We start from the raw sequence: 42001 nt of genomic DNA on the forward strand, positions 1-42001 counted from the left end.
ATGTATAGTGCCCAACTATGGGTAGATCAAAATGTACGTTGCTTGGAAGGCCCGATGTTATTGATATTGCCCCCCATCTTTATCAATTAGCTTGACATAGTTTTAGCTGTCTCCCGAAGTGGAATCTCACCCACCTCAGGAGATTCTAATGAAATCCGATCACCATACAAGCAGTTGGCTTTTTGAAAGCCCATTGGCCCCCTTTGTTGATGCATTTATGCTGCACTTGTTTGATTGCCGCTATGCCTCCAACACTATTGATAATTACCTGGCTGGCCTGACGCATTTTGCTCACTGGCTCACCGAGAGCCATATTGATGTCAAAACCATCGACGAAAGGCTAATCCAGCTTTTTTTGGATGAGCATTTGCCAAACTGTTGCTGCGAGCAACCGGCATTCTCTGATGCTAAAGATTTGCATGCGGCACTGGGACATTTACTAGCACTCCTGCGAGACGATGCCATCATCGCCGATCCCTCGATAGGTCAATCGCCGGTAGATGAGGAATTGAGGCGATTCGATGATCACATGAATCACGTTCGAGGACTTGCTGCCAAAACACGTAAACACTATCTTTCTATCGTTCGCTGCCTGCTGTTGGCGCAGTTTTCTGATCGAGCCGTGGTGATTGCCGCCATTAAACCCGAACAGATTCGCCAGTTTGTCGCCAGCCAAAGCGCACGATGTACTGTGCCTGCCAGTATCAGCGCACCGGTTTCGGCATTACGCAGCTATTTTCGCTATCGCGCCACGCTGGGCGATGCCGTTCATCATCTGATCGGCGTCACCAGTTTTCCAGCCAACTGGCAACAAGCCTCGCTACCGAAGACATTGACCAAGCATGAGGTCGAACGCTTGCTAAGCGCGCTGTTGCCTGATGGACCGGCGGCGCTCCGAACAGCAGCTATCGTCCATTGCGCATTGGATCTGGGCTTACGCAGTAGCGAGGTGGCTTATCTTGGCCTGGATGACATTGATTGGTCGGCGGCGACGATCACGCTGCGAGGCACCAAGGGACGACGTGAAGATGTCATGCCTTTACCAACGGCAACCGGTCAAGCCATTGCCGATTACCTGAAGTATGAACGACCACCCACCAGCAATCGTGCGGTGTTCGTGCGTAACGTGGCGCCACGCGATCAGCCTGTCGGCCCTGATTTGATCCGGAAGTCGATTCGCCAGGCTTATGCGCGAGCGGGTTTGCCCTACACGCGGTCGCATCTTCTGCGGCATACCATGGCTAGCAGACTTCTGGAAGGCGGCAGTTCCCTCAAAGAAGTGGCGGATGTCTTGCGGCATCGCTCCCTCAATACCACGTTGGTTTACGCCAAACTTGATAGTAAAAACCTGGCTGCGGTGGCCTTGCCTTGGCCTGGGAGTGTGTCATGAATGCAACCATCACCATGGAAACCCATGGTAAAAATTACCTGAACGAAAGGAGACAGTTGGGGTTTGGTTTACGCAATCCAGGTTATACCGTACTCAGTTTTGCGCGCTACATGGATACGCTGAATAGCCAAGAACCACTGACTACCGAGATCATGGCCGACTGGGCCCGACAAGACAAGGGTCACAGCAATCAGCCTTCAACATGGGCGCGACGACTGAAAAATCTACGCTCATTTTGTCGTTACCTACAACAATTTGAACCGCGCACCGAGGTACCCGACGACAGTATTTTTGGTCGAGTCGGCCAGCGGTTGGCCCCGCATATTTATAGTGAGCAGGAGGTCATTGATTTACTAGCCGCCGCGCATAACCTGGATTCCTTTATTCCAGGCTTACGGGGCGCCACCTACGAGACACTGTTTGGTTTAATAGCGTCCACGGGCTTGCGGATTTCTGAAGCTTTACATCTGCTGGATTCGGATGTTGATCTAAAGTCAGGCATGCTCAGCATACGGAAAACCAAATTTGCCAAATCACGCTATGTACCGCTCCATCCAAGCACTGTAGAGGCGCTGAAACAATATCGGTCACTTCGAAACGATCATATCCAGATCACGGAGGATACGACGTTTTTCATCAGTACGCGGGGCCGACTACTGGGGCAAAGACTGGATTCTCGGCAGGTTCGTCGGGTATTTATCCAATTGCGAAACCAACTGGGCTGGATCAATCGGGGTGGCCACGATGGCCCGCGCATTCACGACTTACGACATACGTTTGTCGTCCGCCGTGTACTGCTATGGCAGGCTGAAGGTATGGATGTCGATCGACAGATGTTGGCTTTGTCCACCTATGTCGGACATGCCATGATCACCAATACGTATTGGTATCTCACCGGCATTCCTGAGCTCATGGCCGTGGCTGCAAACCGGTTTGAAACCTTTACCCAGCTACCGGAGGTGAGTCATGACTGAAGCCACCGCCCCCCATCCTGTAACATTCTCTGCTTTGGTTCAGCAGTTTTTTACCGAATATCTGGTCAATCAACGTGCTATGAGTCCACGTACGATTGCGTCGTATCGGGACGCCATGTTGCTATTCCTGAATTTCGCGCAGCATCGCCTAGGTAAAATGCCAACAGCACTGAATTTGGCCGATATTACGCCGGATTTAATCCTAGCCTTCTTGGATTATTTGGAGCAACAACGTCACAACGCGGTACGTAGCCGGAACTTGAGGCTGACAGCCTTACGCGCATTTTTGAAATACGCCGCCCGACGTGATGTGTCGTCATTTTTTGTCATTGAGCAGGCATTAGGTATCCCCATGAAACGGTTCGAACGCCCCATGCTGGGCTTCTTGAGTCGTGAAGAAATGTTGGCGATCTTGGGTCAGCCGGGCGAAACCTGGACGTCCCAGCGAGATCATCTATTGCTGACTCTGCTTTACAATACCGGCGCGCGCGTTTCCGAAATCATTGGCGTCAAGGTCGGCGATGTCGTCATGAGTGTCAAACGGCTTTGAAAAGTTTCCAGCAAAGAGCGTCGAATAGTTTCCAGTTAAACCCTATGGTTATTGGTTTTCCACCGCCTTTTTCCGGTGTTTAAAACGATAAGAATCGTTGCCGGTTTCCAAGATGTCGCAATGATGAGTAATTCGATCTAGGAGTGCCGTTGTCATCTTGGCATCACCGAACACTTGTACCCATTCGGCGAAGTTCAGATTGGTGGTGATGATCAGTGAGGTTTTTTCATAGAGCTGACTGATCAAGTGAAACAGCAAAGCCCCGCCCGATGCCGGGAACGGCAGATAGCCCAGTTCATCCAGGATAACGGCATCCATCGCCGTCAGTTGCTTGGCCAGATTGCCAGTCTTACCCTGTTGCTTTTCCTTATCCAATTGGTTAACCAGATCAACGGCGTTATAGAAACGAACGCGTTTGCCTTGATGGATGGCGGCTATGCCAATGGCTGTAGCCAAGTGGGTTTTGCCTGTGCCGGTGCCGCCGACCAGGATCAGGTTATACGCCTGTTCCATGAAGTTTCCGGTCGCCAGTTGTTCGATGCGGGTTTGTTGCAACGGCGTTTCTGACCAATCGATTTTTAACAAATCCCGATGAATGGGGAATCGGGCCGCCTTGAGTTGATAATTAAGGCTTCGCGCTTGACGATCCGCTTGTTCAGCAGCGATTAAACGATCCAGCCAGACTTCGGGCATCATGGGTTTTTGCTGGTTGCTGTATTCGGCTTGCCATTCCCCCCAGGCTGCCGCCATGCCATACAAATGCAAGGTTTTCAGTTGCAGCGCACGATCAATGGACATGTCGTTCGCTCCGTAACGCATCGTAGCGACTGCAATCAGCCATGGGTTCGATTGTCAGCGTCGGTAGCGATACAGCAGACTGATCCAGAGCTTTAGGTTTGGCCTCTTCCGTCAGGCGGCGCATCTCGTTGAGGACAATAGCGGCGCTGATCACGCCGGTTTGCAGGGTAAGATCGCAAGCCACTTCCAAGGTATCCAATCCCGCATCGCCCAGGTCACGTGCCATTAACAGCAGATCGACAAAAGCTCTATCACCTTTGTCTTGCTTGAGAATGCGGTCACGTATGACTTTGATCGGCACCGGCAAATCCCAGGTCACAAACGGCGCACCGTGACGCAGTGCCCCAGGCTTCTTCTCCAGCACCGGTAGATAATGCCAGGGATCACAAATCAAATGATCACGTCCGAAGCGGCGCACGTGCTCAGCGATCACTTGGCCATTGGCCACCATGCGAATACGGTCAGCCGTTATCCTGACCGAGACGACTTGGTTGGCCCATTGCGCGGGCACGCTGTAACGATTGCGATGGATGTTGATTAGACACAATGAGGTCACGCGACGCATCGTTTCGACGTAGCCATCAAAGACGGCTTTGATCGGCATCAGTAACGGCTGTTCTTCAGCAAAAAGCTCGGCAGTCGTGCGCGACGACTGATCCGGATGCGGGCGTAACGCCAGTTCTCGGCAACGCTGGGCCAGCCAGGCGTTGAGTTCGGCAAAGTCGGAAAACTTGGGTGTCGGCGTAAACAGCCATTCACTGATATTACCGACCTGATTTTCAACCTGGCCTTTCTCCCAACCAGACTCAGGGGTACACGCCACGGGTTCAAACAGGTAATGATTGGCCAAGGTTAAAAAACGCCGATTGAATCGTCTCTCCTTACCCACAAAGATGGCGTCAACCACCGTCTTCAGATTGTCGTACACCATACGCTTGGGTACGCCGCCGAAGAAAGCAAAGGCTTGGTTATGGGCATCAAACACCATCTCCTGGGTTTCGCAAGGATAGGCGACCACAAACATTTGTCGGCTGTGGCTCAAACGGAAGTGGCCTACTTTCACCGTCTGTTCCATGCCACCAACCACCGCAATTTCATGACTCCAGTCAAATTGACAGGTCTCACCGGCAGGGAATAACAAGGGAACGAAGGCTTGCTTGATACTGGGCGTTGAGGAGCGGGCCTGTTTCCAGGCTTTGACGAAACGTTGTACCGCGCTGTAACCGCCCGCATAGCCTTCCACCTGTAGGCATTCATACAAACGCTGAGCGGTGCGTTTACGCTTTTTGCCCGGCAAGGCCGCATCGTTCTCCAACCACGTCGTCAGTTGTTCGATATAGGCACCGAGTTTCAAATGCGGTTGGTGTTGACGCGTCGGGTAAACCGGTTCTTCAACCGTGTTGAGATGCTTACGAATTGTGGGACGGGACAACTTGAACTGTTTGGCTAAGTCGCTGATGGTCACGCCTTCAACAAAATGCAGTCGCCTGATTTCGGGTAGTACATCCATTTTTATCACTCCAGGTTTCTCCGGCAAAAAGCCGGTCATTGAACAACCTGGGGTGGAAACTTTTCAACGCTCTTTTCCCCAGGACCCTGGAAAGTTTTGCACGCCGTTTTGCAGCCCTGAGTATTCGTTAACGATCACAAGCGCACCTGCGAGCTCGAAACTAAAGCGGTAAACATCGAATGTTGGGAGAAAGCTATTCGTAGTCCACAGGTGCATGTCCTGCCTTCACTGGCAGCTACCTACCAGCGTGATTAGTATCACTGAAAACAGGACGGAAGGACTATATTGGAGAGGTGCGAGAGGCAAAAATGGGGCTGCTGCCGACCATAAAGCGGAGAACTACATTTCGGCTAGCAAAGTCCGGAGTGGGCTTTCGCTACTACCCGCATTAGCACTGCAAGCTTTCAATGGCTAGCTTCCTCGCAATTTCCTCAGCCTTACAAGCAGCCTCTAGTCTAGCCAGTTCAACGCTTTTCTCCATTAGCTCGTAAGAATATGCATCAACTGGTCCGCTATACTTCATCTCGCGATGGGCTGCTAAACCGTCCTCTTTTGACCACAGCGCACCTTCAGTGTTGATCCCCCGGTCTTGGCTCATTTGCAAAATTGCCAGCAATTCTTTTGGCGACTTGTAAAAATAAGAACACTTCTCTTGCACCCATTCCAACGTATAAAAATCGGCATCTTCCGGGTCATGCCGTTTATAAATATCAGCTATCGCCTGTAAAATTTCACGGGACATAATATTTCCTCCAACTTATTTTGATCGGGTTTTTTCAAAGGCATAAATAAGGATAGCGTAACCCAACTCAGGCTATGTTTACGTGCTATCAATGATCGTTAATGGAGAATCGCAGCTGATCAAAGGTTCGAACATAGGTACCGATAGCGACGACCATGGGCAGCGTCACCAATACAACAAACCAGAGTCATGATTGTTCGATGTCTCATGTCCGTGTGTGACGCCCAACGTAAAGCTAACATGTTGACTGTCACCACATCCCTAGGTCAGGCGTTCGAGTCATCTTAATCTTACGTAATATTCCGTACATAACGCTTGGACTTTCAATAATAGATTAGATTTCTGACCCAACACCAAGCCAAATCATTGGTGACAATGAGCTAGTTTGCAGTCAGTGATCATAGATTATTCTTCGGCTACTCTTGGCCTGCTGCCGGAGGCCTAGAGAGTCGTCTTCGAAGAAGCGAGACTCTAAGATGCTTGGGCTTGCGTCTGCATTGACGAAAACGTATGTCGGGTGAGGATCGAAATAGCGAATACAAAAGCATAAGATTTTCTTCAAATTTGAACCGTCAGCAATTCCTTGATATTGGTGGTGTAAGAAGGCGATTTGAACTGTTGCCGCATCAGCCAACGCTTGCTAAGCATTTCACTCGCATAGCGAACACTGCGCTTACCATGTTTGCGGTTAATGTCGTCTAGTGCGGCCATCAGTTGATCAGATCGCAGGCTGCTTTGATCACTATCGAACAATGACAGTTGCGTAACATGGGCTGACCATAAGTCCGGCAACAAAATACCGGCACGTTGATACGAAAAGCCGCGTCTAAAAATCCGCTTCAAACCTTGTTGAGCGGCTGCAATCAATTGCGCGGTATCATTGGTTGGACGATCAAACGCTATGGTCGCACTGTTGGAGTATTGCGGGTTGCGGGTATCAAACGGACTGGTATGAATAAACACCGTCAATACGTGCGTGGTCAATCGCTGTTGTCGGCATTTTTCCGCAGAACGAGAAGCAAAGTGTGTCACCGCTGCGCGTAAATCATCATAGTCAGTCAATCGCTCACCAAAGCTACGCGAAGTCAGAATCTGTTTTTTCGGTGCGGGCATTTCTTCTAAGGCAATACAGGAAATACCGTTCAACTCGGTCACAATCCGTTCCATCACTACACCAAAATGTTGACGTAGCTGTTTTGGATCAGACTGTTTCAGTGCCAACGCATTATGAATACCAAGCTGATTGAGCTTATCTTTCCAGCGCCTGGAAATACCCCAAAGGTCATCCAGCGCAATGGATTTTAAAACGGCGTCAGAATCTTCAATGTTGCGCCAATCCAGAACTGGCCCATGTTGAGAATGACCGTTTTTTGCTAAACGATTGGCCAGTTTTGCTAAAGTCTTCGTCGGTGCAATACCAATTGAAATCGGAATTCCGGTCCATTGCTTAACAATCGTACAAATCTCTAAGCTGTAGTCCGAGAGATTGATTGGCATGCCGCTAAAATCCAAAAAGCATTCGTCAATGGAATACACTTCAGATCGCGGTGCAAAGCTACTCAGTATTTGCATCACACGCTGACTCATATCACCATATAACGCATAGTTGCTAGAAAATACCGCAATGCCTTCTTGCTTGGCATACTGCTCAATCTTGAAATAAGCGGCACCCATTTTGATGCCCAAAGCCTTGGCTTCATTACTTCTGGCAATCACGCAACCGTCATTATTGGATAGCACTACAACCGGTTTACCGTTTAATTTGGGCTGAAAAACCCTTTCACAGCTTGCGTAAAAATTGTTGCAATCCGCAATCGCGAATATGGGTGCTGGAGTCATCTAAACCGGTAGTGAACGAATCACGTTTTTGACCACACCCCAAATATGCAACTCCATGCCTTCTTTAATCTGGAAGTCAGGATAGTCGGGATTTTTTGATCGCAACCAAATTTCAACGGTAGAAGTATCCAACGCTTTAACGGTCACTTCACCGTCTATCACCGCAACCACGATACTATTGTTGTTAGGACGTAATGAACGATCAACGACCAACATATCACCATCGTTGATGCCTGCACCGGTCATGGAATGACCTTTTACTTTAACGAAGAAGGTGGCTGGTGGATTGCTGATGCAATGTTGATTGAGGTCTATCGTCGATTCTAAATGATCATCAGCCGGTGATGGAAAACCCGCAGGCACTTTAGACGTGAATAACGGCAATTCAATCGTACTCAATTGCTGTTGAGGTTCCAGAATCGGCAGTTCCAGATCGTCAGACCATAGTGCAGCACTATTCAATGGCTTCGTATTGCGTGGTTGATAGCTTGATATAGAAATGACGCTCATGCTTATATCCCAAATTCGTGGTTCTGATGAGGGCAAGCAGTGTACCTCAAAAACGGAATTGTTTTGTATTTGTTCTTATTATTTGTTGCGTTTGGTTGTTACGCATTTCTGACGTTTAATAGCATCAGTCGTATTCACGGAGGCATTGGCAATGTGTGGTCGTTATCAGCTAACAGCAACGCCGGAAAGCATTGCTGAACATTTTGAGTTGCCACGCTTGCCTCGCTTTCAAGCTAGCTACAACATTACCCCTGCGCAAAAAATCCTGTGCATCGTTGAGCTTGACGATAAATCGCTAAAATCGGTAAACCTGTTTTGGGGGTTAGTGCCGTCATGGTCTAAGGACGATAAAAACAGCCATCATCTGATCAACGCCCGTGCTGAAACCATTAGAGAGAAACCCAGTTTTCGTGCTGCCTTCCATAAGCGTCGCAGCTTAGTCGTCGCAAGCGGTTTTTATGAGTGGCAGAAATTGGAAACACATAAACAAGCGTTTCATATCCACCGGCAAGACAATCAGTTATTTGCCTTTGCTGGACTCTGGGAACATTGGGAACACGACGCGCAAACACTGTATTCCTGTACCATCATCACGACCGCAGCAACGCAACTGATGCAACCGATTCATGAACGTATGCCGGTGATCATGCCTGCAAACCATTACCGGGATTGGCTGGATAAATCAGCCACTGACGATGACGTGTTTCACTTACTGGATAATCAGGCGTACGCTGATATGACTACAACACCGATCAGTGATTATGTAAACAATCCAAGGCATGATGATGAGCGGTGTATGGAATAGCTTCTGGTCATGCAGTTTGGCCGTTCAAAGCTGAGTCTTATTCATTCTGCTCTACTGAAATTAACGGAGGCGTTATCGGTAGACAAGGCTAATAAAACACGCCTTTTTATTTCTTAGGAGCCATTTAGATGCTGAAAAGATGCTGGTTTGGTATTTATGTTGTATTGCTACCCAGTCTTGGATGGTCGAATGATTTCTCGACCATCCAGGACAATATCAAACCCGGCAACATTGTCATCATCGGCGAAAGCCACCAGAAACCGGAATCAACACAGCTTTTCGCTCTACTGGTTGATGCGGCGCTGGAAAGACATCAATGCCTGACTGTCGGACTCGAAATTAACCGCAATCAACAACCCGTCATCGATGCTGTAACCAAGGGCGAAGCACAGGTATCGGAGATTAAAATACCGTATGCCATCGATCATCCTGGTATGCGAAAACTGATTGATTATCTGGTCACGCTCAAATCGAAATTTCCATGCTTGGGCATCGAGGCCATTGACGCCGATCAAGACCGCGACGTAAATATGGCCAACCGATTATCTGAGTTCCCACGCGACAAGCCGATACTGGCTCTTTTGGGTGGACTACACACATTAAAAAAAGTTAAGTGGACTATCAAAAGCGGAGAACCCTTTGTTGCCGAGATTCTGGTTAACCATGGCTTGCCAGTTAAAATCTATCCTCAAAACTGGCAGCCTGAGAGGTGCAAGAACGGACAGGGAAGATCAAGCCGATACGTTAATGCCGACGATCCGGAAGCATTGCAGATTCTGAATGAGTCCTTCATGTCGCTGATCAACGCCCAACGTCACCGATCAACGCAGGATGTTGTCGATGGGTTTTTGCTTTGGGAATGCGATCTTTAGTTGTTTTTCCGACTAGTCAATCATGATGCTTGTGGCTGCAGCTCTCGAAGGCGCACTAATCGCACCACTGAGTGACTTTTTAACAAGCAATAATCCTCGCAGCCTGGCTTTTGACCATGACCGCGAGGGTATGCCAGCTGATTCAAGCCATTTCATGTAAATTCTGGGCGCTACATCTGACCCTCTTCCAAGGCCATCAGGCTGCCATCATCATGTTCAACCCAAACGACTCAGCATATAAAGAACGTTTGAGGCTCCTCTGGTTCCAATTGCCTGGACATCGATTCACAATAGTGATGGAAATTCCCCGTGAATTCGATGGCAGGAAGAAGATTGTTGTCAATCACGTGAGGAATATTGAGATTGGTCAGTAGCCCGTTGATGTCTTCGAATACTGACTTAGCGTCATCGGTTGTCAAGAGCGGCCAAACGTAAACGGTTGACAATTCTTTTTCACGATCAAAAAAAGCCGCCCGTATTTCCGTTGGTATGCCATCGACACCGTGTTTACTGAGCAGGACTTTTGACACGGGATAATCTTGGGCTTTCATATTTACCTTGTAGAAGATATCTAGTTCATTGTGTAAATGGATCCCGCGCGAGGCGGCAATACTGAGCGGATTGGGTTTTTCAATCTCCCAGACGTTGTGACCGGTTTGTTCATCCATCTCCTCTTTAAAGGGCTCTGACCATTCTTCGGCAAATCCGCCAAAGTCATCCGATTTGGGCTGTTCACAAAAAAGAGGCGTTAATGCCTGATCGTTAATCACCACACCCACCAGGAATCGCAAAATGAGCTCCCCCTCCGGACTCTCAGAGGGCTTCATAACAAAAGAACGGCGTGATTCCGATGTTGAAATTTCGCCTTCGGCTTGCTCGATCAACTGCTGGTTGATCTGGCGAATTTGGCTAGGTAACCAGTTGATGTCTTCAAGGGTGAATAATTCGTCATGAATGGCGAGGGCTTGTCTATCATTGATCAGCCCATGGCTTTGAAGCAATTGTCTAATGCGCTCGGAGTCTTCAATACGCTTAGGCAAAGCCTTTCCAGGATGTGTCTCGATGACCATCGGAATGGCGAATACGATCGCCTCTGCATTCGGCATAGACGGCAATCTCACCCGAATGCGTTCGGCGAGCGAAACAATGCGCTCATTTAATATCGAAAATACGTGCAAACCTTCCGATTGTCGTAAAGCGCTTACCAAAATATCGTCCTGGCCATTTGCAATACAGGACTCAATAAACGCTCGAAAAAGTGAATCGAGCTCAGGCGACGTTGGGTTCAGGGCGACTTTCTTAGCGGTTAAAGTGATGAATTCAACGAAAGAATCCGACGTAGCGGTGTCGTTAATAGAACGGTTTAACATGATAATGCTCCTGGGTTGTGTTGATGTTGAGGGGTAAAACAAGTTTGGGGTTTTGCCTGAGCCTGGGGTTATGCTCCGGATGTGTGTTGATCTTGCAGTGCAGAAAACAGATGACATTCATGGAACACCTACACCCGCTTTTGCGTATTGGCCAACAACACGTTGACGGCGTAAGCCACGACAAAAACGCCCACCGGCACGGCTTGCGGTGGAATCGGAAACGGCAGGGTCAAACTGACCAACAACAGATACAACGCCCCCAGAATCAGATAAAGGCTGTAGCGATGCGCCATGGGACTGGGGTAATCGAAGTTGGTCTGGCTGATCTTGCGCCGCACCAGTCCGTCGACGACAAACGGCAGCAAGGCAGCTGCCAAGTACGGTAACCAGATGCAAGCCGTGGTCAGGCGCTTGATCATTTGAAAGATCGTGTCCCACAGTACGTTGAGTCGACTTTCGATAAAGGGAAACAAATCGTTACGCCCCACATCCTCGAAGCCTTTGGACATCTGCCGTTCGCGCTCGGTGGGGATGAAGTAGCGGAACACGCTGTCGCGGATGCCGGTAGTGACGAACAGGCGATCAAACCAGCGTTGTGCGGTTTTGCTGATCTGTGATTCTTTATCGGCGCCAAAAAAACCGATCATCATTTGATCTTCGGCGCGCTGCAGTTCGCGCGTCCAGCGATCAGACACAAAACTGGCCACCAGGATCACTTCCAGTAGCCAAAGCATCAGGCTGAACAACAGATTGCGCGTCATGAGCTCGCGCCTCGACGATCTTGTGCCGATTGCAGTATCGGCAAGCGACCTTTGACGATGCGGCCGCCGGATAACTTGGCGATGTAATGCAAGTCAGGCAGTTGCCCCAATAGCTGGGGCGCAAACAAATCGCCTTCTTCTTCCATCAAGCGTTCACCAACATTGCCGGAAAACACCGTAGGATTGGTTGCACTGGTGGCCACGCCTTGGGTGCGCATGATGTACTTCAACCGCGTCTTCGGCAGATTGTCGGTGATGTACTGCTGGGTTTCGCTGTCCATGATCCTCAGCGCGATCAGGTTGTTGACGTTGCCTAGCACTTGCCGTGCTTTGTCTTGAGAACCGGTACGGGCGGCAAAGTCGGCAAAGGTCTGGGTGGCGATGAACAGGCGAATCTTGGCGCCCCGGCCTTTGTTCAGGACCTGAATGAAGGGATCGTTGATGACTTCGGCGGCTTCATCGACAAACACATTCACCGGTCGGTCCGTGACGCCGTAGTTGTAGCGATCACCGGCTACGGCCGCCAAGTCGGCCAACAGAATCGAGCCAATGGCGCTGCCCACCATGCCATCCGATAACGAGTCCAAACCGATATAAGCTACCTGGGCTTTTTCGATGATGTGACCGGTATTGGTGATGGGACGTAAGTCATCTACGTCGTGCGGATTCGGTGACAGCAAAGGCCCCAAAGAACCCGATGTCAACATGTTCATGATCGGAATCAAGGAGGCGACCATCTTGCTGAAATGTGCCCGGTCATGTTCGAACAAGGACAACAGGCCTTCCAAATCCAGGTTTGGCACTCGGTATTGGACGACCTCACGGTAAAATCGCACCAAGCATGCCGCTTTGGAGTCAATGTCCTCTGCTTTTTTGAAAAAGGATCGCGCCTCGTGTCGCCACTGCCCCAGGCTATTATCGAAATAGCGTTCCAAGGCCTGAATCACCAGCGTCGAAGGACCGCCTTCCAAATAACGACGCAGCTTGACCAATGTTGGCCGTTCCTCGATCACCATCAAGCCCTGAATCACGTTATCCAACGATTTTTGGCCAAAGGCTTTGAAGGGATCGTTACTGCTTTCACTCGGCGAAATGGCGCTGATGCGGCTGGCGATTTCCGAAGGTCGGTTGAAATTGTGCAAGGGATCGAGACGGACGCTGTCTTCCGGAAACGCCGGGTGGAAATACACGAAGCGATCCGGGCGCTTGGCCAAGGCGCAAGCCCGTTTGGCGCAGGCCATCAAATCCTTGTCGCCCTTGGGATCAATGATGATCACTGCTTCGCCACGCAACACGGCTTGTGTCACCAACACGTCAAAGGCGCGGGTTTTGCCGGCACCGGTGGTACCGACTAGCAGCGTATGGCCGGCGGTATGCTGTAAGGGCTGGCGAATGTCACTTTCGGATACTTCCAGGCCATGAATCCAGGCCGAGCCCATGCGTTGATGGTCGCTGGGTATCAAGGTCGAGACATCGCGTTTCAAGATCTCATAGGCCAACTGAGCATGCTTTTGCACCCAATCAAATCCCCAGCCGAACCACAAGGCCTCTGGATGCTGTTTCACCATGCCTACCAGCTTTTCGGCATCCAGATATTGGAACCGAAACTGCCGCAACCGGCGTTTGCGGTACCAAAGACTCAAGGCCGGCGACAACCGCCAACACGCCATGACCCCACACGCCGTCATCAACCAGTCGAACGGCTCACGCGGTAGGCCCGACCAGCGACTTGTGAAATACGCCAATCCGGCACCGCCTAGCCAGCCCGAGATGGCATACACCTCGAAGATGGGCCGCCAGGGAAACTGATAGTCGTAATCGGATTTCATGGCTTAACCCGTACTTTGATGCCTTGCCCACGCCCCAGCACTTGGTAGTCAGGATGCTGACTGATTTCGCGCAGGAATTCATAGCGTTTCAAGTCCGGATGTGCGTCGAGGTAGACCCCGAGTTCGTCATCAGAAACAGTGATCCACTCGTCTTGCTGATCTGGCGAGGTGCGCAGTGTCGAGATCCATGCGCTCACTTCTGGAAAATCTTGCCTAGGTTGCACGCTCGGAATGCCGTCGTTAATGCTTGGTTTGACTGAATCCATGACTGTTGTCGACGTTACTGGGGGTTCTGCTGGTTGCTTGTGACTGCGTGGTTTGGCTTTTGTGTTTCGCTGCTGGGTGGGCTTTTGAAGGGTCGATGGATTGACGGGATCGATACGATTGTCTGGTTTGACTTCGACATTTTCAGCAGGCAATGCAGTTGGTTTCGCATTCGATGCTTTAACCGGTAAATCGCCTATCATGCGCACTAGCCTCTGCGCAGGTTCCTCAGCCAGTTGTACGACGCGTTGCTGCCCTAAGGTTTGCACTTTCCGCATTGGAGACAACACATCGGTCACTAACCAGTTTTGATCGACCAAGCCTTGAATGAACACATCGCTTTCGATTTGAAGCTTTTGCGGAACGTCTGGAAACAGGCAGAACCATTTACCGTGTCTTTCGAAGAGCTCGCCGTTCCATGACCACTGCCCCTGAGCAATCCGGGTTGCGATCTCGATAAACCACGCGCCGGCCTGTCCATGATTGCTGAGCCATAAGGCTTCTGGGTCTTGGATGGATTGGGTTTGCTCCGTCACGATGTCCGCTTGAGGGTCGGCTGAAGACTTGGTATCGCCATCCACGCTCGGCGTGCATCCGTCCTCGACAAGGGTGGTGGGTTTGTCGGTATCACCGTTATCCGATTCAACCTGAATGACTGGGGATAACGGGACCTGCTCTTGGCTATTGTCATCGGGAATGACAGCCAAGCTTGGAATCTCGCGGTCGGTTAATGGTGTCTCCCTAGCCTGCTTTGGTTTGGTCGGTTTGCGAGATTTGACCGCTACTGACTTTTCGGGCAATGCCTGGTCGTTGGTTTCTGATTGGGTTGGTGTATTAGATTCCTCGTCCTCAACTTCAAATCCTTCGATCGCGGCCGGCGGCTCATTGCTGAATATTGATTCCAACGATGCCAAACGCAGCATGTAAAACACGGCGTCCAAGCCATCGGGTCGCATACGCCAATAGCGGTACTGGCGGCCTGCGGTATCGCGTTTGGGAATTGCCAAACCACGTTCGATCAAAATATCCGCCAAGGTATCTTCATCGCGCGGAATACCGGGCACCTTGTCTTTGGCCAGCAAACCGACGATGTCTTGCGCGCCAGTCCGCCAAACAATATGCACACCGGATTGAAATCGCCATACTCTGGCGCCTTTGTCGTTGACCAGCCACTGGCCTGATTTAATCAAGCGCCGCATCGCATCGAACAGATACCGCTCGACCGGCATCCCCAACGCCGCATCGACCGAATGCGCATGGGTTTTCAAATCGCGTTCCACGCTTTTGCAGTCTGCGGTAACCACTAACTCATAGAGCTTGCTGCCGCGATCCAGACCATGCAAGGTTTCCAGTAGCGCTTGCATGATTTCTGGTCCCGGTTCCAGCAGGTAAGCACGCGACTCACGCGTCAACACCCGCTCGATAACCAGTGCCGAAAACTGTTGGTGGCGTTTATGACGGTTCTCTCGCCAGCGCAAAAAATAGCGATCGATACCGTGTTGTGCCGCCCAGTCGATCAAATTTTCGTCACAGGGATTCCAGGTGTGCAGCCCCTGACTGTCGGTGACAGCGATGTCGGAGACAGGTTTGCCGATGTCGTGCAATAAGCCGGCAAAACACACGGCCAATCGCCAGCGCGGCTCCAAGGTTTTACGAGACTTGGGTGTGGCGTCGCTTGCAAATAGGCAGCCGTGCGATGCCAGCGTTGCCCAATGTGCGACTTCAAGGCCGTGCCTAAACAAACCACCGGCGCCGCGATGGTGATGTGATTCGGAGGCCGGCAACAAATGACTGAATGCGGCATAGCGTTTAATGACCGGTAGTGCAATCGCCTGATATAACGCATCGGGCAATGCCAATGCCTGCTCTATGGATTGAATCAGCTCGCTTTGGGTAGCCAGAACACGCGCTACCGATGCCGCCGGCAGCCCCTTCATGAAGGGTGGATAACGTGGAATCTCCTCGCCAGACGATGCCGGTGGTGCACTGACCAAAGCCGGTTTATCGCCCCAAAGACGCTGACTGATACGTTGGATGAAAGATGACGTGGCGTTTTCCATGGCGCCGCATCGTGACATAAAAATTTTGGACCCTTCGTACAATAAAGGTCAAATTCGACCTTTATTGTACGAAGAGCAGAAAAGTTTGTGATTAATGTACTGCGCTTTCTGATTCGTCTGGAGGCAGCATGAACATTGACACCATCCCCCCTCATATTCGCTCGTTTATCCCGATTGTAGGCTTGGCGCTGTGCACGGCTTGCGCATCGCCGAGTGCAGTGGATGAACACATTCACGAAGTCGTCATCGGATCGATGATGCTCGATTCCAAAAAGCCCTGGCACCTGGATAGTGCCTGGCAGGCTGGCGGAATAGGCGGTTCGGCGCTACGGACCGCGTCGATAGAGCATGTTGTCAGGCAAGTGGATCAGCCCTGGCGGGCCTTAAACGATGCCGATACCGTTGCAAAGCCCAAACACGCTGACAACAGCTTTGCGGATTCAATCGAATTAACGCAGATCGACGACCCATCCCAGTTGGAACGCGCCTGGCGAAAATATTGCCATCATCAGCTCGACCTGTCGCTTGAGGAACGCGCGCTGATCGACTCGACAGACATGCCAACCGCCTTACAGCATGCCTGCAATCCCAGTAGTCTGCTGAAATAAGGGGGCGTCATGAGTATCCCAACCAACGACGCGTTAGGCAATCTCGACGACCGCTTTCAAAAACTGGTGGCCCTTAAAAAATCCAAACCCACAAAAGTCCAACCCTTGGCGACTTTACCGCATTGGCCAGCCGGTATGCGCGGTACGCCGAATGCCTGTTTGCGCAGCGCCTTGTTTGCCGGGGTGCAGGGCAATGAGCGGATAGCGTACAAAAAGCGCACCCTATTGGCCGCAGTCGAGGGCATCGAAGTCCGTTATCTGGGCGTTCAACTCAATCAGTCCGATCTGGACGTCTGGATGCAGATCGTGCATCTATCCAGAACGCAATTGCCGGGCTTTAGCGTTACCTTCAGTGCGCATGCGTTGCTGATGGCTTTAGGCCGATCGACCGGCAAAAGTCAGCACGAATGGTTGAAGGAATCCATGGCGCGTTTAGGCGGTGCCTTTGTGGAAATCACCTTTCAAGGCCGAGACACCTTTGGCGAAAAAGGGTTCTTACGGTATCACCGTGATGAAGTGACCCATCGCTACGTGGTGGAAGTGACCGAATCCATGCTGCGCTTGTTTGAAGACGGCTACACCTACATCGAGTTCGAGCAACGTCGTAAATTACGTAAACACCCCTTGGCACTCTGGTTACAGGGTTTTATGTCGTCACATGCAGCGCCTTATCCGTTGAAAATCAACACCATCCACCGTTTGAGCGGCAGCAGTGCCACGACCCTGCGTGACTTCAAATACCGTTTACGCAAAGCATTGGAAGCCTTGGTCGACTGCGGTAGTCTGGAAAGCTTTGAGATCGGCGAGGATACCGTCAAAGTTAAAAAACACCCCACAGCGAGCCAGCAACGGTATTTACAGGGCAACAGCGGTTGAAAAAAGCACGGCATTCGACCGACGCTATTTTGGCTCGGTCGATACGGCATTCGGCCGACGCACTAACGGCATTCGACCGACACGGACACGGCATTCGACCGACGGTGGCACGGCATTCGGCCGACAGACACGGCATTCGACCGACAAAAAGCACGGCATTCGGCCGACGTTTTACACGGCATTCGACCGACGCTCAGTGCGTTTTTTTGAATCGCTGCAAGTCACGATTGGCGTGGCCTACAGCGATTTTCAACGACCTAAAAAATCGGGTGCTAATCTATTTATAATCTTTTTTTAATCTAAATATAGGGCCGCTGCCCTGTGGATAACTTTTGGCCTTGGTCTGCCCATCAGCAGCGTCATCGACACTCAGTGCGAGCCCGTTGCCATGGCTTTTTGAAACTGCCAATAGGCATCGCGCAGTGTACCCAGCAGGGCCACTTGTTTACGGATATCGGCGAATTCGTTTTCCAAGGTTTCCACCAGTTTCTGCTCCCAGTCTGGTTCACCCTTCAGGATCCGCTGCAGGGGATAGCGATAGCCAGGACCTTTTTTCAGGTATTGGCAAATCGGTTTAGTTTGACCATTTTGGCGCAGGGTGGCCATCCGGTACCACTCGATGCTAAACGACAAACGACTTTCACGACGACGAATCCGAACGCCAATATGCCCGCGCTCTTGGGTGGTCACATGTTGATGTCGCTGATTCATTTGTCGCCAGTAATCATCCACCAACATGCGCGCGTGGGCATGCAATTGCTCCGCTTTACTCTCCAGCCACACTGGGATGACTGCATCAGTCGGCAGTAAGGATTCTTTCTCGCTATCGTCGCTTTTCATGAATTTTCCTAATACTTAACTTCAGGGATTTAGAGTGGTCGTCCCTGAGGGATTTTGGGGGGGATTTTCCGGTTTGACACAGGGCTAAGGCCAAAAACCTGTACAGACATTCAGACGCCGCGTCCCTGAATACTTAGGGATATGTTCTGCGAAACATGGCCAGGTTGACATCGATGTTCCCTGATAACCGGTTTATCGGCCTGTCCCTGTTCAGACACGGCACATCGCCAATGACTGAAAACGTTCGCTGAATGTCCCTGATAGATCAGGGAATCGCCGTACGGAAATCCTGCACAGGTTTATGCGCTGAGTCTGATCAAAACCTGCCGCGGATTCTAGGCGAGGTAAAAACCGATGGACTGACAATAAAGGCCAAAATCGGCCTTTATTGCAACCAAGGTAAAAAAAATTGCCCTGTCGTACAAATTAGGTCGAATTTGACTTTTATTGCACACGAATAGCCAGGTGACTGGTGTAACAATAGGGCTATGAACCCATATCCCTTCGTATTGTTGATGTTAATGACGTTATTGCTGCAGGCATTGACCGCCTCGGCTGATGAGGCTGTCGACAGGCCGGCTGCGTCGTATTTCGAAGACAAACAACGCGGCTGGTTTTGGTATGAGGTGCTGCCGGAGCCGGTTAAAAATGCCCAACCCGAAACCCAAGCCGATCAGGTAAAGCCCAAGCCTGACATCAAACCGCCCAGTGTTGTTCAAGCTGAAGTTGATCACAAAGCTCAAGCCCAGACTGCTGTAGAACCTCAACCCCTCTCATCCGCCTGGTTCAAGCAAAACCTGGAGCATTACCTAAACCAGGCCATAGACGATCCGAGTCCCGAGAATGTGGCGGCGTTTTATTACCTGCAGCGGGTGATGATGGATAAAGCCGAGCGGTTTACCAATGCCGCGCGTTACGTGGTGATGTCCGATCCGCAACTGGATGAAACGGTGCGCCGGCCAGTGGCTACCTATGCCGCGAATGAAGCCAATCATCAAGCCAGCGTGGTGGCCGAGCGTGCTTTGAAAGCGATTGCCGCCCAAGCCGGTATTTTGTTTTTCTTCCGCTCCGATTGCCCGTATTGCCATGTGCAGGCGCCGATTCTGGCGATGCTGGAAAACGCTTACGGATTCAAGATTTATCCCGTGTCGCTGGATGGTTTACCGATGCCGAATGGCTTTTTCAATGAGTTCAAACGGGATAACGGTCAGGCGGCCATGTTGGGGGTTGAGCAAACCCCTGCGCTGTTTCTGATGAAACCGCCCAAGCAAATTGTACCTTTGGCGCAAGGCGCCTTGTCGTTGGAGGAACTCACCGGACGGATTCTGCTGGCCGCCAAGGAAGCCGGTTGGATCGATGCCACGCAATACCAAACCACCCAGGGCATTCGTAACACACCCATGTTGTTACCGGCCGCCGGTAGCATCAGCCCTGCGGTCACTCAAGATCCATTGTCACTGATCCAGGCATTGCAACGCAGTGCGCAAAGGGGGAGTACACCATGATGTCGTTTTCATGTCGATTTCGCTATCGCTACCAATATCGCCAGGTATTAGTATTGATTCTGTTGGTTGAGAGTGCCGTTCCAGCCTATGCCGACCTGCAACAGGAAATGGACAGCATGTTCGGCACCATGACCAACTACACGGCACCGACCGCGCATTTGGGACAGCGCCGTGGCGTGATTACCGGCGGCAGCTTGGTGACGCGCAATGGCATCACTAATACCAACCTGGTCTCGTTTGTACCACCGTCGTTCAGTGCCGGCTGCGGTGGTATCGATTTATTTGCCGGCAGTTTTAGTTTTATCAACTTCAACCAGTTCGTGCAATTGATGCGTAACGTGGCCGGCAATGCAGCGGGATATGCGTTTCAGTTAGCCGTTGGTGCCATGTGTCCCTGGTGTGCGTCGGTAATGACTGACCTGCAAAAGAAAATCCAGGAGATGAACCAGATGTTCAGCAACTCCTGTCGCTTGGCGCAAGGCCTGGTCAACGATACGGTCAAAGCTTTCGATCTGCAAAGCAAAACCAATCTGTCCAATGCCTCGTTTACCCAAGGCATCTCGGATGTATTTTCAAGCTGGACCAATACCAGTACCCTGGGTGATCCGGTACAGCAGATCAAACAGAACGATCCGACGGATATGACCAAGATCATCCAAGGCAATTTGGTGTGGAGGGCTTTAGTCAACCAAAACGCCGGTGGTTGGTTTAGGTTTGGCGGCAACAGTTTGCTAGAAGCGGCGATGAGTATTTCCGGCACGGTGATCGTCGACGCCCCGCAAGCCGCGCCCGACGGCAAAGGCGAAAACAATGCCATCAGCGCGCCGCCACCGGTGTTGCGTATCAAGGATTTGATGTACGGCAACGACGCCGACAACAGCTATCAAACTGTCAGGATGTACACCTGCAGTGATGGCCACGATGCCGATCAGTGTCTGAAACCTATGGTCCAAAACGTCAATCTGGTGGGCTTGAAGCAGCGGGTGATGGACATCCTGTTGGGTTCGGCGAATTCAGGCAACGGGCTGATCTACAAATTTTCGACCAACAGCGGTCAAATCACCGATAGCGAAAAAGCCTTCATGCAAACTGTGCCGGATGCCATCGGCGGCATGATTCATAACCTCGCGCGGGAAGACGCTGGTATTGCCAAATTGTGGGCTGAAGAAGCGGCACCGGTGATTGCCCTGGAACTGGCGCAGCTAATCGTCAACGATTTGCTCACTGCCGTACAAACCGCCGCACACATGAATGACCATGCCTACGCCAAGTTGCTGATGGATGCTCTGAAAGATGCTAGAGAGCAAATCCAGGACGAATACGTCACCATTGCCGGACGCTATGGCAATCCGCAAACCTTGATGGCGTTTTACCAGCAATTGATGACCACCGTGAAGCCTAAACACTATGGCACCGTGGCGCAATTGCCGGCGTCTGGCACCGCTTGGCCGACGCCTTAATGGAGTCCGCATGAGGCTCTGTCCGAACAGTACTACAAGACTCGCTTACCGGTGCTTTCTATCAATCGTAGGCGTGTCTTCGTTTTACCCTATTTCTTTAAAGGCAATCGCCCATGTTTGAAATCTTCTCGGTGGGCGATTCCGCCTATTTACAAGCCGTCCTCAATGCGATTGCGATGATCTCTGGCACCGGCGACTACAGTGCCGCTGCTGCCGTGGGTGGTTTGATTGGTGTGATCATCGTCATGCTTAGAGCCTTGTTGCAATGGGATGGTCGCGGCATTCGTTATCAGGATTTATTGTTGGCGTATGTGTTGTGGTTGATGCTGTATGCGCCGTCGGTGCAGGTGTCGATCGAGGATGCCTATACCGGCAGCGTGGTGGTGGTCGACAACGTACCACTGGGTCCGGCGGTGGTCGGCAGTGTGATGTCGAACATGGGTTATCGCACCACGCGCTTGTTCGAACAAGGCTTTGGCACACCGTCGATGACCGGCAATGGCTTTGCCGACAGCTTGCAGACCTTGACGGCGGTAAGGAAGAATTTGTTGTCGCGGATTAATCTGGGGGCGGCCAACGTGCCGAATGCCGGCAGTGACATGGAAACCTCGTTTGCCAATTACGTGCGGGAATGCACCTTGACCGGTGTCGATCTAAACCAGAAATCAGTAGATGCCATCTTGCGCGATGCCGATCCGTTGAATGCGATCAGGTTTGATTCCGACATCTACATGACCCAAATCTATGTCGGCGGCCAACCGCAAACCAAAACCTGCACGGATGCCTGGGCCGATTTGAGCGTGGTGGCCACCGGTAATTTCGCGACGGCGCTGGAAGGGTTGTTGCAACCGACCTTGGGCGTACCGGCGGCAGGCGATACGGTGCCGAAAATCCAGGATGCCTTTGATGCACTGGCCGGCCCTGGCGTAGTCGATGCTGCCGATTACATGCTGATGTCGGCGATCCTGCCGATGTTCGAGAAAGGCGTGATCGGCCGGCATGAAGACGGCTTGCATTGGAACAAAGCGGCGATGGTCGAGCAAGCCATCCAGCAACGCAACACCCAATGGGCCGCCGAACAAACCCTGTTTGCCAAGATCGTCCGGCCTATGATGGCGTTCATCGAAGGCTTGAGTTATGCCATCGCGCCGATCATGGCCTTCGTGGTGATGCTGGGCAATGTAGGCATCCGGATGAATATCGGCTACTTCTCAATGTTGCTGTGGATCCAGTTGTGGATGCCGATTCTGGCGGTGATCAATCTGTTCATCCAAATGTCGGCCGCAGGCAAAATGGCGGCACTGACCACCGCCACCTACAACTTGCCGTCGATGATGGGTATCTACCAGTTGGACATGGAGTTGCAACAATGGCTGTCGATTGGCGGCATGCTGGCCGCTTCGACGCCGGCCATCACCTTGATGCTGATTTATCGCGGGGCAGTGACTACTACCCATTTTTTGGGGCGGATGGACGGTGGCGATTACGTCAACGAGAAAATCGCCACGCCGGATGTGATCAGTCCGGCGCCGGTATTGAATGCGCAAGCGCAGCATCAATACAGTCCGTTGTCGGCGATTACGCAAACCGGAGTCGACAAAGTGCTGCCCACCTTTACCGCCGGGAAGGACATGAGCGCTGCCGTTTCATCTGCCTATTCAGCGTCCGAGCAAGCCACCAATAGCTTTATGCATAGCGTGTCGTCCACGGCGTCGAAATCGGCTAGCATCAGCAGCGATGCGTTTGATAGTCGTTCATTGGGCAATCAAATCGCCAGCAGTTCCAGTTATACCGACGCCTATAATCGTCAGTTTGGTGAAGCCTTCGCTAAGAAACATGCCGATACAGGCATCTCTGCCGATCACTTTTCGGCACTAGTGGCCGGTAGTGCAAACGCCGGCGGCAAGACCTCAAACGATAAATTGAGTGCGGCGATTTCGGGTCGGCTCCAGAATGACTTTAAAGTGGGTCAGGACAAATCTGATGCCATTGCCGCCGACATCAGTCAGACCGTCAACGACAGTCAGGGCTATCAGGCCGGGTTGGCGAAAAGCCTGGCGCTGGATGCGCAAACTGGAACTCGAAACGTCGCGTCAATGGGGCTACAAAATCAATCGTTGTCCTCGCTGCAACACAGTGCAACCGATGCGGTATCCGCCAGTGAATCCTATCAACAAACCCTATCGGCCCAACAACGCTTCGGAACGCAAGCCAGTTTCGGCGCGGCGGAAACGGGATACAAAATCGCGCATGATCCCGGCTTGATGGAACGCCTGGATCGGACATTGGATCAATACGGTTTGCGAGGCGATACGCAACGACTGGCATCGCAATGGAAAGCGGCAGGTTGGATCAGCGATGCCGATCAAGCCTATGCTGCCGCCGGCATGTCGTTATTGACCGGTTTTTCGTCACCCAGTTACCGCACGCTGGATGATCAACAATCGCACCAGGCGCACATCTCGGGTTACCAACTGCTGGGCGATGCCTTTAATGCGCCGCAGGCCGATCAAAGCTGGAATGCCAACCATAACGAATCGCTGAAAACCAATGCACCGGAAACTGGTAGGGTTCAATCAGTCGTCGAACAGGCCAATCTCAAAGACCCACGCGCTGAAACCGAATCGTTAAATCAACGAACACGGGCACAGATTGGTTCAGCGACGGGAAAAATTGCCGGTGGCGAAGCCCGTGTTGAAGCACAACACGATCGAAATCTGGCTGAGCGTGAACAAAACTCAAGAGAAGGCTTTGGGAAATTGGCGAATGTCAAGGCAGAGCATTTTAGGCAATCGATTGCGGCTGCGGCCAATGACACGCCTTCGGCAGCGGAGGCCTCATTTAACTACTTGGGAGGTAGTCTTTACAATTCAGCGAAAAATATTGAAGCCGTCGGCGCGGGTGCCAAAGGATCGCTGAATGAATTCATTGCGCATGCTGAAGAAGCGTATTCAAAAAAAGCGGACCATTGGGAAGCGATTAAATACGGAGCCTCTCAATCTCAGGCTGGATTTACTGAAGCCACCAAACAGTGGGCCGACCAACGTGTGGGTGCCGTTTCGGATCGACTAACCTCAAGCCAACAAGCCTATTACCGCGCCGCGATGATCGATACATTCGCAGGTATCGCTGTTTTTGGTGAGAAAGCTGGCGATTTGGGTGCCGCGAAACAGAAATTACTGGATGAGGAAGGGCAAGATAATGGCAGCAATATTGCCCAATTGCTAAAACAAGCGGCCGGTCAGAACAGAAAGGATCTGATTGACCAGATCGGGAATTACAACCGAGCCCTTGGAAGAATTAATTATTAGCCAAACCTTTAACGCTGCGGCGGGTTTTGAATAGCTGCAATAATCCAAACAGTAGGCCTCGGACTAGCATGATCGAAAATAAAAGCACCACATAGGAAGTCCACTCATGGATTTGCTGAATCAGGACCATGGCCAACACTACCAAGATGGCCCAGTAATAATTGCTTTCATGGCCAAGTTTAGCTGCCAGCTGTTCAATAGCTTGGTAGGCCAGTTCTGCTAAAGCCAACAACCCGAAGACGACGGTACCGTATAGGGAAATGTGTCCTAAGCTGCTTGAAAGAAGACCCTTCGAGCTTAGTAATCCGATAAAGCAAAATCCAATGATAGCAGTTGCAAAACCGTAAAAGGCCGAAAAGGACAACGTTCGAGTTTGAAAACGTCGTAATAAACGTCCAAAGCCGCTTTCGAATTTCGAGAAAGTACTGCCGCAAAACGGGCAAATCGATTTCAGTGGCTGGCCATAGTAAGTGACAACTCGTGGCACCATAGAGCGTTTACAGTCATGGCAATGTACAGTGGCATGATGTCCGCTAAAAACTGAATGGACGTTCGATTGCTGAATCGTGGCTCGGCCTTTAAATCGGTTTGATAGAGAGGATGACATCAATAGCTCCCGAATATCATAGTGCGATTATCGTACGTGTATATTGCAGGATTTCCAAGTCATAATATTGAAATTATTGGATTATTTTACCTTAAAGTTGATCTATTTACACCCTCAGTCCGACTCGGACTGAGAGCTCATTTATTTTGTCTGTAAGCGCTGAGAACACCTTGCTTCATTTGCAATTTGTTAGAAACGAATTTAGATTTCTGACACTCGATTTATAAATCAAAGTTTGCAAACAAACTCATCTTCAAGAATGGTACTTTGCTGTCCAAGGCTTGAGCATCATAATCTGGTCTGTTTCGATTTATGTCCATCAGCCCGCCAGCAATTCGATATATGACTGGTAACTGTAACTGCGGTTTTTTTTAAGCCCGGTAAATTCCACTACGATACTCAGCTCCTCCAAAACCTTGACCGCCGCCGTGGCGGTTGGGAAGGTCGTGTTCAATTTCTGGCGCACCTGTTCGATGCTGAAGCGCGGCATCATAGGCAGAACCTCGAACAAACGATAACTGGCCGGGCCGACTTTCGTCGCAGCCAGCAGGCGCCGCCGATCCGCCGTGATCAGGCTGGCAATTGCCACAATATTGCGTTCGGCATCGGTCGCGGCCACAGCCACCGCTTCCAAAAAGAACGATACCCAGCCTTCCCAGTCACCCTCGCTACGGATGGCCGACAAACGGCGGTAATACTCGCTCTGATGTTGTTTCAAGTAGCCGCTAAGATAGAGCAAGGGTTCTGGCAATAAGCCCCAATGCTCCATTAATGCCGCAATCAGCAAGCGACCAATCCGGCCGTTGCCATCCAGAAACGGGTGAATGGTTTCAAATTGGGCATGCACCAAGGCAATTTTTACCAATGGCAGTAACCCGTCAGACGGTGTTGCATGAATGAACCGTTCTACATCGGCTAACAAATCCGCTACCCGTTCTGCCGGTGGCGGTACAAACGCCGCATTGCCGGGCCGGGTACCACCAATCCAGTTCTGCGAGCGGCGCAACTCGCCGGGTTGTTTACCCGTGCCTCTTGCTCCGTCCAGCAGTAATTGGTGCGCATTGCATAACAATCGTACGCTGATTGGCAGACCGTCGGTAGCGCGTAAGTTTTCCTGCACCAGACGGAATGCTCTGAGATAGTTGGTTACTTCCTCCACATCGTCGGTATTACTGACGGCAAAGCCCGCTTCATCATCAAACAAGTCGGTTAACGTCGCTTGTGTGCCCTCGATTTGTGAGGTCAGTAACGCCTCCTTTCGGATCGCGCTATACAACAACCAATCCACCGACGGCACAAGGCCGGATACCCCCGACAACCTTGCCAAGGCCAACTCTGCGTTATGATTCAGCCCCGCAAAGCTTTCGACGGCCAAAGGGGGATTGGCCGGCGGTAAGGCATGCGGGACAAACGCCCGCACCGGCTCGCCCAAAGTTGTAGAAGTGATGTAATCGCCAGTGCTGCGCATGATATTTAAATTCTTTTTAATTATTCGCCAACATATTAAAGCATTCTTTAATTCAAGGCATAGCTTTCAAAGAATTCTTGAATTTGCAAAGTTTGCTCTACTGGGTTATCAAACGCTATAGAAGTCTTACATCAGCGAAGGGTTGCGCCATAAGGTAGAGAAGACGATCTCGAATCGATGCCCCAATGTCTCGAATGCTCATGCCAGGCTATCCAGATAAGGGCGCATCACATTGGCGACGCGGCATATCTTGACATAGCGCCAATTACGTCGCTGGTCATGCGCTTCTCGTGCCAGGCATCGCGTAGCGCTTCCAGGGCGACATCAAGGCCGATTTGCCGGGTAACACTTCTTGTTTAAACGATTCGGGTACGAAAACCTGACCAAATAACTGGGGTCGCCAAATTAAACCCTCAACCAACACCAGTCCGATCAATGGACTGGCGTCGACAACTACTTTCTTGGACATTGGATATCAGGCTTGGTTGAGCCACCGATCCAGTGTGTCCAAATCGTCCTCAACTTCGTCGGCCGTTTGATCGATGATTGGAATGCCCAGGCGCGAGACGTGCGCAATAAAGCTCGCCAACGGCATATCGGCCAGTTTCGCCGAGCGGGCAAGGGATAAGTTTCCGTCTTTAAATAATGCTGTCGTCAAGGCTTTGCGTACGCCCGGCATGCCGATGATTTTGGAGGCTTTGAGACCGACCATCACCGCGTCCGGTTCGTTTCGATTCATGACCAGTACTATATCCTCGTGAGCCATACGCAGCGCTTCGCTAGGATTGTTCTTTAGACCGCTGACATTCACTGTTTTCATAGCCAGACTATATAGGAAGATTCAATAGGTGGACTATAGCCCACTGAATTGAAAGGGGTACCTAAAGTTATCCGATGGGCTGTCTGGATAAAGACCCCTATGCGACCACCACTAATCTCATCATTCAAATGGTTGTCATGTACTTGATACGGTTTTCATGGCACACACCTGGCAGATGGGCTGATAATTGCTGTCATAGAAGATCACGAAATCATGATGACATCGACTGCAGTATCGCAATTCTGCCATGCCAGTTTGGATAGCCTCAGCAATCACCCAGGCCTCGGTGAAATTGGCGGGTCTGATTTTACTGAATGGTCGTCGCTCACTAATATGACCAGGAAAAGTTTTACAGAAACAATCCCAGGCAAACATCACAGCATTGATATCAATGCCGGTTTTCACGTTACGTTGACTGGCACAACGATAAATAGACGCAAATACTGCCACATATAAAAATGCTTCGCGGGACCGGGTGATCGAATCGAGGCTAGGGATCTTTCCGGGCAGCGGTCTTTCTCGGTGCAGCTTATAATAAATGTACTGTAAATCCTTGTCGCCCAGGCATGAAATGACTTTTTTGACGATCGAAGTGCGTAATTTTCGCTTTAGCAATTCATATAACAGCCAATGCTCGTACCACTGCAATTGGTAAGGGTGCGAGCGCCTCATGATGCGCCATCCTGGGCTAGTATCGATAATAATTCTTTGGCCCGATGTTCTGGAGAATCTGTGGCAAATGTTTGTATTTCAATAAATTCTCGCCAGTGACTGGGATTGATTCGAGGACTAAATTTTAGATAGTCGCTTCCAGCCAATGCTTTCAGCTGTTTGATCGACATATTGCGGAGTACTTCAATGGCCTCTGTCGGCAAACCAAGATAAAACTGAGCCTTATACGCATCGCCGGCGGCAATCATCCCTTTGGCCACCAGCAAGTAATCCAGGTTGAGGTTATACAAATCATTGTCCATTCAAATGACCTGTCTAAATGATCGTTCTGATATGCGCTGCTAGGGTAATGACATTTTGGCCATACTCGATGGCGGCAGGAATATTCTTCCAGTTGTAATAACGCCCTACACCTAAGGCGAAGTTATCTGGCGATGATTGAATCGCTTTGGCGAGCAACTCAGCGCCTATCTCGAGGTTGGTCGTTGGATCGAGCAACTGTTCGGGCTTATCAACCCGGTGGCCATGCCAGCGCAGATTGACTTGCATAATGCCGATGTCGACATTTCGGTTACCTTCCTTCAGCAGCTGTTTAAGCTGGATAATAGCGTCTTGTTTATTCGTTGTAATGATGGCTTTGCCGGCATGATTTAGCGCCCAGGGCCAAGGTGTTACTTGGTTTTTTTGATGATGATTTCTCGACTCGATCAACGCTACTGCATACAAGACATAGGGATCCAGTTGATGTCGTGCAGCGACGTCCCCCCATACCGTGGTTTGCAGTAAAGATTTGGCAGAAAGGATGCTGGCCGATCGCTCACTTGACTGGTTTTCAGCCGCCCAGCTTAACTCGTTTGAAAAACTGGATACCATGCCAATCAATAGCGCGATATGACTGGGTATAAGTGGTATTGGTCTGCCCCGACCTCGCGCCGGTGTGACTTTGGTTAAACTCAATAACATGACACGCTCTCAATTCAATGAAGATTAATGAAAGTGTAAAACCTGCAGCCTGAGAAAACTGGTTTGAAAAATCACCCGTAGGGTCGATATTCGTGGATTATGGATAGGGCATCAGCAAAGCGTTGGCAAACGCTTGGTGATTTCCGTGTGATCAACGCGATAGCATGACAATAAGTCTCCTTAAACAAGCATTAGGAGTTCGTCATGAATCAGGAAAATCCAAGCAATCGGAATCGGCACGCCCCTTGGAACAAAGGTAAGTTGATTGGCCAGAAATCGCCTTTAAAGTTGAAAGAAATCTGGGCCATACGCATCCGTTTGCAGATGACCAAAAACATACGTGAACTAGCATTATTCAATCTTGCCATTGATAGCAAACTCCGAGGATGCGACTTGGTGAAACTTAAAGTCTGCGATGTGGCTCAAGGTGGCCGGATATCATCTCGCGCAATGGTCATGCAACAGAAAACGCATCGTCCAGTTCAATTTGAGATAACCGAACAAACCAGAGACTCATTAGCAAACTGGATTAGCCAAGCTCAATTGAAATCCGATGAATATCTTTTTCCTAGTCGAATTCATGAATCACCACACATTTCAACCCGGCAATACGCTCGCATTGTTGAGCATTGGGTGACGTCAATCGGTCTTGATCCAGCAGCATACGGAACCCATACGATGCGACGGACAAAAGCGACATTGATTTACCGTCGGACAAAAAACCTGCGAGCTGTCCAGCTATTGCTGGGTCATACCAAACTTGAAAGTACTGTACGTTATCTTGGAATAGAGGTTGATGACGCATTAGAAATTTCGGAACAGACCGAAATTTAGCGTTAAATAATGAGGTAGCAGTCGTTTATTTTGACTGCTACCGATTTTGAGCCTGCTAATTCCCACCCATTTTTGACTGTCACGTTGCACCAATAAGGTCAATAGTTAGGGGTGCGGAGTTACTAAGGTTATATATCCAGTGAATCAGCCGAATGGCAGGTATTCGGTAAGCAAATCGACATTATGGCCGAGTCACAACGGCCATCAAGAGACATTCAGTAATTTCACGGCAAAGGCAAATTTATGCTGTATAGCTGTCGTCTAACGCGTCACACCACTAGACGAAACTTGAAAAAGCCCCCCGTTTTCTCGCAAAGCATGAATATGCCAGCCTGATTAAAGCGTTGGAGGCGAACCATGGTGATCATGCTCAGTATTGGTGCGATCAAATGAGTCAATAGGATTGAGTTTTATGAAGGGAGCGAAGTTTTTCATTATCTCTTTCAGCAATCGAGGGAATTGATCCCGTTCATATCGAAAAATCTTGTTTTGCATAATGGCGTAAAAAAAATAAGCGGGTACAGCAATAACCAGCCCCCACATGGTAGTTATTAGCGATTTATCAATGGCGGACACTAGCGCAGACATATCCCTTTTGCCGACTATGGCAAATTGCTCGAACGTACCCATAATGCCGATAGTTGTTCCCAATACACCCAGCAACGGTGCGATAACATAAGCCGTTGATAGCGAAGATAGCGATTGATAGAGTTTATCCATAACATCATCAATTGGAGTGGGATTCACATCGGGATGGATCGACTCACCGCGCTCGCCAGCCTCAATGTAGGCCAAAATGACCTTCGCTAGCGGGGAAGATAGTGTCGTCAGACGTTCACGGAATGAATCGAATGCCTGCTGATTGGAGATACTTTTAGCTTCTTCTATCAGATCATGCGGCATTACACGAGAGGATCGTAGCTCCAGGAACCTTTGCAAAATAATGCCCAGGGTAAAAATTGATAGCGGAAGTAACGCCAACATGGTAATCCCACCCTGAAGGACATACTCGTCAAAATAGTTTTCGCTCATTTCCATAGTTGTTAGTTTTAAATCAAACGAAAGGTTATGTTGAAGGTTTTTCGGTTTCGATTTTGACTTTTTCAATACCAGCCATTCTGCAGGCGCCCAACACGTCAACAGTGGCCTGTAAACTGCTGTTAAGATCGCCTCTGACGATTACACTATTAAATGTAGGTTCGCTTTGCTTTTTCTGCGACAACCATTCCGGCAAACTGGAGATCGGCATTTTCTCGCCATCGACAAGATACTGATTATCTTTGGTGATGAAAATAATTAATGCCTGTCTCTGCGTCGATGAAGTCTCGGAAAATTCTGTGACAGGCACTGCGACATCAATGGCGTCAAAAACAGCCAGCTCGGTCGCAAACACAAAGAACAACCTGATTATAAAGCTCCTTCAGCTGCACGAAGCGAGCTAAGTGGGCGGGGGCTGATATTGACGGCGGCCAGGAGTAAATGCAGGGGTAAAGTCTCCAAGTGGAAGCGTCGGTTAAAGCGATACACAAAGGCGGCCAAGTAGCGAAATCCATACTTGGCAAAGTCGAAGGCATGGTAAGCGCCGCCTAAACTGGTCTTGAGATTACCCAATACCGTGTTAATCCAACTAAACTCGGGTAAATCCTTGGGTTTGCGTCCGCCCACAACAAGGGGTTGATGGTGACAACCCGCCGCCGTGACCGCGGTAAAACAGGCTAGCCCATCGGACACGACAACGCATCCCGGGCTGAGATCGCGTTGAGCCCAGTCCGCAATGGCTTTGAGGGTAAAACCGGGCACCGGGGCCATTTTGATATAGAGAGGGTGGCCTGCCTGATCCAATGAAACCGCTGCGACGAAGGGGACTTTATTCTCGGAACCTCGCCCGGCTTTGCCGCCGGTCAGTTCACCGCCGAGATAGGCATCGTCAATCTGAACGTGTCCCTCCAGGTGATAAAGCGCGTCTCGTTCCACCATGGTTTGCATCAACTTCTGCTGCATCAGCCAAGCGGTGGGGTAACTGACGCCCAGTAAGCGTTTCAAGGCTAAGGCCGATAAGTTGGTTTTGGCCTGGCTGATCAGATAGATCGCCATAAACCAGACGGTTAATGCCAATTGGGTACTTTGAAATAAAGTGCCTGCGGTGAGGGACGTTTGTAGCCGACACGTTCGACATTGATACGTTTGATGGCTACCGACGCTGAGCAAGTAATGTGGCGCTTGTCCACAGCGCGGACAACGAAACCCATCGGGCCAACGAGCTTTTTCCAGTGCCGCCTCGCATTGCGCTTCCGTGCCGAACTGTTCGAGAAATCCAGGCAGTGACAAGCCCTTTTGAAATTGGATACGATTCATAGCCATGACAGCCTCCTTGGAGTTTGAGGCCAGTATGCGCGTTTTAATCTTTTTATACCTGGATTCAGCTGACAAGCTTGAGGAGCTTTCTAATCAGGAAGAACAATAAGATATTAAGGACCAAGTCCAAAAATGCGTTCAGGTTGATGCCAGGCTGATTGGTCCAGCGGGAAGATCGTCTGGCTCTAGTCCTCATGTTAATCTTTAAACCACAATAGCTGTGAGTGCAGTCAGCAACTTAAAAAAGGCCGGGGGAAGCAAGACTTGATTTGGGAATTAGCCGTTGCCTTTGTAATTTATAATAACATTTTATTTTAAGTGCCAAGTCCATTAGTGCAGCACGACAATCAGCCAAACAATCCCTTCTGGGGTTTAAGAATTTCTCTTATTTTTCACGTATTGTTTCTATGCGTGTTGGCTGTGATTAACAATACTCACCAAGCTGAGGTCAAACCTCCGCAGTTTGTCGAAGTTGCCACTATTGCCTTCAAACCGGAGCTTAAGGAACCGCTTGCTGCTATATCAAATCAAGCACAAGCTCAGCCATCACCTTTGTCAAAGCCGAAGCGGGTGTCAACTCCGGTAACGACCAAACCGAAAAAAACCGAAAAGCCGAAACCTAAAGCAAAGCCGCGGGTTTTACCAGAAGCTAATAACACATCATCTAATAAGCCTGAACCAGATTCACGTCTGACAGAGCCTCTCGAGCAGGGTAATTCAGATAATGCATCGACAACAGCCGACGATGGACAGAAACCCACCGGCGGATCTGGTGAAGGAAACGGTGGAAGTAATGGTGGTGGAGTTGGTAGCGCTGGGACATCCAACAGTTCTAGCCTAATCGTATTGTCGCGAGTACTACCCGATTATCCGCCCATTGCCAAGGCCAGAGGTATACAAGGTTGGGTGCAGCTTTATATATCCGTTACCACTGAGGGAACGGTTAGTGCTGCGAGAGTAGTTGACGCCAGCCCAAAGCAGATATTCGATCAAGCAGCACTCGAAGCTATTTACGGCTGGCGTTTCAAGCCGGCCTTCAAAGATGGTCAAGCCGTGGCTAGAGAAGCCACGCTAAAGGTGGTTTTTAGGATACAACCACAACGGTAAATCAATGTAAAAACCCGTGCAGGGAAAGTCTCCACAAAACTTTCATGGGTATATAATGAAATTTCCCTCCATTCGGGCGGGACTAGCGCTTGTCACGTAATTTAGGAGAGCCATCATGAACAAGATTCAAAAAATCCTCATCGCGAATATGGCATTCGCAGTATGTTTACCAGTCATGGCAGATATTAAAATACCGAAAACCAAGGTCAGCATGGAAACCTGTTTGAAGGCCGCTTTAGCAAAACGCGATGGCGAAGTTGTCAAACTTGAGTTCAAAGACGAGCGCGGCGTTCCCACTTATGAATTTGAAATTCTCGGCAAGGATAGTAAGAGCTGGGAACTAGAATGCGATGCCAAAAAGGGCAAAATAACCGAGGAAGAACAGGAAGTAGAAAATGGCGACGATCCGTTATTCAAAGAAAAAACCAAAATAAGCTTGGAGCAAGCCAAGGAAATCGCTCTAAAAGCGCATGCGGGTGAAGTTGTAGAAGTCGAGTATGAAATCGAATCTGATGGTAGCGCTTCATACGAATTCGATATCAAGACAGCCGATAAGGGTGAAATTAAGTTAGAAGTGGATGCGACTAGCGGAAAAATTGTAGAAGATAACGAGAAGGAAATTTACCAAATCGGCAAGGAATAAGTTAAACGATCTTTGTTGAGAAAAACCTCTAAGAATCACCTGAACCTTTAATTTGGTAAAAGGCGTGGTGTTTTTAGAGGTCCCGCCTCAGCTATTACCGCATTGCATGTGCCTCATTAAAACAGGGCGCGACTGATATGATTTTTTCTCGCTAGGTAGGCTTAATTTTCCTTTTTTCCAGGACCGATTGACAAGCTAAATCTAGTCGACCTAAACTGCAAAACATCCTGTTTTTCCGGTATTTAAAGCTGCATGAAGCGTTTAGTGTCTTTGATTGTTTTGTCCCTGTCGGGAAGTTTTGCCTTCAACTGGTTACCCGTGCGGGCGGCTGATTTAAGCCGAGAACAAGTGATTGAACTGAGTAAGGATAAGACGCACAAACTTAGTTTAAAAAAGAAAGATCTTTCAGGTGTCGATCTATCCGGCATTGATTTAAGTGGCGCAGATTTATTCTCTGCCAATCTGGACGGCTGCAATCTGGATGGCGCAAAACTAAACGGGGCAACGCTCGATCGGGCGCAAATTCGTAAGGCTAGTTTAGTTAAGGCCGATTTGTCATCTTCCAGCTTATACGCCGTGGTGTTGGACCATTCCGATTTAACCGAAGCGAACCTCAGCAACAGCCGTATTATCGGTTTGTTGAATCATGTCAATTTATCCCGTGCCCAACTCTCGGGGGCCAATCTGGGTGCAGATATGGCCAATCAAGGCATGGCGCCCGCGAGAATCGAAATGAACAATGCCGTACTAATCGGTGCCAATCTGAGCAACGTTAACCTGAGGCACGCCATCATGCCGAATGCCAATCTGCAAAACGCCAACTTGCACAAGGCGCAACTGCAATGGGCTGATTTATCAAGAACCGATTTCACCGGTGCCGAGATTTCCGAGGCCGACTTCAGCAACGCCATTCTGGATGGCGCGAAGCTGAACAAAGCCAACGGTCGTGACTCAGCGTTTGGTTTGAATAAAAGCGCTAAACCTTGATTGATTCCATAGCTTTGCAGCCTTCATATCTTAACTTTAACCTATTAGCCAATGTATCCATTCACTAAATGCACAACCGCTTTATTGCCTATCGCCACTTTTGTATTGGCACTAACCAACGTCAGTGTTTGCTCTGCGGCACCCAATGAGGATCAAGTGCCTAACCTTGTCGGCACCTGGACGGGCGAAAACCAAACCTACGCTGAGAAAAAAGGCTATTCAAACTGGAATAAGACCGTTGAAATTTCCGAGCAGAAGGGACGCATATTCAAAGGGCAATTCACCTACGCGGATGGCACCAAGCATTTTTTTGGAATCATCTATCCAGATAACATTTCGTTTACCTGGGTGGCGACGGATAGTAAGGGTTACAACCAAGGCCGCATTCATGGCAAGAACAGCATAAGCGCCTGTTACACGGAATCCGGTGCAGATGCGACGGTTGGTTGTGCTGAATTGACCAAAAAAGGTCAATAAGTCGTCATTTAAACCGCTGTGTTTACATTCATCAACAGCCACTTGCCAACAAACATTAAGGAATTACGAGCATGATCGGTATCTGGGGAAACCATTCCAGCGAATTCCTGTTCGTCGTAGGCGTGTCAACATTGTTGATCTTCGGTATTCCGATGGCGATCTGGCCGATTCAATGGGCAAAAACCCTCCGATGGCTTATTCCAAGCCAAACTGATCTAACCGTCTATTATGGCCGGTGCTTAGGTTGCGTTGCATTTGTAGTTGGTGTGTTTGGTGTGGTGGCCTCAGGGGAGCCGACTGTTCAGTCCTTTTATTTCCGGTTTTTGTTGAGTTGCTGGGTTCTGATGGTTGCAGTGCACATTTATGGAGCACTAAAAGGAATTCAGCCTATAACCGAAACCTATGAAATTGGATTTTGGCTTAGTTTGGCAATGCTTACCCTGATGTTCTGGCCAAATATACCCTCCTAACAGAGCGCTCCACCAGTACCAAGCCCACGAGTTGTTTTGCTTCTTCAATGTTCTTTGCAGACAAAATCAACGGTCGGCTTTCCGTGGGGAACTGGACGTTCAGTTATTTGGAGTCTATGACCGTTGTGGGTCGGTTTAACTCAGTGACGAACGACCGCTTTCCGGTATCGGAATTCAATGGCAGCTTTCAGTCGATGAATCAGAAGAGCGGACAGTCTCCAGGCGACCCTAAGCGGACTTACAGATATTAGTCGGAATGTCCGAGATTGAATCTATTTCAGACAGTGTGTCTATGGCTGAGAACCATGCTTTAGAGCAATCCTGGCTAAGGATATGCTTGGCTCCCAGCATTTCTTAAGTAACTCTAGGTGATCACTACCCTTGGTGAACTCACGTCCCCATTACCGAAAATAAACTTCAATATTTAAGTGCCACCCAACTTGAGTTGAACGCTAGCTTAACTTTGCCCCACGAAGTTTTGAATGACTCTAAAAGAGTACTTGCCAAACGATTGCTTCCACTGTGTGTTGATTATAAAAACGTTAGGTAACACGGCTTCCCAATGAGAAGCTTTTCTTCTCGCTTTAGATTCGGAAAGAATCCAACGGCTTGGGATTATCGGATCAGAATATAGAGAACTATAAGTTCTCACTTGATCGCGGACCATAAAGCACAACCCATTGATATTTATAATAATATTAATATGGCACATTCAATGCATCTTACATCTACGTCGGGCCACTACGGCCACGGCCAAAACAGCGGGTATGGGCAGGCTATTTGGACGTACCCAAGAACTAACAACTAATTCAGGAGATGTATATGTCATCGTTAAAAGACCAATTAACCACCCGTATCGCGGCCTATGATCATTGGGCCTCTCGTCGTCAATATGGGCCAGATGGTCACAACGACCGTAGTCTATGGGTCCTTGCTTGTATGGACGAGCGTCTACCGATTGATGAGGCCCTCGGAATCAATGTGGACTCGCCGGTCGGCGGTGGTGATGCTCACTGTTTTCGTAATGCCGGCGGGATCGTTACCGATGATGCAATTCGTTCAGCGATGCTGACATGCAATTTTTTTGGGACCAAGGAAATTGTCATCGTTCAGCATACTCAATGCGGCATGCTTTCCGCTAATGCGAACGATTTGGAAAAGATGCTTCGTGCTAGAGGGATCGATATTGATTCATTAACGCTAGACCCGACTTTATCAGAGCTTAAACTCGATAAAGGCGCTTTCGCTAAATGGATTGGCATGATGGATGATGTCGATGAAACCTGCATTAAAACCGTCGAAACTTTTCGCAACCATCCATTAATCCCGAAAGATGTCGTAGTTAGCGGTTGGGTATGGGAAGTGGAAACTCGCCGTCTGCGTGCCCCCACTTTTGATGCGCAAAAACGAGCTCGCACGGATGTTACCTCGGCTCAATTCGGTGTTACAGCCAAACAACCTCTTCGCTGGACGGCCTAACGCCGGTCAGTAAAACAAACGATTCACTCTAAGTTAGAAGTGCTTTCCCGGGCGAAAGCCCGGGATCGATCAAAACCCATGCGTACTTTTTACGTCTTAAATATTGGAGGTAATGTTCAATGCCAACTTATGATTACCATTGCGAAAGCTGCTGCTCTGATATGGAATTTCGCCATCCAGTCAACGGAAATGCACCGGAATGCTCCCGATGTGGAAGCATAATGAAAAAAAGAATTCTGTCGGCGCCTGCCGTTCACGGTTACATGGCTGCGGGAAGAAACCAGGCTATGGCTTCGCTTCATCGCCCCCTCGAAAAGGCTAGTCATCGCCACGGTCCAGGATGCGGATGTTGCGGAGCCCATCATCACGCAAGTAACAGCAAGGTTTCCTCTTCAACTGCCGACTGATGGGGCGTCGGGATCGCATCGCTGGTTCGAGAATAATTCAGGCCACACTTTCATGAGCACACTTGTTTGGATCATCATTTTCACCCTCACTGGAGGCCTGCTCAGTGTCGGGGCGGCAGGCTTATTTTTACTGATTCCAAATCGCTACCACCCACGAATTTTACCTCATGGGCTTAGCTTCGCCGTGGGAGCGTTGTTGAGCGTCGCATTTCTGGATCTTCTGCCGGATGCACTTCGTACTGCCGGGGAAAAGCATACTCAAAGTTTGCTGGCGACGGTTTTGGTTGGCATTATCAGTTTCTTCCTATTGGAGAAATTTCTACTATGGCGGCACTGCCATGCAGGCGATTGCGTTACTCATGGTAAGGTTGGCTCCCATCGGTCGGCCGGCACCCTGATTATCGTGGGTGATGCCATCCACAACTTTATCGATGGCGTCCTTATCGCGGCGGCCTTCCTTACGGATACCCATCTAGGGATCATCACCAGCATCGCGGTGACGGCTCATGAAATTCCTCAGGAAATAGGTGACTTTGCTATTCTGATTGAAAGCGGTTACGGTCGTACCAAGGCATTACGCTATAATCTGATGTCCAGTCTATCCACACTGGTCGGGGGAATACTAGCCTATTTCAGTCTGGCATATTTACATGAAATGTTGCCCTACATTTTGGCCTTGGCGGCATCAAGCTTTTTATACGTTGCCATAGCCGATCTTATCCCCAGTCTCCATCAACGCACCGCCATTGCAAAACAATCTGCATTTCAGCAAATTGGCCTCATTACGTTCAGTATTTTTTTGGTGTATTGGATTCATGGTCAAGCCGAGGCTTTCCATAACCGCCAAGGGGGTGAGATTAAAACGACACAACCATTAGAATCTCGACCTATATGGGATGCAAAGGTTGCTATTGCTCCACTACATGGCAACGGAAAGTACAACATTTGATAGCAATCAAATATTTTCTTTTTTTTCAATTTAAATCCTTGTGCAACCATGTCCGACACCTTATTGCCCGAGCTAAATGCCATATCTTTCCTTCAGATGTTTATTACCCAAAGCGTCAAGCTAGCAGGACAATACAACAGTGAACGAGGAACAGCCAATCACATCCAGGACTTAGGGTTGACTGCCAGCAGTTATCTTGAAGCCCACGCCCGCCGTCAGTTGGGACTGTCTGGTAAAATTTCCCCCGAACAATATGCGTCGATCATTACACATATCAAGCAACAAATTGGCGGGAGCTTCACCCAGGTTCCAAGCGGTTCGGCAGGTTGCGTATGCGTTGAAAATTTCCGTTGCCCGTTCGGCGAACGCGTCAAAGAAGCTCCAGAGCTCTGTCGCACCACTGCTTCAGTATTCGGCGGCATTGCAGCCCGAAATTTCGGTTACGCAAAAGTAGTGCTCAACAAGCGCATCGCCACTGGCGATGGTAAATGCGAAGTTACGATTTATACCGATCGTGAAGCTGCCCCGATTGAAGAAGGCGATGAATATCTAAACGAGGGGGGCATGATTGTTTCACGATCTGCTATTGCCGAGGTCGCCGCACGTGTTTCGGAAAAAATGGCTCGAACATGGAATCCAAAGGATGTTTCGGGTCAGAAGCGAGTATTGGATCGGCCAGAGCTAATCGCCGAATCTGAGGTAATGCGCGAAGCGCTACAAGCGGTCGAATTGGTCGCCCCGACTTCTGCCAATGTGCTGATTAACGGCGAGACCGGGGTTGGCAAAGAAGTGATCGCGCGGGCTATCCACGCGCTCAGTGATCGGAACACACAGAAATTTGTTGCTGTTAATTGTGGCGCCATTCCGGAAAGCCTGCTCGAAAGTGCCTTATTCGGCCATGAAAAAGGCGCATTTACCGGAGCACACGAACATCGTCATGGTTTTTTTGAAAGAGCGGATGGTGGTACCCTTTTTCTCGACGAAATTGATAGCTTGCCGCTCCTTTCTCAAGCCAATCTCCTTCGTGTCCTCCAAGAAGGCGAATTCGAGCGAGTCGGCGGCGCGCAGGTTCTACATAGTAATGTCCGTATCATAACCGCCTCCAACCGCCCTTTGCTGGAACTTGTCGACCAAGGACGGTTCCGCAAGGATCTATATTATCGGCTTAACGTCGTTACCATCCGCATATCACCTTTGAGGGAGCGTCGTGAAGATATTACTGCTTTGGTCAATTATCTGTTGAAACAGATAGCTCATCGTTATGGCAAGTTCCCGAAGGTTCTGAGTAACGAGGCCTGGCAACAGATCATGGCCTATGAATGGCCGGGAAATGTTAGGGAGCTGGAGAATGTACTGGAACGCGCATTTCTGTTTTCATCCGGGCAAATCATCACCAAGGTCGGCTTAGATGTAAGTCCTAAGGCTAGTGTTTCGGCGGACCAGGAAAACCTGCGCGGCAAAAAACGGTTGGCCGCTAGCCAAGTAGAGACCAAGACCTTACAAGATGCCTTAGTCAAACACAATGGCAATGTCACTGCGGTAGCCAATGAGATCGGCATAAGTCGCCGCGCTATACACCAGAAGTTGAAACACTACAATATCGATGCTGGAGTTTTTCGGAAGCGATAAATTGTCACTATCGATCACCCCAACCTTATTAGAGAGACGAATCATATGAAACATCTTAGCCACACTATTTATCTAGCATCTATATTGGGCTTTTACCTGTTGATGAATTCTGCCGTCAACGCCGATGAATCATCAGCAAAATTTTCACGCGAACTGTTATTAAAAAAATACGTTTCACTACCAGCTAATGAAATTGATACTCATGTTATACGGGTGCGCTTTCCCAAAGGCTACAAAACACCATTGCATACACATGAAGGCCCAGGACCGCGTTATGTACTCAGAGGGCGATTAAAAATTGAGGATAGCGGTCAAAGCAATGTTTTCGGTCCAGGTGAAGTATTTTGGGAAACCGGGGCTGAAATGTCGGTAGAGAATATCGGAAAAGGCGAAGCTGAAATTATTATATTTGAGATGGCTCCCGCTAAGACTGACGCACATTAGCAGCTTATAAGGGATAGCCGCAGAATTCGGAAAAAATAGTACGCTAAGACTTTTCAGTAGTTCGCAGCGGTCTGAATTGCCCTTCTTCAATCTTTCTATTCTGACGCCAAATGTAATCGCCCGTCAGACTGATGTGTTCCCAACCCAACGGCGACAAGTATTGCAGTAGCGCATCATCAATAGGCTTGTCCAATCCCCGCAGTTTTTCGACAGCCCTTTCCAGATATACGGTGTTCCATAACACAATGGCCGCCGTTACCAAATTAAGGCCACTGGCACGATAACGCTGTTGTTCGAAGCTTCGGTCGCGGATTTCGCCCAGGCGATTAAAGAATACCGCTCTGGCTAAGGCATTGCGGGCCTCGCCCTTATTCAGTCCCGCATGGACACGTCGGCGCAGTTCTACGTTTTGCAACCAATCCAAAATGAACAAGGTGCGCTCGATACGACCCAGTTCGCGCAAGGCCACAGCCAGTCCATTCTGCCGTGGGTAACTGCCCAGTTTCCGTAGCATCAACGACGCGGTGACAGTGCCTTGTTTGATTGACGTCGCAAGCCGTAGTATCTCGTCCCAATGCGTTTGGATGCTTTTGATATTCAAATTACCGCCGATCATGCTCTGCAACGCTGGGTAATCTTGGCCGTTTTTCGGTATATATAGCTTGGTATCCTTCAAATCGCGAATACGGGGCGCAAAGCGAAATCCCAGCAAATGCATAAGCGCGAAGACATGATCGGTAAAACCAGCGGTATCGGTGTAATGCTCTTCGATACGTAAATCCGATTCGTGATACAACAAACCATCGAGCACATAGG

General features: G+C 49.7%; 42 protein-coding genes. 21 read left to right on the top strand and 21 right to left on the bottom strand.

Annotation, left to right across the window (positions count from 1 at the left end):
* Positions 1 to 148 precede the first annotated feature (148 nt).
* Genes A1332_RS19730 through A1332_RS19740 form a run of 3 tightly spaced genes read left to right on the top strand, consistent with a single transcriptional unit; the run spans position 149 to position 2914 of the window.
* On the top strand, positions 149 to 1390 hold the full coding sequence (locus A1332_RS19730; RefSeq protein WP_064010138.1) for a site-specific integrase: 1242 nt from the start codon (positions 149 to 151) through the stop codon (positions 1388 to 1390).
* Entirely contained in the window at positions 1387 to 2364 is a 978-nt protein-coding gene (locus A1332_RS19735) for a tyrosine-type recombinase/integrase (protein WP_064010139.1), read from the top strand. Before A1332_RS19730 ends, A1332_RS19735 begins: the two co-directional genes overlap by 4 nt.
* Positions 2357 to 2914, top strand: a complete 558-nt coding sequence (locus tag A1332_RS19740; RefSeq protein ID WP_082879787.1) for a tyrosine-type recombinase/integrase — start codon at positions 2357 to 2359, stop codon at positions 2912 to 2914. The genes A1332_RS19735 and A1332_RS19740 overlap by 8 nt, the downstream gene beginning before the upstream one ends.
* 48 nt (positions 2915 to 2962) lie before the next feature.
* On the opposite strand, the gene istB is transcribed toward A1332_RS19740, so the two are convergent.
* The 5 genes from istB to A1332_RS19765 all read right to left on the bottom strand — a co-directional run bounded on the left by istB (position 2963) and on the right by A1332_RS19765 (position 8313).
* On the bottom strand, positions 2963 to 3712 hold the full coding sequence (gene istB, locus A1332_RS19745; protein WP_064010140.1) for an IS21-like element helper ATPase IstB: 750 nt from the start codon (positions 3710 to 3712) through the stop codon (positions 2963 to 2965).
* Positions 3702 to 5222 (bottom strand): IS21 family transposase, encoded by a 1521-nt coding sequence (istA, locus tag A1332_RS19750; RefSeq protein ID WP_064010173.1) that lies wholly within the window; start codon positions 5220 to 5222, stop codon positions 3702 to 3704. The genes istB and istA overlap by 11 nt, the downstream gene beginning before the upstream one ends.
* A 388-nt stretch (positions 5223 to 5610) precedes the next feature.
* The gene (locus A1332_RS19755) at positions 5611 to 5964 is read right to left on the bottom strand and encodes a hypothetical protein (protein WP_064010141.1); all 354 of its coding nucleotides are present in this window, start codon (positions 5962 to 5964) and stop codon (positions 5611 to 5613) included.
* A 558-nt stretch (positions 5965 to 6522) separates the two neighbouring features.
* The gene (locus A1332_RS19760; RefSeq protein WP_082879788.1) at positions 6523 to 7803 is read right to left on the bottom strand and encodes a Y-family DNA polymerase; all 1281 of its coding nucleotides are present in this window, start codon (positions 7801 to 7803) and stop codon (positions 6523 to 6525) included.
* On the bottom strand, positions 7804 to 8313 hold the full coding sequence (locus A1332_RS19765; protein ID WP_082879789.1) for a LexA family protein: 510 nt from the start codon (positions 8311 to 8313) through the stop codon (positions 7804 to 7806). It abuts the gene before it with no gap.
* 151 nt (positions 8314 to 8464) lie between these two features.
* On the opposite strand from A1332_RS19765, the gene A1332_RS19770 reads away from it, so the two are divergent.
* Together A1332_RS19770 and A1332_RS19775 are read left to right on the top strand one after the other, a co-directional pair.
* Positions 8465 to 9118, top strand: coding sequence for an SOS response-associated peptidase (locus A1332_RS19770; RefSeq protein WP_064010142.1), 654 nt, complete (start codon positions 8465 to 8467; stop codon positions 9116 to 9118).
* A 128-nt stretch (positions 9119 to 9246) separates the two neighbouring features.
* Positions 9247 to 9990: a hypothetical protein gene (locus A1332_RS19775; protein ID WP_064010143.1), complete on the top strand. Its 744-nt coding sequence runs from the start codon at positions 9247 to 9249 to the stop codon at positions 9988 to 9990.
* A 230-nt stretch (positions 9991 to 10220) separates the two neighbouring features.
* On the opposite strand, the gene A1332_RS19780 is transcribed toward A1332_RS19775, so the two are convergent.
* The 4 genes from A1332_RS19780 to mobH all read right to left on the bottom strand — a co-directional run bounded on the left by A1332_RS19780 (position 10221) and on the right by mobH (position 16274).
* Positions 10221 to 11360 (bottom strand): hypothetical protein, encoded by a 1140-nt coding sequence (locus A1332_RS19780; protein ID WP_064010144.1) that lies wholly within the window; start codon positions 11358 to 11360, stop codon positions 10221 to 10223.
* Between the two features lie 128 nt (positions 11361 to 11488).
* Entirely contained in the window at positions 11489 to 12121 is a 633-nt protein-coding gene (locus tag A1332_RS19785; RefSeq protein ID WP_064010145.1) for a DUF4400 domain-containing protein, read from the bottom strand.
* On the bottom strand, positions 12118 to 13950 hold the full coding sequence (gene traD, locus A1332_RS19790) for a conjugative transfer system coupling protein TraD (protein WP_064010146.1): 1833 nt from the start codon (positions 13948 to 13950) through the stop codon (positions 12118 to 12120). The genes A1332_RS19785 and traD overlap by 4 nt, the downstream gene beginning before the upstream one ends.
* Positions 13947 to 16274 (bottom strand): MobH family relaxase, encoded by a 2328-nt coding sequence (gene mobH, locus A1332_RS19795; protein WP_064010147.1) that lies wholly within the window; start codon positions 16272 to 16274, stop codon positions 13947 to 13949. The genes traD and mobH overlap by 4 nt, the downstream gene beginning before the upstream one ends.
* Positions 16275 to 16402: 128 nt before the next feature.
* Here mobH and A1332_RS19800 point away from each other — a divergent pair, with 128 nt between their 5' ends.
* A complete protein-coding gene (locus tag A1332_RS19800; protein ID WP_064010148.1) occupies positions 16403 to 16882 on the top strand; it encodes a hypothetical protein in 480 nt (159 codons plus the stop codon).
* Positions 16883 to 16891: 9 nt separating this feature from the next.
* Positions 16892 to 17758: a plasmid replication initiator TrfA gene (trfA, locus tag A1332_RS19805; RefSeq protein ID WP_064010149.1), complete on the top strand. Its 867-nt coding sequence runs from the start codon at positions 16892 to 16894 to the stop codon at positions 17756 to 17758.
* Between the two features lie 369 nt (positions 17759 to 18127).
* Here trfA and mobI read toward each other — a convergent pair whose 3' ends face one another.
* The gene (gene mobI / locus A1332_RS19810; protein ID WP_064010150.1) at positions 18128 to 18598 is read right to left on the bottom strand and encodes a conjugative transfer protein MobI(A/C); all 471 of its coding nucleotides are present in this window, start codon (positions 18596 to 18598) and stop codon (positions 18128 to 18130) included.
* A gap of 488 nt (positions 18599 to 19086) precedes the next feature.
* On the opposite strand from mobI, the gene traF reads away from it, so the two are divergent.
* The 3 genes from traF to A1332_RS19825 all read left to right on the top strand — a co-directional run bounded on the left by traF (position 19087) and on the right by A1332_RS19825 (position 24874).
* A complete protein-coding gene (traF, locus tag A1332_RS19815) occupies positions 19087 to 20103 on the top strand; it encodes a conjugal transfer protein TraF (protein ID WP_064010151.1) in 1017 nt (338 codons plus the stop codon).
* Positions 20100 to 21563, top strand: coding sequence for a conjugal transfer protein TraH (locus A1332_RS19820; protein WP_064010152.1), 1464 nt, complete (start codon positions 20100 to 20102; stop codon positions 21561 to 21563). The genes traF and A1332_RS19820 overlap by 4 nt, the downstream gene beginning before the upstream one ends.
* Positions 21564 to 21676: 113 nt before the next feature.
* Positions 21677 to 24874, top strand: coding sequence for a conjugal transfer protein TraG N-terminal domain-containing protein (locus A1332_RS19825; protein ID WP_064010153.1), 3198 nt, complete (start codon positions 21677 to 21679; stop codon positions 24872 to 24874).
* On the opposite strand, the gene A1332_RS19830 is transcribed toward A1332_RS19825, so the two are convergent.
* The 7 genes from A1332_RS19830 to A1332_RS19860 form a co-directional block, all read right to left on the bottom strand.
* Positions 24864 to 25481: a hypothetical protein gene (locus A1332_RS19830; protein WP_157204061.1), complete on the bottom strand. Its 618-nt coding sequence runs from the start codon at positions 25479 to 25481 to the stop codon at positions 24864 to 24866. The two genes, A1332_RS19825 and A1332_RS19830, sit on opposite strands and share 11 nt — an antisense overlap.
* A 319-nt stretch (positions 25482 to 25800) precedes the next feature.
* The gene (locus A1332_RS19835; protein ID WP_064010155.1) at positions 25801 to 26949 is read right to left on the bottom strand and encodes a Fic family protein; all 1149 of its coding nucleotides are present in this window, start codon (positions 26947 to 26949) and stop codon (positions 25801 to 25803) included.
* 277 nt (positions 26950 to 27226) lie between these two features.
* Positions 27227 to 27418 carry a hypothetical protein gene (locus tag A1332_RS19840; RefSeq protein WP_064010156.1) on the bottom strand — a complete coding sequence of 64 codons (192 nt, stop codon included), beginning with the start codon at positions 27416 to 27418 and terminating at the stop codon, positions 27227 to 27229.
* Positions 27419 to 27424: 6 nt separating this feature from the next.
* Positions 27425 to 27769 (bottom strand): UPF0175 family protein, encoded by a 345-nt coding sequence (locus tag A1332_RS19845; protein WP_064010157.1) that lies wholly within the window; start codon positions 27767 to 27769, stop codon positions 27425 to 27427.
* 135 nt (positions 27770 to 27904) lie between these two features.
* The gene (locus tag A1332_RS19850) at positions 27905 to 28441 is read right to left on the bottom strand and encodes a FlhC family transcriptional regulator (protein WP_064010158.1); all 537 of its coding nucleotides are present in this window, start codon (positions 28439 to 28441) and stop codon (positions 27905 to 27907) included.
* A complete protein-coding gene (locus A1332_RS19855; RefSeq protein WP_064010159.1) occupies positions 28438 to 28743 on the bottom strand; it encodes a flagellar transcriptional regulator FlhD in 306 nt (101 codons plus the stop codon). The genes A1332_RS19850 and A1332_RS19855 overlap by 4 nt, the downstream gene beginning before the upstream one ends.
* A 13-nt stretch (positions 28744 to 28756) precedes the next feature.
* The gene (locus A1332_RS19860; protein WP_231890365.1) at positions 28757 to 29404 is read right to left on the bottom strand and encodes a transglycosylase SLT domain-containing protein; all 648 of its coding nucleotides are present in this window, start codon (positions 29402 to 29404) and stop codon (positions 28757 to 28759) included.
* Positions 29405 to 29608: 204 nt separating this feature from the next.
* Between A1332_RS19860 and A1332_RS19865 the strand changes: the two genes are divergently transcribed.
* Positions 29609 to 30238: a tyrosine-type recombinase/integrase gene (locus A1332_RS19865; protein ID WP_064010160.1), complete on the top strand. Its 630-nt coding sequence runs from the start codon at positions 29609 to 29611 to the stop codon at positions 30236 to 30238.
* 336 nt (positions 30239 to 30574) lie between these two features.
* Here the strand turns inward: A1332_RS19865 and A1332_RS19870 are convergent, their stop codons facing one another.
* The 3 genes from A1332_RS19870 to A1332_RS19880 are packed head-to-tail and all read right to left on the bottom strand — an operon-like array spanning position 30575 to position 32599.
* Positions 30575 to 31270, bottom strand: coding sequence for a MotA/TolQ/ExbB proton channel family protein (locus A1332_RS19870; protein WP_197491520.1), 696 nt, complete (start codon positions 31268 to 31270; stop codon positions 30575 to 30577).
* Positions 31271 to 31304: 34 nt separating this feature from the next.
* The gene (locus tag A1332_RS19875; protein ID WP_197491521.1) at positions 31305 to 31631 is read right to left on the bottom strand and encodes an ExbD/TolR family protein; all 327 of its coding nucleotides are present in this window, start codon (positions 31629 to 31631) and stop codon (positions 31305 to 31307) included.
* A gap of 14 nt (positions 31632 to 31645) precedes the next feature.
* Complete coding sequence (locus tag A1332_RS19880) at positions 31646 to 32599, bottom strand: IS1595 family transposase (RefSeq protein WP_064010163.1); 954 nt, start codon at positions 32597 to 32599, stop codon at positions 31646 to 31648.
* Between the two features lie 327 nt (positions 32600 to 32926).
* On the opposite strand from A1332_RS19880, the gene A1332_RS19885 reads away from it, so the two are divergent.
* The 10 genes from A1332_RS19885 to A1332_RS19925 all read left to right on the top strand — a co-directional run bounded on the left by A1332_RS19885 (position 32927) and on the right by A1332_RS19925 (position 41185).
* Positions 32927 to 33700, top strand: a complete 774-nt coding sequence (locus tag A1332_RS19885) for an energy transducer TonB (protein WP_064010164.1) — start codon at positions 32927 to 32929, stop codon at positions 33698 to 33700.
* Between the two features lie 115 nt (positions 33701 to 33815).
* Positions 33816 to 34343, top strand: a complete 528-nt coding sequence (locus A1332_RS19890) for a PepSY domain-containing protein (protein WP_064010165.1) — start codon at positions 33816 to 33818, stop codon at positions 34341 to 34343.
* A 264-nt stretch (positions 34344 to 34607) separates the two neighbouring features.
* Entirely contained in the window at positions 34608 to 35330 is a 723-nt protein-coding gene (locus tag A1332_RS19895; RefSeq protein WP_064010177.1) for a pentapeptide repeat-containing protein, read from the top strand.
* Positions 35331 to 35414: 84 nt separating this feature from the next.
* A complete protein-coding gene (locus A1332_RS19900) occupies positions 35415 to 35807 on the top strand; it encodes a hypothetical protein (protein WP_231890366.1) in 393 nt (130 codons plus the stop codon).
* Positions 35808 to 35878: 71 nt separating this feature from the next.
* Positions 35879 to 36277 (top strand): hypothetical protein, encoded by a 399-nt coding sequence (locus A1332_RS19905; RefSeq protein WP_064010167.1) that lies wholly within the window; start codon positions 35879 to 35881, stop codon positions 36275 to 36277.
* Between the two features lie 822 nt (positions 36278 to 37099).
* Positions 37100 to 37756, top strand: a complete 657-nt coding sequence (locus A1332_RS19910; protein ID WP_064010168.1) for a beta-class carbonic anhydrase — start codon at positions 37100 to 37102, stop codon at positions 37754 to 37756.
* Positions 37757 to 37875: 119 nt separating this feature from the next.
* Positions 37876 to 38163: an FmdB family zinc ribbon protein gene (locus A1332_RS26580; protein WP_082879793.1), complete on the top strand. Its 288-nt coding sequence runs from the start codon at positions 37876 to 37878 to the stop codon at positions 38161 to 38163.
* A gap of 52 nt (positions 38164 to 38215) precedes the next feature.
* Positions 38216 to 39112: a ZIP family metal transporter gene (locus A1332_RS19915; protein WP_064010169.1), complete on the top strand. Its 897-nt coding sequence runs from the start codon at positions 38216 to 38218 to the stop codon at positions 39110 to 39112.
* A gap of 48 nt (positions 39113 to 39160) precedes the next feature.
* Complete coding sequence (locus A1332_RS19920; RefSeq protein ID WP_064010170.1) at positions 39161 to 40741, top strand: sigma 54-interacting transcriptional regulator; 1581 nt, start codon at positions 39161 to 39163, stop codon at positions 40739 to 40741.
* A 45-nt stretch (positions 40742 to 40786) separates the two neighbouring features.
* A complete protein-coding gene (locus tag A1332_RS19925; protein ID WP_064010171.1) occupies positions 40787 to 41185 on the top strand; it encodes a cupin domain-containing protein in 399 nt (132 codons plus the stop codon).
* A 43-nt stretch (positions 41186 to 41228) separates the two neighbouring features.
* On the opposite strand, the gene A1332_RS19930 is transcribed toward A1332_RS19925, so the two are convergent.
* The coding region (locus A1332_RS19930; protein WP_157204062.1) for a Tn3 family transposase at positions 41229 to 42001 on the bottom strand (773 nt) is incomplete at its 5' end.

This window comes from Methylomonas methanica, assembly GCF_001644035.1.
Taxonomy (GTDB): Bacteria; Pseudomonadota; Gammaproteobacteria; order Methylococcales; family Methylomonadaceae; genus Methylomonas; species Methylomonas methanica_A.

Excerpts from the sequence above, each read along its gene's own strand:
- A1332_RS19840 (WP_064010156.1), bottom strand. The coding sequence starts at position 27,418 with ATGTCCAAGAAAGTAGTTGTCGACGCCAGTCCATTGATCGGACTGGTG.
- A1332_RS19850 (WP_064010158.1), bottom strand. The coding sequence starts at position 28,441 with ATGAGGCGCTCGCACCCTTACCAATTGCAGTGGTACGAGCATTGGCTG.
- A1332_RS19865 (WP_064010160.1), top strand. The coding sequence starts at position 29,609 with ATGAATCAGGAAAATCCAAGCAATCGGAATCGGCACGCCCCTTGGAAC.
- A1332_RS19825 (WP_064010153.1), top strand. The coding sequence starts at position 21,677 with ATGTTTGAAATCTTCTCGGTGGGCGATTCCGCCTATTTACAAGCCGTC.
- A1332_RS19905 (WP_064010167.1), top strand. The coding sequence starts at position 35,879 with ATGATCGGTATCTGGGGAAACCATTCCAGCGAATTCCTGTTCGTCGTA.
- A1332_RS19755 (WP_064010141.1), bottom strand. The coding sequence starts at position 5,964 with ATGTCCCGTGAAATTTTACAGGCGATAGCTGATATTTATAAACGGCAT.
- A1332_RS19890 (WP_064010165.1), top strand. The coding sequence starts at position 33,816 with ATGAACAAGATTCAAAAAATCCTCATCGCGAATATGGCATTCGCAGTA.
- A1332_RS19730 (WP_064010138.1), top strand. The coding sequence starts at position 149 with ATGAAATCCGATCACCATACAAGCAGTTGGCTTTTTGAAAGCCCATTG.
- A1332_RS19925 (WP_064010171.1), top strand. The coding sequence starts at position 40,787 with ATGAAACATCTTAGCCACACTATTTATCTAGCATCTATATTGGGCTTT.
- A1332_RS19800 (WP_064010148.1), top strand. The coding sequence starts at position 16,403 with ATGAACATTGACACCATCCCCCCTCATATTCGCTCGTTTATCCCGATT.
- A1332_RS19920 (WP_064010170.1), top strand. The coding sequence starts at position 39,161 with ATGTCCGACACCTTATTGCCCGAGCTAAATGCCATATCTTTCCTTCAG.
- A1332_RS19835 (WP_064010155.1), bottom strand. The coding sequence starts at position 26,949 with ATGCGCAGCACTGGCGATTACATCACTTCTACAACTTTGGGCGAGCCG.
- A1332_RS19845 (WP_064010157.1), bottom strand. The coding sequence starts at position 27,769 with ATGAAAACAGTGAATGTCAGCGGTCTAAAGAACAATCCTAGCGAAGCG.
- A1332_RS19830 (WP_157204061.1), bottom strand. The coding sequence starts at position 25,481 with ATGTCATCCTCTCTATCAAACCGATTTAAAGGCCGAGCCACGATTCAG.
- A1332_RS19915 (WP_064010169.1), top strand. The coding sequence starts at position 38,216 with ATGAGCACACTTGTTTGGATCATCATTTTCACCCTCACTGGAGGCCTG.
- A1332_RS19820 (WP_064010152.1), top strand. The coding sequence starts at position 20,100 with ATGATGTCGTTTTCATGTCGATTTCGCTATCGCTACCAATATCGCCAG.
- A1332_RS19780 (WP_064010144.1), bottom strand. The coding sequence starts at position 11,360 with ATGTTAAACCGTTCTATTAACGACACCGCTACGTCGGATTCTTTCGTT.
- A1332_RS19855 (WP_064010159.1), bottom strand. The coding sequence starts at position 28,743 with ATGGACAATGATTTGTATAACCTCAACCTGGATTACTTGCTGGTGGCC.
- A1332_RS19870 (WP_197491520.1), bottom strand. The coding sequence starts at position 31,270 with ATGAGCGAAAACTATTTTGACGAGTATGTCCTTCAGGGTGGGATTACC.
- A1332_RS19880 (WP_064010163.1), bottom strand. The coding sequence starts at position 32,599 with ATGGCTATGAATCGTATCCAATTTCAAAAGGGCTTGTCACTGCCTGGA.
- traD (WP_064010146.1), bottom strand. The coding sequence starts at position 13,950 with ATGAAATCCGATTACGACTATCAGTTTCCCTGGCGGCCCATCTTCGAG.
- A1332_RS19765 (WP_082879789.1), bottom strand. The coding sequence starts at position 8,313 with ATGAGCGTCATTTCTATATCAAGCTATCAACCACGCAATACGAAGCCA.
- A1332_RS19910 (WP_064010168.1), top strand. The coding sequence starts at position 37,100 with ATGTCATCGTTAAAAGACCAATTAACCACCCGTATCGCGGCCTATGAT.
- istA (WP_064010173.1), bottom strand. The coding sequence starts at position 5,222 with ATGGATGTACTACCCGAAATCAGGCGACTGCATTTTGTTGAAGGCGTG.
- trfA (WP_064010149.1), top strand. The coding sequence starts at position 16,892 with ATGAGTATCCCAACCAACGACGCGTTAGGCAATCTCGACGACCGCTTT.
- traF (WP_064010151.1), top strand. The coding sequence starts at position 19,087 with ATGAACCCATATCCCTTCGTATTGTTGATGTTAATGACGTTATTGCTG.
- mobI (WP_064010150.1), bottom strand. The coding sequence starts at position 18,598 with ATGAAAAGCGACGATAGCGAGAAAGAATCCTTACTGCCGACTGATGCA.
- A1332_RS19775 (WP_064010143.1), top strand. The coding sequence starts at position 9,247 with ATGCTGAAAAGATGCTGGTTTGGTATTTATGTTGTATTGCTACCCAGT.
- A1332_RS19785 (WP_064010145.1), bottom strand. The coding sequence starts at position 12,121 with ATGACGCGCAATCTGTTGTTCAGCCTGATGCTTTGGCTACTGGAAGTG.
- A1332_RS19760 (WP_082879788.1), bottom strand. The coding sequence starts at position 7,803 with ATGACTCCAGCACCCATATTCGCGATTGCGGATTGCAACAATTTTTAC.
- A1332_RS19770 (WP_064010142.1), top strand. The coding sequence starts at position 8,465 with ATGTGTGGTCGTTATCAGCTAACAGCAACGCCGGAAAGCATTGCTGAA.
- A1332_RS19860 (WP_231890365.1), bottom strand. The coding sequence starts at position 29,404 with ATGTTATTGAGTTTAACCAAAGTCACACCGGCGCGAGGTCGGGGCAGA.
- mobH (WP_064010147.1), bottom strand. The coding sequence starts at position 16,274 with ATGGAAAACGCCACGTCATCTTTCATCCAACGTATCAGTCAGCGTCTT.
- A1332_RS26580 (WP_082879793.1), top strand. The coding sequence starts at position 37,876 with ATGCCAACTTATGATTACCATTGCGAAAGCTGCTGCTCTGATATGGAA.
- A1332_RS19735 (WP_064010139.1), top strand. The coding sequence starts at position 1,387 with ATGAATGCAACCATCACCATGGAAACCCATGGTAAAAATTACCTGAAC.
- A1332_RS19740 (WP_082879787.1), top strand. The coding sequence starts at position 2,357 with ATGACTGAAGCCACCGCCCCCCATCCTGTAACATTCTCTGCTTTGGTT.
- istB (WP_064010140.1), bottom strand. The coding sequence starts at position 3,712 with ATGTCCATTGATCGTGCGCTGCAACTGAAAACCTTGCATTTGTATGGC.